Source organism: Acinetobacter sp. YH16044 (assembly GCF_013417145.1).
In the GTDB taxonomy this organism is placed as follows: domain Bacteria; phylum Pseudomonadota; class Gammaproteobacteria; order Pseudomonadales; family Moraxellaceae; genus Acinetobacter; species Acinetobacter amyesii.
On record NZ_VPEK01000007.1, the window covers coordinates 1 to 57671 of the forward strand.

Consider the following 57671-nt stretch of genomic DNA (forward strand, 5'->3'; position numbering starts at 1 on the left):
ACTGTTACCAGAATGCATTAGCAGAGCGGATTAATGGAATATTAAAGCAGGAGTTTTTAATTACACGATGTCAAACCATGAAGGAGTTAGATCACTTAATTGCGGAATCTATTATGATTTATAATTGTTATAGACCACATTTAAGTTTAAATATGAACACCCCGAATCAGACGTATGAGCAAACTAAAACCGAGCTAATTGCTTAACTCGGTTTGAAGTGGAATACTGTCAATCTATTTCAGGACAAGACACTGTTAAATAGCCTAAGCAAATTTATGATTTAAGGCGAGGATATTTGAAATAAGTGGGTATATGCGTTCTAGACTTAAATTGAACTTTGTATGTTAAATCCCTATAGTATTCAAACATAATGATAGATTTAGGAAACTCGATTATGCGCATGCTGCATACCATGTTACGTGTAGGCAATTTAGAGCGTTCATTGGCGTTCTATACTGAAGTACTCGGTATGACTTTGCTTCGTAAGCGTGATTATGAAGAAGGTCGTTTTACTTTGGCATTTGTGGGCTATGGTGATGAAGAAAATCATACTGTACTCGAGTTAACGCATAACTGGGATACAGATAGTTATGAGTTGGGAAATGCGTATGGCCATATTGCTATTGCAGTAGATGATGCCTACAAGGCTTGTGAAGAAATTAAAGCACGTGGCGGAAACGTGGTACGTGAAGCAGGACCAATGAAAGGTGGTGTGACCGTCATTGCCTTTGTTGAAGATCCAGATGGCTATAAAATTGAGTTGATCCAACAAGACTCAAATGCACGAAATAATTAATCTGCAATTATTCATTTAAAGTCATATGTAATGCTGAATATTCTTATTTATAATTTTTTTTGCGTTGAGCTCACTATCAACGTTTAAAATAATGAATATATCGGAGAAAAGCTGGCTTTATTTACATGGCCCAGTAAGATGAAATTTACTCAATGGTAAATTTAGCTTATTGGGCATTTTTTTGTCGATGCGTTTAAAGGGAAATTTGTACAGGATGTTGTTATGCTGAAAATGTTGGCTTTGGATCGTTTTACCATTCTACTTTTTGTAATGGTCATACTTGCGACTTTTTTGCCTGTTAGTGGTCAAGCTGCAGAAATCTTTGGCTATATTACCACGGCTGCAATTGCCATTTTATTTTTCCTTCATGGTGCAAAGTTATCTCGTGAGGCTGTGGTTGAAGGCATAATGCACTGGAAGTTACATGCTTTAGTTTTTGCTTTTACCTTTGCATTATTTCCATTATTGGGTTTAATGGCGAAACCAATTCTCGTGCCGATGTTAGGGCAAGAGTTGTATTGGGGCTTTTTGTTTATGTGCTTTTTACCCTCGACAGTACAGTCTTCTATTGCATTTACTTCGGTAGCACAGGGTAATGTTGCTGGCGCAGTCTGTAGTGCATCATTTTCAAATATTATTGGGATGTTTATTACCCCAGTGATGGTGGCCTATTTTATTCTTGGTCAGTCACAACATAACTACGATCCGACGGCATCTATTATCCAAATTACCCTGTTATTACTGATTCCCTTCATTTTAGGGCAGCTCCTCCGTCCTTGGGTGTTTCCTTATATGAAGAAAATGCCAAAAATTGTGAAGGTATTTGATCAGGGCTCAATTTTGATGGTGGTCTATGGCGCATTCAGCAGTGCGGTGGTGGCAGGGCTATGGCATCATGTGAGTGGTATGACTTTATTCCTGTTGATTGTGGCGTGCTCTGTCTTGTTAACAATCATTATGTTATTGGCGTTATATGTACCACGTTGGTTGGGGTTTAGCCGAGCTGATCAAAAGACGATTTTCTTTTGTGGTTCTAAAAAAACCTTGGCAAGTGGCGTGCCCATGGCACAAATTCTATTTATTGGTCAGCCGATGGGGATGATAGTTTTACCAATTATGATCTTTCACCAAATTCAGCTGATGGTGTGTGGTGTGATTGCCAACCTTTGGGCAAAACAAAGCCGTGGGCAAGAATAAGGGCGAGATGAATAGGTCCTTTTAAAATACCTTATATAGATGAAAAGAAAAAATCATGAAAATTAAAACAAGCTTCTTCATTTTATTCTTGGGTCTGAACACAGTCGTTCATGCTCAAGAGGATTTATCTTTAAATAGTAACCGTGATGTCATTGAAAAAATGCCGCTCATTAGCCTGCAGCCTATGCTGGATTTTTGTCGTGATCGACAACCACAGATGAATACGGAATTAGATCAGGCTTATCAAACTGCAAAGCTTAAATTAATTGCTGCGGTTCAGGCTGTCCGTTTTAAGGGTGTAGAGCCATTAAAGGCAAAAGATGTTGATCTGTCAGTCGATGCACAATTTAAACAGCAGCTTCAAAGTATTTTAGAGGGTATGAGCAGATCATTACAGTCAGTAAATGCTACGACGTTTTGTCCTGCATTTATTGAAAGATTAAACCATTTTGATCAAGCCCAATTTCAGCGTACAGTCGAATTACAATATCAGAAATATTTAGAGCAAGCTCAACCTAAAGAGTAGAGCGATTCAGCCTTGAATATCTATTTATTAACATTAAAAAATCAGCTATAATTTGCCCCAACTTGTTGTGCTTAGCTCTGACGGTATCCGTCTCGGTGGGCCAAAAGAATGGTCTGTTATGGTGTTGGTCTGCTTTTTTAAGCCTTCCTTGTAGCGATACAAGAGTGATCAATTGCGATGACAGCTAAACCTTCTTAAATCTTAGGAGTAATCGACGATGCGCGCCGATATTCACCCAAAATATGAAACTTTAGTTGCTACATGTTCATGCGGTAACGTAATTGAAACTCGTTCAGCTCTTGGTAAAGAAACTATTTACCTAGACGTATGTTCTGCTTGCCACCCATTCTACACTGGTAAACAGAAAAGCGTTGACACTGGCGGTCGTATCGACAAATTCAAGCAACGTTTTGCTGGTATGTCACGTTCTATCAAACGTTAATATCCAAAACGAAAAACGGGCTTTATGCCCGTTTTTTTGTGCCGATAAAAAAGATAAACCTTAAATCGGCAATGTTCAGAACCTTATTGGTCCTGAACATCGATGAGATGGTCGAGTTTCTTCTGGAAATAATCGCCTTGAATAAAGCGAGCTTCGACATTCCAAGCATTGGCAAACAGTGTCATGTCATTTAATTCACGTAACATGATTTCAACAGTTTTGATTTCATGATAAGTGGTAATTTTTTCTTGGAGCTCTTGGCACGACTTATCGTTTGCAAGCATTTTGGTCAAACTTGAATCTAATGTTAAGCAGTGAACATCCATTTGGCGTAATAATGATTCACTAAACATCGAATGACCAAAATTGCGTAAAGCCAGTTCGGCACCATTTTTACGAAGTTCTACAAATGCTTTTTGAGCGGCATCGATATTGAGCTGAATGTCTTCTTCGGCAAATTGTAAAATCAGTGGATTTTTCAATTTACTACGAATAATCGTAATTAGTTTCGAAATAAACTCAGGGAAGGTGCGGTCGTTATATAGCACTTCTTTGTTCAGGTTAACGATTAATTTAGCTTCAGGGAACTGAGTGATGAAGTTGTGTAGCTGTTTACACGATTCAACCAAGATCCAACGATCCAATTTAATGGAAAGCTCCGAGTCTTCAGCTAACTCACGCAGTTGGGCGATATCTTTCCATTTATTTTCAAAAATAAAGCCGCTGGTTACTTCATAAGTATAAAGATGAGAATCTTCTTTATCATACAGTTGTTGATATTTAAGATGAATTTCACCGCGTTCTAAGCAGTTACGAAGGGCCTTAATAACAGGAGCTTCATCACTAACGACAATCGGTGCAATTTGCGCTTCTGGTGTACCAAAATCCAAACTTGGAATATCAATTTCTAATGGAATCGTTAAATCGATTTCAGGCGCTTGTTGGTTGGTAGGTAGCGCAGTATTAAAGGCTTTTGCAACAAAGGTTTCAAAATGTGCTTCATCACGAATATCGCTGTCTAAAACACTGTATCCCATGCGTAAATTTAATGGATAAGTTTCATTATTTACACTGAGTAATTGAGGTTTGCTCAGGGTGTTAAGACCAATTAATTTAGACTCAAGTTTGAGCTGATTATCCGCTTGGAATAAGGCAACGATTGCACCATTGTCTAAACTAAATAATGGAGCATGTGTTTGATCTTTCAAGAAGTCTTTAATATTGGTGAAATAGCTTTTATAAGTATTCCAATCTTTTTGAAAAATCGCATCTGAGCAAGAAGCCAAAGTAAATAGCACTAATGCATTTACATTGGCAGGTTGTTGACCGATGGTACGGTTGAGTTGTTGAAAAGCTTTTGGTTTTTGTGGGCTGGCTTCAACTGGCGCGGTGCTTACAGCATTGCTGCTTTGACTGCCAATTTCAATTGCGAGCTGTAAAGCATCTTCTTCAGCTGCGGCAATAAATTCGAGTTTTAGTGGGTTTTGCCCAGCCACTGCGATATTTTGCGAAACAAGATCAAAACGTCCTAAATCGAGCTGCCCTTGGCTAATTTTTTTAAAGCGTTGTTTAAAGTCGTTGAGGTCAGTAGGTTGTAATAGATCAAGTAAAGGCAGACCAATTACATCATCTTCATTTTTTAGACCAAACAAAGTGAGATATTCAGCATTGGCTTGAATATGAATGCCTTCTTGAATCACGGCAACCGCTTTACGACTATCTTCAACTAAAGACTGGGTTTGGATTTGAGCTGTTTCGAGCTCTTCCATTAAATGTTGCTGCGATTGTTGTAGGCGACTAAAGGATAAAGCACGGATTAAACCAAAATAGAAACTCTCAGGTTCAGCAATATCGACAATGTCATAAATCCCTTTTTTGACTAAACTTGCATATTGTTCTGCTTGATAGTCTTCGGGTTTAAGTAAAATAATCGGTAAATTCGGTTGGCTCGATAGTTGAACTAAACTTAAAGCTTGTTCATATTTTAAATCATAAGCACGTCCAAAAATGATCAAGTCCCAATTGAGATTCAGCTGTTTTTCGAAATTTTGTAAATCATCAAGTAATATGGCATGAACTTGATGTTCGCTGTCTGTCAATAAATCACGTATCTGGTTAAAACGTATTTGATTATCATCAATAATGAGTAATCGAGTTTCCGTACGTTTTAGTTTTTTGGATAGTAATGGATTTCTCACTTTAATGCTTCCCATAAGTCGTTATTTTTGATCTCATTGCTCTGTTTCGCAATATAGTCTTTAACGACATTTTCTTGCTCTTCATTCAATAATTCATATTCAAAGCGAATAAAGCTTTGTGTCACCAACTGCGCTTTGGTGAGATAGACTTTGATGTCTTCTTTGCCTAAGCGAAGGTGGATCGTTTGTTTCTCTCGGAAGAGATTTGCCCCAGGTAAAATTAAGGTCGTAGACACTTGATCAAGTTGTGTGGTCTGTACCAATAAAGCAGGTTGATGATTTGTTGTATTGCGGTCGGTACGAATATGGGCTGAACATGGATACAAATCTTGAGCCAGTACTTCGAGACCCAATTCCAAACTTTTTTCAGTCGATTGTTTGATCCAACGAACAACACCGCCACGCCATTGGCTTTGAGCATTTTCTTGGATCAAAATAAATTCGCCGGTTTTTAAATTAGCAGGGGTAGGGCCAGTCCATTTAATGCGATAACCATTCACACTAATATCTAATACGTCAGCGGTATGAATCTGTTTTGCTTCACGATCTAGCGCTTTCGCATTAGTCATGCCTGTTGGCATATTTGAATCATGCGAATTGACAAAAGAGGCTTCATTGTGGAATTGATAATTGCCTTCCAAATCTAAAGTTTCGTGGAAGTTTTTACCTTTAGAGAGATAGAAATGCGCCACCATTAAGCTAAAGCAAATATTAATTTGCGCAGAATATTCATAACGTTCATGACGGCGTTCAGTGTTGTTGGTCAAAATATTATGAATATGGAAATATAGCGCTGGAGTTAAAAATAACTTTTCATTTTTAGATAAATAATTGGCATTTCTAGTTTGCGTTTCGGTCAAATGATCGAGCAAGTTTTGCGTTGAAATGTATACATTGGCTTGATAAGACCGATCTTGTTTTGAGTTATAAATCGGTGGGTGATCTTTTTTCGTGTCTACAACATAGCGTGAAAGCGTGGTTTCTTTCGGTAGGATTTGAACCAATTTTGCCCAGTCAAAGCTACATAAATACAAACCTTGGATTTCAGCAGGGCGAATCTGATGATTATTGAAAATATCTAATAAGATTAATTGTGCATAAGCTTGAGCAATATTTGCAATTTGATGTTGAGTACCCAGTAACTGATTGACATTACTTTGATAGAAATTGTGTTCAATGGCACATTCAATCAGTTGATGTGCCGCAATCCATTGACCTGCAGTCGGTGTGGCATACAACATATGTTGTTGATACAACAACAGTGTCAGTTGTTGCAACGCATAGTAGATTGATGCAATTCGAGCGGTTTGTAAGCTTTTTTTATGGCCGAATGAAAAAATCGAAAACTTTTGTTGATTAAGCTGCTGATTACATCGTTTGGCAATATCAATATAGATTTTGGCAAAGTGACTGCGTAAAAGCATCGCCAATTCAATGATTTGGTCATTACGATCCGTGGTAATGAGGCTTTGATTGGTAAAGTGTTTTTCTAAGCTTGTGAGCACACTTTCCATAGTCGGATGTAAAATTTGAACCAAATCAAAACGTAACATCTCTTGGCATTTCAGCTCGGAGATTTCAAGTAAGGCATTGAATAAAGCTTTAGATGAGGTACCCAATTGTAAAATTGAAATACCGTTTAACCACTCTTGCAGACCTTTAGCATTGGTCGGACAAAAGCTTAATTTATCCAGCTTTAATTCAGTCGGATTGTAAAACGTATCTGAAGTATGCGTGGTCATCTTTATTATTTAACTCAAAAAGTTGAAGCCCCAAAAAGCGGTGTCTTGTTTTTTTCGCCCGCTATTTCCCGTACAAGTTTAGGAACCAAATAACCAGGTAGGTTCTCTAAAACTTTTTTATAAATTAAATCAATATCCTGAGCTGGTGTATCAAAATGATGAGCACCTTTTACTTTATCCAGAACATGTAAATAATATGGCATTACACCTGCGTCGAATAAGCGGTAACTTAAATCGACCAATACATCTGCAGAATCATTAACCCCTTTTAATAAGACTGCTTGGTTCAGCACGGTGATTTCTTGTTTGACAAGCTGTTGAAGCTGGCTACAGGTGAAGTCATCTAGCTCTGATGCATGATTTGAGTGTACCACTAGAATAATGCGTAGCCTACTGTTTTTTAAAATAGAAACCAGCTCTTCATCGACACGGTTGGGGATTACGATAGGAACTCGTGAATGAATTCTCAAAAATTTAATTTGTGGTAAAGTCGATAAACGTTCAATCCACACTTGAACTTTACGATTTGATAGTGTGAGCGGGTCTCCACCACTTAAAATCACTTCATTAATATCGGGTTGTTGTTCGATATATTGCTTAATGTTTACCCAATCGTCATTTTTAGGCAGGTTTTCTTGGTAGGGAAAATGCCGGCGGAAACAATAACGGCAATGGACCGCGCAGGCACCGGTTAAGGTCAGTAAAAAACGAGACTTGTACTTATGTAATACACCAGGCTGTTGGTTGGCTTGTTCTTCACCTAATGGGTCGGTAACAAAACCGGCGTGTTCTTCGAGTTCTAAATGATGCGGTAGGACTTGGAGTAAAAGCGGATCGAGCGGATTACCTTTTTGCATTTTTTCAACAAAAGCTCGCGGCACGCGTAGGCGAAACTCATCTGCTGCGAACTGAGCACCCGATAATAACTGATCATGCGAAAGTTCTAATACATCGAGTAATTCTTGAGGATTTGTTATCAAATCACTCAATTGGGTTTGCCAGTTTTGCTCTTGAAATAAATAGTTTATCATGCTGAATGTTTAAAAAATGCAGAAAGGTGTGTGGGGAATATTGCTGAAATTAATGCGTCGAACTTTGAAGTGTAAGCTGAAATAATTCCGATAAAGCTCACAACGGATGAAGCCTACGAAACATTTATTAAGTTTCAGTCAACAGCAATTTTACCTGTTTGTGGGCATTGTATAAACAAAGTTCTTTAATGTCTGAGTGTAAGTTAAGCAGCTTGACCCCTTTAATGGGGATTTTTTCGTTGCGACATGGTGCATTGGTCATTTAGAATACGCAATATCACATTAATGTGCATGTGGCAGCCAATGTTACAGTCAGTACTTGCTAAATGACATGTTACAGCCCATAGCATCTATAGATTAAAGTTAGTAAGTTTGGAGTGAGCCAGTCATGGCCTATTATTCTACGAATGATTTCAAGTCAGGCCTTAAGGTCATGCTTGACGGTAACCCATGTTCAATCATGGAAAACGAATACGTAAAACCAGGTAAAGGCCAAGCTTTTAACCGCGTAAAATTACGTAACCTTAAAACTGGTAAAGTTTTAGAAAAAACTTTCAAATCTGGTGATTCACTAGAAGCTGCTGACATCCAAGAAGTTGAAATGAACTACTTGTATAACGACGGTGAAATGTGGAACTTCATGGATCCAGAATCTTTCGAACAAATCGCTGCTGATAAAGTTGCTATGGGCGACGCGGCTAAATGGTTGAAAGATGACTCTAACGAACTTTGCACAATCATGTTATGGAATGGTGTTCCTTTAACTGTGAGCGCGCCCAACTTCGTTGTATTAAAAATCGTTGAAACTGATCCAGGTGTACGTGGTGATACTTCAGGCGGTGGCGGTAAACCTGCTAAGCTTGAAACTGGTGCAGTTGTACGTGTTCCATTATTCGTACAGCAAGAAGAAAGCGTTCGTGTAGACACCCGTACTGGTGACTATTTAGAACGTGCATAATGGTTTAAAAATAGACTATTATCGAAAGGGATGAAGTGATTCATCCCTTTTTTTATACCTATTGGTTTAAATTTTTATGCCAAAGTATTAGATGAAAAAGCCCATAACAGGAGTAGAGTTTCAAGGGAAGAAACAGCAGTACCTCGAACAAGAAAAATCAAGCTGATTTATTTCAACATTTATGAGGGATTGAGATGGAAACCATTCAACCGAAGTCAGGAATGGCTTCAAAGATTATCTGGCTGTTTGTAGCCATTCTAGGTGCCGTTTCATTCGGCATACTAGCACTCAGTCGAGGCGAGCATGTCAATGCAGTTTGGCTGATCCTTGCAGCAATCTGTGTGTATAGCATTGCATATCGTTTTTATAGTTTATTTATTGCCAATAAAGTCTTTGAACTGAATGAGCGACGTTTAACGCCTGCCCATCGCTTAGCTGACGGCTTGGATTATGTACCGACCAATAAAAGCGTTCTATTTGGTCACCACTTTGCTGCGATTGCAGGTGCAGGCCCATTAGTCGGACCGATCCTTGCTGCGCAAATGGGTTATTTGCCGGGAACTATTTGGCTCTTGGTGGGTGTTGTTCTTGCCGGTGCGGTTCAAGACTTTTTAGTCTTGTTCATCTCAACGCGTCGTGATGGTCGTTCACTCGGTGAAATGGCAAAACAAGAACTAGGTTCTTTTGCCGGAATCATCGTGATGCTTGGTGCACTTGGCGTGATGATCATCATTCTTGCGGTACTTGCTTTGGTTGTTGTAAAAGCGTTGACCAACAGTCCGTGGGGTGTTTTCAGTATCGCGGCCACTGTACCGATTGCGATTTTCATGGGTATCTACATGCGATTTATCCGTCCGGGTAAAATTGCAGAAGTGTCGATCATTGGTTTTGTACTGATGATGGCAGGGATTATCTATGGTGGTGACATTGCACAGCACCCATACTGGGGTCCATTCTTTACACTTTCAGGTACTGAACTAACTTGGTGGTTGATTGGTTATGGTTTCGTGGCATCAGTATTACCCGTTTGGTTACTGCTTGCACCACGTGATTACCTATCTACTTTCTTGAAAATTGGTGTTATTGCAGGTTTGGCAATCGGGATCATGTTTGCTTTACCTGAAATGAAAATGCCAGCGGTAACGCATTTTATTGATGGTACGGGTCCTGTATTTGCAGGCTCAATGTTCCCATTCTTGTTTATTACCATTGCCTGTGGTGCAATTTCAGGTTTCCATGCGCTCGTTTCTTCAGGAACGACACCGAAGCTTGTGAATAATGAAAAAGATATTCGCATGATCGGTTATGGCGGCATGTTGATGGAGTCTTTTGTTGCGATTATGGCTTTGGTCTGTGCAACGATTCTTGAGCCTGGTGTGTATTTTGCGATTAATGCGCCAGCAGCTGTGATTGGTACAACGGTTGAGTCCGCTGCAGAAGCAGTTCGTACATTAGGCTTCGTGGTAACACCTGAAGCATTGACCTTACTTGCACAAGAAGTGGGTGAAAATTCGATTCTGTCTCGTACAGGTGGTGCGCCAACATTTGCGATTGGTATGGCTCACATTATTACGGAAATTTTCAATAACCGTTCAATGATGGCATTCTGGTATCACTTTGCGATTCTATTCGAAGCACTCTTCATTTTAACTGCTGTGGATGCAGGTACGCGTGCATGTCGTTTCATGGTGCAAGATACAGTGGGTATCGTAGTTCCTGCGGTTAAAAACTCACATAATTTCTTCGGAAATCTGTTGGGTACCGCTGTGGCTGTCGCAGGTTGGGGCTTCTTCGTTTACCAAGGTGTGGTTGATCCACTTGGCGGTATTAATAGCTTATGGCCGCTATTTGGTATTGGTAACCAAATTCTTGCTGCGATGGCATTGATTTTGGGTACAGTGATTTTATTTAAGATGAAAAAACAAAAGTATGTTTGGGTAACGATTATCCCAACAGTATTCTTGTTTATTACTTCAATGACCGCTGGTTGGCAGAAGATTTTCCACGAAAATCCAAAGATTGGTTTCTTGGCTCAGGCAGATCGTTTTAACGCAGCAATTGCGAAAAATGAATTGTTGGCACCTGCAAAAACCATGGCTGAAATGCATACGGTTGCATTGTCGAATCAAATCAATGCTGGTCTTTGTGCATTCTTTATGATCGTGGCATTTGTGATGTTATTTGCAGCGATTGGTGTGGTGCGTCGTGCCTTGGCAAATCCAAATCCATCGGTGAATGAAGCAGAAGCGATTTACCGTGACCCAGCTGAAATTAATCCGTCAAATTCAGCACATTAATAGGGGAATATGAATGAACCTGAAGTTTGCAAAAAGTGGAAAAACGGTGATTTATAAAATCATTAAAATGACCATTATGTCGCAGAAGGATTTAATTCTGAACCCGAAAAATTGGTCACGTATAGCGACGTTGTGGCAACGTTTACAGCAAAGTTTCCGCTTGATGGTGGGGGTGCCAGATTACCAAAACTATTTGGAACATATGGCAAAACATCATCCTGATTTGGAAGCGATGGATGCAAAAACATTTTATCGTCACTGTGTAGATGCACGTTATCCATCAGCTGGTGGTGACATGAAGAAGTGTCCTTGCTAATGCTTTGACTTGTGCTAAAAATCCAATAAAAAAAAGCGTTCTTCGGGACGCTTTTTTATTGCTGAATTGTGATCAGTCGAAGCGATGACAACGCTTTTGTATACCCAATAAATATCAAGCGTATGTATTTAAAGTATTGAACTGGGTATGGCTTGGAGATAAACACTGTATTTTTAAATAAAACCCTGTATGTTAGTCATTCATTTAACTTTTTTATTGGGGAATAAAAGGTGTTTTGGGGATCAGAGAAAAGCCAACAAAATAATACATCAACGCTTTTAAGTGAGCAGAGCCTTGCGCCTTTTTACCCGAAAATAAATACATTCCTCGAACAAATTAACCAAATTATTTTGGATAAAAATCAGCAAACCAAATTGGCTTTAGCTTGTCTATTGGCAGGCGGGCATGTGCTATTTGAAGACTTACCTGGTTTAGGAAAAACGACATTATCTAGCGCCTTGTCACATTTGGCGGGATTAAAGTTTCAACGGATTCAATTTACCAATGACATGCTGGCCAGCGATGTGATTGGGGTAAATATGTTTAATCAAAAAGAACATCATTTTGAGTTTAAATCTGGGCCGATTTTTACCCAAATTTTATTGGCAGATGAAATCAACCGTTGTAGTCCAAAGACCCAAAGTGCTTTATTGGAAGCGATGGAAGAGGGGTATGTGACGGTTGATGGTGTGCGCTATGCTTTGCCTCAACCATTTTGGGTGATTGCGACACAAAACCCTTTATTTCAAAGTGGTACTTATGCCTTACCTGAGTCCCAGTTGGACCGGTTTTTAATGCGTTTGTCTTTAGGTTATCCATCGCGTCAGGCAGAGAAATTATTGCTCCAACAAACTTCACGCCATGATCTGATTGCGGCATTAGCACATATCTTTAATGAAGCAGAAATTTTACAACTACAAGGGTTTGTCGAGCAGATACATCTGAGTGATCGTTTAATGGATTACATTTTGGATCTTGCTGCTGAGACACGTAAGGGGAGACATGGTCTTTCTACTCGTGGTGTTTTAGCCTTAAAGAAAGCTGCGCAAGCCTATGCGCTGATTGAGCAGCGAAATTATGTGAATCCTGACGATGTACAAGCCGTTTTTACAGCTGTGGTATCTCATCGAATTGGGTTGTCAGATCTTGAAGCCTTTAAGCTTTTAGAACAAGTTTCGATCCAATAAAGGAGTTGAACCTTGGCTTCAATGTGGCAGCAATGGATTGAACGTCGATTTAAAATCGATCAGCACAAGCAGCTGACTCAAAAAGATGTATTGATCTTTATCTATCAGCAAGGCTACTTGTATTTGGTGTTAATTTTCATCACCTTTATTGCAGGTGTGAATTATGCCAATAACTTGATTTTAGGATTTTGCTTTTTAATTAGCGCCGTATTGTGTATTAGTTTCTATATTACTTTTAAACAGCTTCATGCGTTGCAGATTCAAATAAATGTTGTTGATATCCCGCAAGCTGGGGAATTACTTTTGGTCGATATTTACTTTAAACAAGAGGTTGAACAGGCGCGATATTTGTGGATTAAAACTGAAAATCAGCTACATAAATTATTGTTCAATACGCAACAGCACGGCTTTCAATTAAATTTTACAACCAGTCAACGCGGTGTTTTTCAGATTCCACCTATACAAATTTATAGTGTTTATCCCTTTGGTTTGGTTCGGGCCTGGACGTATTTGTATGCACAACACCCCGCGTGGGTTGCGCCACAAGCCAGTTTGCATTCCGTGGAAAATAAGCAACAACAGCAAAATTTTGAACCTGATCTTGATGAATTTCGCGAATTACGGAGTTTTCAGACGGGGGATTCACTTCATGCGGTGTCATGGAAACAAGCAGCACGAGGACAAGGCTTGTATGTCAAAGTTTTTGAGCAATATGAAGATCTAAAGAAATTGGAGATTCATTATCACCATATGCCAGCTCAAAGTCATGAAGAAAAACTTAGCCTCATGATGGGTTTGGTCGAGCAGGCTGAAAAAAATCACGATCAATATGCACTGTATTTACCTAATGCTGAGTTAGCATCAGGTACTGGAAAACTGCATTATTCCGAAGCAAAACGGTTATTGGCGCAGGCTTAAGAGATGATTGAAAATACCATACGCCGCTCAATATTACTCACTTTAGCATTGGTGCTCATTGCACAAATGCTTTATATCCCTGTGGCGACATCATTAGTATTTTTAGTTATTTGGCTTATTTTATTACTCAATACCCGCGCCAGTAAAAAACCATTTTCTAAAATTTTAACCTATGTGCTGACATTGACAGCATTATTTAGCATTTATATAAGCCATAAAACCTTTATTGGTGTTGATGCAGGGGTTGCAGTACTCAGTACATTTTTATTTGCTAAATCTTTAGAAACAAAAACACGTCGTGATGTAATTATTTTATTTAACTTTGCGATGTTTGTGATTGCCAGTAGCTTTTTGTTTAGCCAGTCTTTTGCCATGGCATTGGTTATTTTATTGGCGTTGTTGAGCTGCTTTATTGGATTATATCGTTTACAGACCGTTGGTTTTAGCCAAAACTCAGGCGGTGAAATACAGGCGATTAAACAAGATATTGGGCATGTGGGAAAATTTATTGGCTTAGCTGTTCCATTTTTTATTTTACTGTTTCTCTTTTTTCCACGCCTGCCGCCGCTATGGCATATTCCTATTCCTGAAAATAAAGCCACAACGGGAATCAGTGACAGCATGTCTCCGGGCGATATTGCTGAGTTATCACAGTCGAGTAGTTTGGCTTTTCGTATAATTGGTGATATTCAAGCCTTGCCAACACGTACAGAGCTGTATTGGCGGGCGATGGCATTAGATGAATATGATGGTTCTAAATGGACTAGTCATTTTTTTAACCAGAACGTTATACAGCTGAATCCAGCTGATTTAAAACCCAAGCGGACATTGAATTATCAATATTTGGCTGCCGACCCAAGTGTGATGTGGATTATGTCGTTGGAGCAATCCGTTCCCAATGAAGCACGTTTTGCATTAGGTCAAGATGGTCGAATTACACCCTACCGATTAACAGCACGTACAGAGCCGATTCAACTGAAATGGTTAGGAAGTGCAGAGCCGCCACAAATAAAAAATGTGGCTTTACTTGAAAAATTAAACACGCGCTATGTTGAAAACTTGGATGTTCAATCACAACAATTGGCCCAAACTTTATGGCAGCGAAGTCATCAAAATCCCGAGCGTTATATTGCCGAAGTTTTGCAATGGTATAAACAAAATCGCTTTGCATATACCTTAAGCCCAGGTGTATTGGGGCAAAATCGGATAGATGATTTTTTATTCGGATCAAGACAGGGCTTTTGCGAACATTTTGCTTCGAGCTTTGCAATGTTGATGCGCTATGTTGGTGTTCCATCGCGTATTGTCGTGGGATATCAAGGTGGTCAATTAGCACCAGATGGAAAAAGTTGGGAAGTTCGTCAACTTGATGCACATGCGTGGACAGAGGTTTATATCAATCAACATTGGCGTCGTATTGATCCGACGGCCATGATCGCACCGCAGCGTATCGATGGGGGGATGCAGGATTATATGGAACAAGATCGGACAATTTTGGGGAGCCAGCAGTCGACTTGGGCCTATCAACAATTTTCGATGTTGAAAAAAGTCCGTGTATGGAGTGATTATGCGAGTTACCAATGGCAAAGCAAAGTGGTGGGTTATAATGCTGAATCACAGCAACAATGGTTTAAAAAGCTCGGGGTAAATTCTGCTTATGCAGGTGGGTTACTTCTTATTTTGAGTATTGGTGGCATTGTAGCATTATATTTTATATGGATTTTGTGGAAAAAAAGAAAAAGCCTAAGCCCTCTTGAAAGAGAAATTGCCAAGTTTGCTAAGAATTTACCCTTGAGCCAGCAAAAAGTGGCTTCAGAAAGTTTTAGGCATTGGTTACAACGTTTGGCTGAAAATATACCTGAACAGGAAAGGGCGGCATTTGAACAAGTTATTACGTTATTTGAGCAGGAAATTTATGTAGGTACCGCGCTAAGTTCTCATGATATTCAATATTTTAAGGCTTTGCTTAAAACTTGTACGCAAAGTTTAAAAAACTCAGAAAAGGGCTTGTCATAAAAAATAAAAATGAATATGATTCTACGCATTCTAGGTTTATAGCTCAGTTGGTTAGAGCGCTACGTTGACATCGTAGAGGTCACCAGTTCGAATCTGGTTAAACCTACCAAATTCAAAAAGCAGAATCAAAATTATTCTGCTTTTTTTTATCTGAAATTATTAGGGTCTGTTGACATTTACTGTTCATAATTAACCCTATAAAGGTAGCCATAAAAATATACAGGCTAAAGCAACAGAACTTTGATAATTCCTTTTGAGCTTGTCATATCGAGTAGCTATTCCTCTAAATTCCTTTAATCTGCAAAACATATTTTCAACTAAATGCCTGATTTTATATAAATACCAGTCCATATGGTCATTGTTCGATTGGCTATTCGTTTTCCTTGGTATATTCGCTTTAGTCCTTGTTTTCCTGATCTGTTCACGCAGTGATTCTGAATCATAGCCTTTATCTGCGCATACCACTTTTGTCTCTTTTAAATCTAATGTTGATATTAAATCATGTGCAACTTTAACATCATGTGTGGTTCCATCGGTAATCATGAAATCAATAGGATTGCCATGTGCATCAACAATCAAATGTATTTTTGAGGAGTTTCCTCCTACACTTTTAGAAATAGATTGATTCGCTATGCCGGCAGAATGTTGATGAGCACGTACATGAGAGCCATCAATAAAAATCCACTCCATATCGGGGCATGAGGCTAGTAATTTGAATAATCTAAGTAACTTACCGCTGCTTGACCAACGATTAAAACGTTTGAAAATAGAGTTTGAATGACCAAAACAAGAAGGAATATCTCGCCACGGACAGCCTGTTCTAATTCTATAGAGAATAGCTTCAATAAAATTGCGTAAATTTGAGTTGTGGTGAATGGATAAATTACGCAGAATAACTTTCAACTTTTGCCAGTGTTGATCTGTCAGCATGGTACGAGGCATAGCGAATAGTAAAATTGGGTTTGGTGATTTGATTTTACTACTTCGCTATTTTTTTAAGCTAAAAGTGTCAACACACCCTAATTAAAGTGTTATTAAGACTATAGTTAAATCAAATCTACTTATATGTAAGGTGTTCTTCGCAATCGTTTTCAATCGTATTTGGCTTGAATAGATTCATATGGATTGAGTCGTAAAATCATCATGAGATGGAATTGGGTGTAAATGCATCTATGTGCAAATACATCAATTTGGATATTGATTGTTTAAGTGATTAAGCCAAACTTCTTTGGCTCATATTTCTGCGTTTATGACTATATAGCAGTGCTTTATACAATGTGTGCTTTAGCGGATTGTTTGAAACAAAAGAGCCGCATTCTATGCGGCTTTTAATTGAGCAAATATATTATGCCGCTTCAGCTTCTAAAATTTCAAAGTCATGGGTAATTTCTACACCACCATCCATCAGCATTTTACTAGCAGAACAGTATTTTTCAGCAGAAAGTTCAACCGCTTTTGCAACTTGCTTTTCCTTCACGCCATGACCAGTGACTACAAAGTGCAAATGAATTTTAGTGAATACAGCAGGAATAGTGTCGGCACGTTCTGCATTTAATTCACAACGAACATCAGTAATGTCTTGGCGTGCTTTCTTTAAAATCGTCACAATATCGAAAGATGCACAACCACCAAGTCCTGTTAAAATCAGTTCCATTGGGCGCGGACCACGGTTTTCACCGCCATATTCTTGTGATCCATCCATCATAACAGTGTGACCACTTTGAGTTTTTGCTTCAAAAGCAACATTCTCTAGCCAATGAACACTAGTTTGCATTGCAAGTCCCTAAAAAAAGCTATAAATTTACGCAGTACCTGTACACTAACATAAATTGAGTTGATAAGGAATTTCAACTCTTACGTGTGACAAGTTCACTTTAGGTCTTGTGCGATCTATAAATTATCCATATTCGGAAACTGTTAGCATGACTTCAAACTTTTCACAACTTAGCACAGATGCGCTATCTCCGGGGCAGTTACCTGAGTCGGTGAAGGCATTATTAAAACGTGCATATATCAATCGTTACCCAAAACGTACAACAATCGTTGATGCGGGCTCAGAATCTAAATCTTTGTATTTAATTCTTAAGGGTTCAGTATCTATCATTTTACGCGAAGATGATGAGCGTGAAATTGTGGTTGCGTACTTAAATGCGGGTGACTTTTTTGGGGAAATGGGTCTATTCGAAGCAAATGCACAGCGTACTGCAGAAGTGCGTACGCGTGATGTATGTGAAATTGCTGAGATTACCTATGAAAACTTTCATGAATTAAGCAAACAATACCCAGACTTAAGTTATGCGGTATTTGCACAGCTTGTACGTCGTCTTAAAAATACGACACGGAAAGTCACTGACCTTGCGTTTATTGACGTGTCAGGTCGAATTGCACGTTGCTTAATTGATTTATCTTCACAACCTGAAGCAATGATTTTGCCGAATGGTCGTCAGATTCGTATTACTCGTCAAGAGATTGGTCGTATCGTGGGTTGTTCCCGTGAAATGGTTGGTCGTGTTCTAAAAACACTTGAAGAGCAAGGCATGATTGAAACTGATGGTAAAGCGATTCTAATTTTTGATGCATCGCTTGAAGATAAAAGTCAATTGGCTTCTGACGAATTTGACGACGAAGAATAATCATTCTTCTAAATAAAAAAAAGCAAACTCAGGGGTTTGCTTTTTTTATGTCTATTCATTTCTCACTATTATATCTGAACAAGCTTTTCTCACATTTTTTGACAAATAAACAGAAAATTATGATTTAAACAAAGCCGATATCTTAGGTAAGCTACTTCGTGACTTATATATTGATATTTAAAATAAAGAGGGAATTTGTGGCATGCAATTTAAACCATTGGCACATAGCGGAATTTTAGTTCCAGAAATTTGTTTAGGCACTATGACGTTTGGTGAACAAAACACCCAAGCAGAAGCTTTCGAGCAACTGGATTATGCTTTAGAGCGTGGTCTTAACTTTTGGGATACTGCAGAAATGTATCCTGTCCCACCGAAACCTGAAACCCAAGGTTCAACTGAAACTATTATTGGTAACTGGATTGCAGCTCGCGGTGGACGTGATAAATTAATCTTAGCTTCAAAAATTGCAGGGCCGTCACAAGGCGGTAGTCATATTCGTGACGGGCAAACTAAATTTATTGCTTCGGAAATTGAGTCTGCACTGGATCATTCTCTTCAGCGCTTACAAACAGATTATCTTGACTTATACCAGTTGCATTGGCCGCAACGTCCAACCAACTTTTTCGGTAAATTGGGTTATGGCAATGCCGAAGCAAACAGTACGCAAACTATTACCAATTTAGAAGAAACATTGGTTGCTTTAAGTCACGAAGTGAAAAAAGGCCGAATTCGTACTATTGGACTCTCCAATGAAACACCATGGGGAACTTTAAAATTCCTACAACTTGCAGAAAAGCATGGTTTAGAAAAAATTGTCAGTGTGCAAAATCCGTATAGTTTGTTGAATCGTACTTATGAAATCGGTTTATCTGAAATTGCACACTACGAAGGCGTGGGCTTATTGGCATATTCACCTTTAGCATTTGGTTATCTAACAGGTAAATTCCGTCATGGTGCACGTCCTGCCAATGCTCGAGTGACACTATTTTCACGCTTCAGCCGCTATTCAAATGCGGAGAGTGAATGGGCAACAGAACAATATGCACAATTGGCTGAACAGCATGGTTTAACGTTGACACAGTTAGCACTAGCATTTATTAAGCAGCAATTTTTTGTCACCAGTACAATTATTGGTGCGACAAATCTAGATCAGTTGAAAGAAAATATTGATGCTTTTGAGGTGAATTTATCAGAAGACATTTTAAAAGGGATTGAAGCTATTCATCGCCAACAGCCAAATCCTGCACCTTAAGCTGAACTTTTTAGTGGATTAAGCAAAAGCCTGCATGTAAATGTGGGCTTTTTTGACATTTGTATTATTTAAGCAAATGGAAAATCATTGAATTTTATTGTCAGAAAGTCAGTTGAGTTGACAAGAAAATTGCCTAAAAATACATATGTATTTAAACAATATAATAAAGTACTAAATTCTTCAATAAATGACTTGAAAAGTATTCTATTTATACCAATATTATAATTGAGATTTATCTTTATCTTAAAATTAACTCATTGAAAAATATTTAAAAATGTATTTGAAATTTTAAATATGACTCCCATATATGCTTCAAGTACAGAATTTGTTGTGAGGAATAACAAGAATGCGATTCGAAAAATTCACAAACCGTTTGCAGCAAGCATTATCCGATGCCCAATCTTTAGCAATGGGGAAAGACCATACAGCCATTGAAGGAATCCATATTCTTTCGACATTGCTTGAAGAGCCTTCGAACCAAAGCTTGTTACAACAGGCAGGTGCTAATCTTCCTGAGTTAAAAACCAAGCTTCAGCAAGCCCTACAGGATACTGCCACCATTGCTACGCCTACAGGGGACATCAACCTAAATCCTGAAGCAGTCAAAGCGCTGAATTTAGCCGATAGTTTCGCTCAAAAAGCGGGTGATGAGTTTCTATCTACAGATTGGGTGATTCTTGGCTTAGCTGAAACGGGTAAAACCAAAACCTTATTAAATAGTGTAGGCGTAACGACAGATAAATTACGTAGTGCAATTGAACAAATACGAGGCGGTGAACAAGTCATGAGTAATAACCACGAAGATCAACGTGATTCACTCAACAAATATACCTTAGACCTCAATGCACGTGCATTAGAAGGTAAGTTAGATCCAGTTATTGGTCGTGACGAAGAGATTCGTCGTACCATTCAAGTTTTATCGCGTCGTAGTAAAAACAACCCGGTATTGATTGGTGAGCCGGGTGTGGGTAAAACTGCAATCGTTGAGGGCTTAGCACAGCGTATCGTCAATGGCGAAGTTCCTGAAAGTCTGAAAGGTAAACGTGTACTTTCACTTGACTTAGGTTCATTGCTTGCAGGTGCAAAATACCGCGGTGAATTTGAAGAACGTCTTAAAGCAGTTCTAAAAGATTTAGCCAAATATGATGGCGAAATTATTCTTTTCATTGACGAATTACATACGCTTGTTGGCGCAGGTAAAGGCGATGGTGCAATGGATGCTGGTAACATGCTTAAACCTGCATTAGCGCGTGGTGAGCTACGCTGTGTAGGTGCGACGACACTTGATGAATATCGTCAATATATCGAAAAAGATGCGGCTCTAGAACGTCGTTTCCAAAAAGTGATCGTTGATGAACCGAGTGTGGAAGATACCATTGCGATTTTACGTGGTCTAAAAGACAAATATGCAACCCATCATGGTGTGCAAATTTTAGACTCAGCGATTATTGCTGCGGCAAAAATGTCGCACCGTTACATCACAGATCGTCAGTTACCAGACAAAGCCATTGATTTGATTGATGAAGCAGCATCACGAATTAAAATGGAAATTGACTCAAAACCTGAGCCATTAGACCGTTTAGATCGTCGCCTAATTCAATTGAAAATGCAACTTGAAGCCGTGAAAAAAGATGCAGATTCAGTCTCAAAAGCTGAAGTTGAGCACCTAGAGAAACAAATTGCTGAAGTTCAAAAAGAATATAGTGATTTGGAAGAAGTGTGGATTGCGGAAAAACGTTTGGTTGACGGCACGAATCAGGCTCAAATTGAGCTAGATAAAGCACGTACTGCCTTTGAAAAAGCACAACGTGAAGGTGATTTAGCAGAAGCGAGCCGTTTGCAATATGGTGTTATTCCTGAGTTGCAAAAACGCTTGAATGAAGAAGAAGTTGCCGAGGTGAATGAAGAACCGAAACTGATTCGTACCAAAGTCACTGAAAATGAAATCGCTGAAGTGGTAAGTGCGGCTACAGGTATTCCTGTTGCAAAAATGCTACAAGGTGAACGTGAAAAACTCTTACACATGGAAGAGTTCTTACATAACCGTGTAGTCGGTCAAGATGAAGCGGTCGTAGCAGTATCAAATGCGGTGCGTCGTTCTCGTGCAGGATTATCCGATCCAAACCGCCCAAGTGGTTCATTCTTATTCCTTGGGCCAACAGGTGTAGGTAAAACTGAGTTAACCAAAGCTCTAGGTAACTTCTTATTTGACAGTGATGATGCGATTATTCGTATCGACATGTCAGAGTTTATGGAAAAGCATTCGGTGAGCCGTTTAGTGGGTGCTCCTCCGGGCTATGTGGGCTATGAAGAAGGCGGTGTATTAACTGAGGCTGTACGTCGTAAACCTTATAGTGTGGTGTTGTTTGATGAGGTTGAAAAAGCCCATCCAGACGTCTTTAACATCTTGCTTCAAGTGTTAGATGATGGTCGATTAACTGACTCACAAGGTCGTGTGATTGATTTCAAAAACACCGTAATCGTGATGACCTCGAACTTAGGTTCAACCGATGTTCGTGAATTAGGTGAAAACCCGTCGAAAGACGAAGTTCGTGCTGTGGTCATGGCTGCTGTATCTGAACATTTCCGTCCTGAATTTGTGAACCGTATTGATGAGCTGGTGGTTTTCCATTCTTTACAAAAAGCGCAAATTCGTGGCATTGCAGATATTCAGTTGGATCGTTTACGTTCACGTTTGGCTGACAAAGACATGAGTTTGGCAGTTGAAGATAGTGCCTTTGAGTTACTTATCGATGCTGGTTTTGACCCTGTATATGGTGCACGTCCTCTAAAACGTGCCATCCAACAACAAGTTGAAAATACACTGGCACAGAAAATCTTGTCAGGCGCGTTCCAACCGGGCGATACGATTGTTGTTCAAGCGGAAGGAGATCACCTAAGTTTTGACAAGATGAAACTCAATTAAAAGGTACAAATTAGCCACGTTCAGTTGTAAAAACAGAAACCCGGTTTAGGCCGGGTTTTTTTATTTTACGCTTTTCGTGATTTTCGTTTAAATACGTAAAGTTGATTGCATTTCATCATTTTCACCCACTAATATGACGCCCGCACGCATCCAACGAGATGGCTGTGTTCTGTAAAACAAAAACAATATCGCGCGTTCATCAAGAATGAATGGCAACAGGAAATTATGATTATGATGGAATTTAAACTGCTTAGGCAGATCAAAAAAGAACCTTATAGTTTATATAAACATACTGGTGACATCACTGTTCAAGAACTCAAACGCATGTATGGTATTTATCAAAAGTATTATGCCAATACCCGTTATGAAATTTTTGAACGCGACTTCTTAGAAAAAACCGGTGTTTTTTTTATTATTGAACCGAAAAATAATCAAATTGTCGGATTTTCGACGGTTATGGAACGTGACTTTGTTGTTGATGGTAAAGCCCGACATGCTTTTTTCAGTGGAGATACCATTATTGAGAAAGAGTATTGGGGAAATCGTGCATTAACTAGAGCAATGTTCCGTTATATTATTAGTTTTAAATTTCGTCATCCAAGAACACCTATATATTGGATTTTAATCTCTAAAGGCTTTAAAACTTATCTGCTCTTAGCCAATAACTACTACAGCTACTATCCACACTATGGTGAGAAAAATGCTCATCTCAAAGACTTTGTTGAATCGTACTGTAAAGAATACTTCTCAGAATATTATAACCACGAAACGGGTCTGCTGAATTTTGGCGAAGACTATCAACCACTCAAAGCAGATGTTGCGCCCATCACCCATGAAATGCGCGAAAATAATACCAAGATAGCTTTCTTTGAAGATAAGAACCCAACTTGGGTCGATGGAACAGAACTTCCGTGCATTGGTGAATTACGCTGGAGCGATTTATACCGTTATGTAAATCGATTCTTAACCAAGACCACCAGTGTGAGTAAACATGACAGCAAGTTACGTTATAAGTCACGTACATTGCATATTGCGACAGGTTCAGACTCGAAGGTGGCCTAATGGGATTGCTTCTCACTACAGCACATCAAGTTTTGAATATTGCCTGCCGTAAAGCATTTCAGCGCTATACACAGCAGGCAAATCAGCTGGAAAATGTGCAACGTAAAAAATTAAGTCATTTTTTAAAGCAGCACATTTCGCAAAATTTAAGCTATGAGCAATTTGCCAAAAAATATCCGCTTTCTCGTTATAGCAATTGGAAAAGCCAAATTGAACAATCCAGACAAAGTGGCAAAAATAGTTTGGGGCCTGAAAAAATTGTACGGTTTCAACCGACCAGTGGGTCGAGTGAAGCAATTAAATTCATTCCCTATACTCAGGCTTTTTTAGATGAACTGGATGAGGCTATTGGTTTATGGCTGACTAATTTATATCGGACACACCCACAACTTAAAAATTCAACGCATTATTGGTCGGTTTCATGGTTGCCTGAAAGCCAGCGAAAGCTTTTAGAAAATAGTAATTTAAATGATGACAGTGCGCTGCTTAATCTGTCGAAGCGAGTGTTGAGTAAAATTACTCAATCGGTACCGACTGAAATTGCGATGGCAAATTCAGCCGAAGATGCCATGTTTGCAACCGCGGTGTATCTCGTTGCAGATAAGCATTTAGGCATGATTTCGGTATGGAGTCCTACATTTGCATTGCAATTGCTGGATATTATTCAAGAACATCAAGCTGAAATTGTACAGGTCTTAAAAACTGGACAATGGCAACGTGATGGTTTGAGTTTTCTACAAGTTCCGAAATCTTGTCAACAATGCTATCGCTTACAAGACTTGGATTTAACCCAAGCAACGGCGTGGAAAAAACTGTGGCCTAAACTCAGTCTGGTTTCGAGTTGGGATACAGCGAGCGCAGAGCAATGGGCAGTACAGCTACAGCAACGAATTGCAGGGGTGGCATTTGAGGGTAAAGGTTTATGGGCAACTGAAGGCGTAGTGACGATTCCATTTGCAAACCGTTTTACCTTAAGTTATCAGTCACATTTTTATGAATTTATTTTGCAAGACAGCCAAAAAGTGGTGCCATCTTGGCAACTGAAAATAGGCGATATCGTTAGTCCTGTGATTACTACAGGTTCAGGATTAATTCGTTATGTGATTGATGATGAATTAGAAGTCACCGACTTTTATCAGCAAGTGCCATGTTTTAAATTTTTAGGTCGAAAAATGACGGTTGATTTGGTCGGAGAAAAGCTCGACCACAATGCAGCAGTTAAAGTCCTTGCAGAGTTTAAACAAGTGGATTATTTACCGATTAGTATCTTGGGTATCGAACAATGTTCTGTTAAAAAACCGCACTATATTTTACTCAGTGAAGGCAATGTAGATAAACAACCATCCGCTCAAGCACTAGACTGTTTGCTTAAACATAATTTTCATTATGAATTGGCACGCGATCTAGGGCAGTTGGATGAACCTGAAGTGGTACATGTACAAGATGCTTGGGACTACTACAAAACATTAGCCATGAACAATGGCATGATTGAAGGGAATATTAAGCCTGAGCCGCTTAAGAAAATGAAAACAAAAATAATTGAGTATTGAGATGGATATCGATGTGTTAGATGCACCGTTCGATGAAACGGCGCTATATCATTCAAAGAATGAGACTAAGTTTGCGGTTCGAAATGCGACTGTCGAAGATGATGAGCAACTAATGAAAATTAGTGCTGAGACTGTGCCAAGTAATGGTATTACATTATCTTATGAGCGTCACCCGAGTTATTTAGCTGCTAGCCACGCGCAGTATAATCGACCAGATTTAAAAGTGGTTGTCCCTGTGGAAGATCCATCTATCGTGATTGCGATGATGAATTTGGGATGGCGTTATTGTTATATCAATGGTCAGCCTGACCTGATGCGTTATGTCGCCGATTTAAGAATGAATCCAGCGTATCGTGGTGCTAAAGTCATGCGCTTATTGATGGACTATCTCCATGATGAAATACCACAAGACACGATTTTTGAAAGTGTGGTTTTAAACGACAATATTGTCGCTGCCAGTATTTTACATCATGAAAGATCTGGATTTCCGCTGCCATATTTTTATGATGAAATTCGAACCTTTACCGTTTCACAGGCAGTGAAACCAAAAACTTTCAATCAATATCAATTTAAAACGCTGACTGCTGAACGTGTAGATGAAGCAAATGATTTCATTTTAAAAATGAAAGACCATTATAATTTTTTACCTAGCTATGATTTTAATGCGTTGGTTGATGGTCAAAATCCATTTTGGGCAGGCTTAAATCTGGACGATTTTTATTTGATTTATGATCAGCACAATCAGTTGGTTGGACTCTATGGATTATGGAATCAAAAGAGTTTTAAACAAACCCGCGTAATCGACTATTCGCGTTCATTAAAGTTGATGAAGCCTTTTTATAATGCCTACGCGAGTGTGCGTGGTGTGTTATCACTGCCAAAAATTCAGGGAACTTTCGATTATTTAATGCTGCATAGTCCACTATGTCATCCTGAACATCTAGATGTATTTACAAGTTTGATTTTTCATGCCAAGCAACAGACCAAGCGACGTGGCAAAGAAACCTATTGTATTACTTTGGCAGAGAAGGACCCGCGTATAGGATGGATGAAAAATACCACCTCTCACGTGTTAAAAGCCAAGCACTATTTTCATAGTTTTAAAGGCAATCCATACGCTGCTTTTGATCGTAAACGTATTAGTTATTTTGAAGTTGGGCGTATATAGAGGAAGTGATAACGATCAAAAAATCAATTAAAACTGCCAAATCAATCATTTAAAATCATTCTAATTGTGTACTTATGTAACTGAGTTCTTCAGTATACTGCGCAAAGAATAATCAGAATGAGAAAGACATGTCGAAGTTGATGTGGGGAATTGGCAGTTTAGCGGTGCTTTCAGCAGCAGTGGTGGGAGGGAATTTATATGCAGATAAATCTCTTGCCCAATTTTATACACAGAATAATTGGTCCGCAGCTGTACAAGATGTTGATGTAAAGTACAGCAATTATCAAATGGGCTTGATGGGCGGAACGGTCGATTGGGTATTAACCCTGAAAACAGACCCGTGTAAACCCAAAGAAGTGATTGTCTTGAAAGGTACCGATCAGATTCAACGTGGGTTGAAAGGCTATAACATCAACTCGAATTTTAAGATTGTTCAACAACAAAGTACGTCCGAATATGCCAAGCTTTTTGGCACGGACTTAACGGCAAAAACGTTAGTCAATTGGATTGGTCAAAGTAAAACAGATCTACAGATTCCTGCATTTAAAACGACTGCACAGGGTGCAACGGTACAAGCTGATGCCAGCCAATTGCAAATTCGGATCAGTAGTTTACCGGGGCAAGTCACTAAGGTATCTGAGCTTTCAATCCATTTACCTGTGGTTCGGTTGAGTGAAGGTCCAATGCAAACCATGGTGCAAAATTTTTCGATGAAGACCAATCAAGGTCTAAATCAGAAAAATCTTGAAAATGGCTTTGTTGAAATCCAAGCGGGTTCTATCAAACGTTTAGATCAAAAGTTCTCAGGCGGCATGCGTGGTATGCAACTGCGTTGGGAGACCGAACTAAATAAACATGATGTGGACTTTGAAGGCTACTTAAAAGCTGATGAGATGGATTTCCCAGGTTCACCAGTCACCAAAGATTTCGCACTAAATTTGGCATTGCATAAAGTCAATCTAGATAAAGTTCGTGCATTTAGTGAACTTTTGCATCAGGTGGAAAATTCATGCGATGCAGTGGGTGAATCAAGTGAAGAAATGACTCAAGCTTTCTTAGCTATCGCAAGCCAAGGTTTTGATTTTGAGTCTAAAGATAACTCGATCAGTATTGGTGGAGGTAAAGCCTCTGCAAATGTCGTGGGGAAAGTCATGCCGGGTCACCATGCCTCAATGGAGTCTTTTATTAAAATGGTGCCGAGCTTACTGGATTTTCAAGCAGACTTAAGTTTTGATAAAAATATGATGACTGCAATCATGAATAACTTTTTACAATTACAGGGCAAAAGTTTGTCAGGACAGGAAGCTGAAGCCATGTTTGCAGGTTTTGAAACATCAGGGCAAGGCAAGCGCGATGGCAATAACATGGTCATGAGTATGCAATATAAGTTCGGTCAAAAGCTTTTTGGTCAAGCCATACAAAAGAAATAAGCAACCAGTAGTGAGTAGTTAAGTTTAAAAAATATAAAACCGTCATTGATTGACGGTTTTATATTTTTAGCTGCGGAATCATGATGTTCACTTTATCGGAACACAGCGGCCTAGCCATTGTTGAACAGTTGAAAAGTTGCTAGCGTCAATGGGCAACTAGCCAATGAAAACAACAATAGGAAAGACACGATGTCACACGATTATTTTTTTAGACGGAAACTTGTTCAATCATCCATGCCTAAATGTTCTTGGGTAAAACACAGTCTTATTAGTAGCATTTTTCTGATCGCTGTTCAGTCTACAGTTTTTGCGAGTACTTCAATTTCAGATCAACGTTTGTCGAATGAAACGCAAGGTAAAAAACAATTTAGTGAAGAAACCTTAGATATTATTGAGAGTGAAGCAGCTAAACCCAAAGAAGAGCAGCAGAACAATTCAAATCATAAATCTAATCGTAATAATAAGATCATTCAGGAGATCCAGCTTGAAGGCTCAACCATGAGTGATTATTTGCTTCAAAAGAAAAGGGCAGCGGATCAGGTCGGGTTAATACAATCTCCAGAAGTTGCACCGATTAACCGTATTGTGCTGCAAGAGCGACATGAAAATATTCGAGTAACGTATCCAGATGGCGTCGTGGTTGAAATGAAGCACTGACGTGCTTCATTTCATAGATCAGGAATTTCTAAAGTCAAACCTTAGATTTGTGGATGAGTGATTTTCCATGCACGGTGAATTTTGGTATTACGTTTAAAGTCTAGGCCAATGGTTTCATTGCTGATTTCTTCAACGTCAAACATTGCCATGATCACATCGTCCATCTCAAAACCACGGTAGTTGTTTGAGAAGTAAAGCGTTCCGTCAGTGGTTAAACGGTTCATGGCACGTTTAAGCAAAGACATATGGTCGCGTTGGACATCAAACGTACCATAGAACTTTTTAGAGTTAGAGAATGTTGGTGGGTCAATAAAGATCAGGTCATATTGCTCGTGACCTTCTTTCAACCATTCAAAACAGTCGCTAGAGAAGAACTGATGTTGTTCATCTGCATGATCTACTGTCAAACCATTCAGTACAAAGTTCTCTTTAGACCAGTTTAGGTAGGTATTTGACAAATCGACACTGGTCGTACTTGCTGCACCGCCAAGCGCTGCATGTAAGCTCGCTGTAGAGGTATAGCTGTATAAGTTCAGGAAGTGTTTACCTTTGGCTTCTTTGGCAATCCGTAGACGCATTTGACGATGGTCAAGGAACAGACCTGTATCGAGGTAGTCTGTTAAGTTCACCAAAATCTTTGCTTTGCCTTCTTGAACGATAAAACGTTTAGACGCAGTACTTTGTTTGGTGTACTGATTTTTACCTTCTTGGCGGGCACGTGTTTTAATGAAAATCGCATCACGACCTAAGCCTGTCACTGCACGAATCGCTTGCAGTGCTAAGTTAAAGCGTTTTTTGGCTTTTTCAGGGTCAATTTTTTTCGGTGGTGCGTATTCTTGTACGTGTAAACGATCACCATATAAATCTACCGCGACATTAAAGTCTGGCAAATCGGCATCATATAAACGTAGGCAGAAAATATTTTCTTTAACTGCCCATTTTTTAAGATTCTGCATGTTTTTTTGCAGACGGTTAGTAAAGTCTTCTGCACCTTCAATTTTTTCAAATTGTTGAGGTTCCCAATGCTCGAGGAAAGGCTTTTGAACTGCCGCAGGTTTGACTGTACCAAAACGGACGTAAATTGGCAGCTTACCATTCATCAAACGCAAAATTTGCGGATCATTAAAGGCAAGGACATCGGCCTGTTCAACTTGTGCTGCAATAATCGCAGCAGGCTGGTTCGGGAAGTTCTTTTGTAATAGTGCCGATAAACCTAAATACAGAGCACGGTTAGAGGCTTTATCACCTAAACGCTCACCGTATGGCGGGTTGGTGACAACAAAGCTTTTCTTACCTGTTGCTTGGAAATCTGGCCAGTCTGCAAGTGTACGTTCTTCAATCTTAATTTGATCAAGTACAGATTCGAAACCTGCCGCGATAATATTTTGTTTGGTTGCTTTTACCGCTTCCCAGTCTGCATCAAATGCATAGAATTGTGGCAGAGGGTTTTCAAGTGCGGCTTTATGACGTTCAGCAGCTTCGCCTTTGATCGACATCCAAAGTTCATGGTCATGACCATTCCAACCATTAAAACCAAAACGACGAACAAGGCCTGGCGCGCGGTCAGTCAAAATCATTAAAGATTCAATGATAAATGTCCCTGAACCACACATTGGGTCCAAGATAATATCGGGTTGATGCTGTTTAAGTTTTGCTTTCTGTAAGATGGCAGCCGCTAAGTTTTCTTTAATCGGTGCATCTGTCATGTAGCGACGGTAGCCGCGTTTATGCAGAGAATCACCTGATAAATCTAAGCAATAAGTATGTTCAGTTTTGCCAGCTAATACATACAACGTAATTTCAGGTTGCTTAATGTCAATGCTAGGACGTTTGCCCACAGCTTCCATAAAGGAATCGACCACACCATCTTTGACACGTAAAGTTGCGAACTGAGAATTGACTTTAATGTCACGTTCGATGTGTAAACGAACAGCAAATGTACTTTGTGGTGCAAAAATAAGTGACCAGTCAAAGTTTATTGCACCTTCATAGAGCTCTTCCGCTACATCACGTGCATCATGCGTGAACTCTAATTCATGTGTATGAATCGGGGTGAGTACACGAGAAGCCAAACGTGACCACATGCAAATACGGTATGCATCTTCAAGTGTGCCTTTGAATACAAGACGACCCGGGAATTGTTCAATATTTTGAACACCTAAACCTTCAATTTCCTCGCGGAGTAAGGTTTCCAGTCCATCTGCACAGGTAACCCAATATGTAGAAAGACGCGGTTTCGAATTCATGTAAATTTCCAAAGGCAAAAAAGCAATCGCATATTTTAACGTATTTTCGTGGATTTGGGCGGACGATATTGCGCTGAAACGGGAGAAATATCGGTAGATTTGAATGACTTTATCAAATTTATTCTGTGTACATTGTGAGAAATATCACTTAATGGTACAAAAATTGCTATAACCCTGATCAAATTTCGATCTTTATAATATTGATATCATTAGGGGTATTTATGACAGGGCTGGCAATCAATAGTCAATCAAACGCATTTTCAATCGCCACTTTAATTTACGCGCGTTTACGTCGTGTGTCAGGTCGGGTTATTGACGCATTATATGTGGTTGAGAATGTCGAATACGCACGCTTTGTTTCTAACTTGGCTTTGGAAACGGCTGATCCTGAATTATCTCGTTTAGTTGCACGTTTATATAGTGAGTTGAATTTGCATGAAGTTGCAGTTTCAGCACCAGAAGAACCAATAGTTAGCTCAGTTCAATCTGAAACAGCAGAAATTTTAATGAGCGAACCGACTGCGGAAGACATCTGTAAAGCACAGGTTGCACATCGTTATATTGGCGCGTTGCGTTAATTCAATCCCGCTGTGAGCAGCAGCATAAATTTCCTGCTGCACGCAGCCTGACGTATCAACTCTCTTTCTTTATTTCACAAGTTATTTAACTGCGCAGAAGGCGGCTGTTTATAGCTGAACTTTATCGGTTTGAACGTATTCAATTCAATCAAAAATAAGGACAGATAGAAGTCCTGTTTGAAGGCTTTTTGAAAGGGGAAAGGTGAAGTTTAAATTAAAACGTTTAATTTATCTAATTGAAATGATAGATAGGAATTTGAAAATTCATTTTGAATAACATCATGCGTTTGCATTGAACGTTGAAAACTTCAACTGCCATTTGCCAAGATTCTCTGTATAATGCGTTAACTTAACGATAAGGAATCTCTCATGCACTTGGCGGCATTGCATACACCGAGCCAGATTCAACTCAACCAAGATGGTAACTTAAAACATTTCCTCACCATCGAAGGCCTTTCTAAAGAAACTCTCACAAAAATATTGGACACTGCACAGTCCTTTTTTAATGACCAAAATCAGCTGATTACCAACAACCTTTTAGAAGGCCGTACGGTAATGAACCTGTTTTTTGAAAATTCAACACGTACCCGTACCACTTTTGAAGCGGCAGCAAAACGTCTGTCTGCAAACGTATTGAACATTGATATTGCGCGTTCAAGTACATCAAAAGGCGAGACACTGCGTGATACCTTGTGGAATTTAGAAGCGATGGCGACCGACATTTTTGTGGTTCGTCATTCATCGTCAGGCGCGCCGCACTTTATTGCCAAAGATGTTTGTCCGCATGTGGCAATCATCAATGCAGGCGATGGCCGTCATGCGCATCCTACGCAAGCCATGTTGGATATGTTGACGATTCGCCGTGAAACCAAAAAGAATTTTGAAGACATTTCCATTGCCATTATTGGCGATATTAAGCATTCGCGTGTTGCCCGTTCAGATGTCGCTGCATTGCAAACATTGGGCTGTAAAGATATTCGTGTCATTGCGCCAAATACTTTGCTGCCTTACGGTTTTGATGATTATGGCGAAGGCATTCGTCTGTTCAACAATATGGAAGACGGCATTCAAGACTGCGACGTGATTATTACTTTACGTATTCAAAACGAACGTATTGATTCTCCTGCGCTGTCATCTCAAGCCGAATTCTACAAAATGTACGGTTTGAATAAAGAGCGCTTGGCTTTGGCAAAACCTGACTGCATCGTGATGCATCCGGGACCAATGAACCGCGGTGTTGAAATTGACTCGAGTATTGCCGATGGTGCTCAGTCGGTGATTTTACATCAGGTGACCAACGGTATTGCGGTGCGTATGGCGGTACTGGCTTTGGCAATGCAAGGTCAGTTGCAAGAAAAAGGTTTAATTGAAGCGATTGCGGTTTAAAGGATAGTCATGAGTATTGTTAAAGTTGAAAATGTACGTGTCTTAGATCCAATCAATCAAACTGACAGCGTACAGACAGTTTATATTGAAAATGGCCGATTGGTTGCCGAAAGCAATGCCGCTGAAACCATTGATGGTCAAGGCAAATGGCTGATGCCAAGTATGGTTGACCTTTGCGCGCGTTTACGAGAGCCGGGTCAGCAGCAGCACGGCACTTTAAAGTCAGAAGGTAAGGCTGCGCGTGCGAATGGTATTTTGCATGTGTTTACCCCGCCTGACTCTAAACCGATTGTGCAAGACAATGGTGCATTGATTCATGGCCTGGTGGAAAAAGCCATGCTAGACGGCGGCATTTATCTGCAGGTGATTGGCGCGCAAACTCAAGGCTTGTTAGGCAAGCAGCCTGCGAATATGGCGGGTTTGAAAAAAGGTGGCTGTACTGCGGTATCGAATGCTAATGCGCCATTTATGGACGATGATGTGGTGATTCGTACCTTAGAATATGCTGCGGGTCTGAACATGACCGTTGTGTTCTATGCCGAAGAGCCGCAGATTGCCAAAGATGGCTGTGTGCATGAAGGTTTTGTCGCATCTCGTCAAGGTTTGCCGATGATTCCTGCATTGGCGGAAACCGTAGCCATTGCAAAATACTTATTGATGATTGAAGCTACTAAAGTGCGTGCGCACTTTGGTCTGTTGTCATCAGGTGCATCCGTTGAATTGATTAAACAGGGCAAAGCGAAAGGTTTGCCGGTCACTTGCGATGTAGCCATGCACCAATTGCATTTAACGGATCAGTTGATTGACGGCTTTAATTCACTTGCGCATGTTCGTCCGCCGCTGCGTTCTGAGCAAGATAAAGACTTGCTCCGCCAAGCAGTGAAAGACGGTGTGATTGATGCGATCTGTACGCATCATGAGCCGCTGAGCAGCTCTGCGAAAATGGCGCCTTTTGCTGAAACACAACCTGGTTTTACCGCATTTGATACCTATGTACCTTTTGGTATTCAACTGATTCAAGAAGGCCTATTAAGCCCACTGGAATGGGTTGAGAAAGTTACACTCGCACCGGCAAAAGTGGCCAATATGCAACAGCGTTGGGCAGATGAAGCGGGTTGGGTACTGGTCGATCCAGAGCTTGAGTGGACTATTAATAAAGACACGATTGTATCAAATGGTAAGAACACACCATTAATTCAGCAAACGGTAAAAGGTAAAGTAGTTCACGCTTTTTATGCCGTTTAAGCGCACGCTCAACATGGAAATTTGTTGATTCTCAGAATTTTGATTAGACATTAAAAAGTCAGCTTCGGCTGGCTTTTTTAGTGAAGATTGAAATTAATAGATTGAAAATAAAAGAAGAAATTAAAGCGTTGACAAGTCCGAACAAATTATTACATTTGATCAAAAAATAAGCATATAAACTGAAGTACACATGAAAATAATGACAACTGCATGGAGTACAAATATGAGTATAGATTTATTAGCGCTGATTAAGCAGCACGTCTCCTCGATTGTGCTGGACGGTGATACACAACACTTAACTGAAAAAAATTCAGCCATTAGCCAGTTTATTCCATTCCTGTTAAATATTTTTCGATCCAAACCTGAATTTATTGATGCCTTTCAAAAACAGTTAAACCCTCGTATTAGTGATATATTTTCAGCAAATCCCACATTAAAAGAACAATTTTTGCAACATCTCGGTGGCGGTACGGCCCCAACGTCAGAAATAGAGCAAACCTTAAACCACTCTATAGCTCCAACTTTAGGGGCACTTGAAAATGAAGCGGGTTCATCTGATCCCGTCGCAATCACGCATTTACTTGATAATCATGCAGATAGCATTTTGGCGGCACTACCACAATGGGCAGTACCTTTACTCGCAGGTTTAGGGGTCAACACTGCAGCTGGCCGTACATTACACCAAGCACCTGTTGTTGAACCAACACCTGTTATCGTTGAGGAAAAACGCTCGAATTGGTTATTGCCAATTATTGCGCTGCTTATATTATTGGGTCTGATCGCATTTTGGTTTAAGTCTTGTACTAATAAAGAAGAACCAACCACCTCTGCAACAACGGTTGCACAGCCTGCGGCATCTCAGCCAGCGCATATGCAATTTAGCACCGGTACAGATGGGCAGTTAACCAACTGTCAAATTCAAACTGGTGATTCAAATTATCTTGAAATTTTGCAGCAACAAGTCAAACAGATCTTTAACTTTAATACGGGTTGTGGTGCTTCATCTGATGCCAGTTACCATACTCAATTTATTGATCAAGATACCATTCCAACGGTTCTGCAAAAACTTAAAGGTGTGCCAAATACCACTTTAACCTGGACAGAAAATCAGTTATCGATTTTGTCGCAAAATCCTGCGGATGCTCAAAGCCTTGCCAATCAAATTAAGCCTTTAGCAAAAAATATGACGGTATTGGTTCAAGAAGGTGTGAGTGAACAAACTGCAGTAGATAACAGTATTACTGATGCACAAAAAGCATTAGCGAGTATTAACCCTGAACAAGTTCGTGCTCTAGATGTTGCGACTGCGCTGAACTTACAAATTATTAATTTTGCGACAGGTTCATCTGATATTCCTGACGTGAATAAATCAATTTTGGATCAAGCGGCAGCGTTAATGCAGCGCGCTACAGAAGTACATCTGACTGTACAAGGTCATACCGATGCTGTGGGTAATGCGGAAGCGAATAAAGCTTTATCGCAAGAGCGTGCACAAGCTGTGGTGGATTACTTGGTGTCGAAAGGCGTTGATCCTGCACAGCTTCAAGCGGTGGGTTATGGTCAAGAAAAACCGGTAGCAGAAAACAGCACCAAAGAAGGTCAATTCAAAAACCGTCGTATTGAGTTTGAAGTTTTAAATACCGAGAATGGCAAAGTACGAGATGTTACCAATGAAGGCGTGACTGAAAAGGCCAATTAAAACCGTACTAAATGAGATGATATATAAAAAATCCCTGCACATGCGGGGATTTTTCTCGTCAAAGCGCTGTAATTTTGAGTAAAATACGCCCGAAGAATAAAATCATAATGGTACTTATACAATGAAAAAAATAGTCATCACGAGCCTCATGTTGTCTGCGGCATTAATATCCGGCTGTGATAATTTTAAAAATAAAAAAGATACAGAAGCCAAAACGGAAGCGCCTGCTTTGGAAGATTGGAGTTGTACTGCACAAGCCAATATTGACCAATTGCAAGATCATTTAAAAAAAGAATATCTCAAAGAATTAAACAAAGAAATACGTCAGTCAGATTATGAAGCCGATCAGCAACTCATGGATCTGATTGTAAAAAATCTAAAATTTAACATTCAAAATGTCACGACTTTAACTGAAGACCCTAATAAAGCCAAAACATTGGAATGTAGCAGTCAATTGTTGGTGGTTTTCCCGAAAGGATTACAAAAGCGTGCTGAAAACGCCTTTGCTGAACGACCATGTGATGAAGGCTGTGAAGAACGTGGTAATTATACTTTGAATGATTCACTCGAAGATGGTGAGTCAGGCTTAAGCATGGACAATGATCAGCTTAAAGGGAACTTTAGCTATAGCATCACTAAAACGGACAAAGATGGTTTAAGTTTAAGTGTCCCAAGTCAAAATGACGTAATTGATAGCGTTGTCACAGTGACACGTCATGCGGTGTTATATGCGGCATATAGTGCTCAAAATAAGCGAGATGAAGAATCCTATCAGCAAGGGATGGAGAGCCAATCTCAACAAATGAGCCTTGCACAAAAGGCGATGGATATTCGTAAGAAAGAGCTAGATCAGGATAATGCCAAAGTGGTGGATCGTCTCAATCAGACTTGGGATCGTTTTAGTGATGAACAAAAGGCGCAGTTACAGCAAGATCAAGCAGACTGGTTTGAAAAGCGTGATATCGATTGTAAAGTGCTTGCGCAAAAAAGTGTTTATTCATTAAATGAAAGTGAAAAAGAGACTTATCAAAAGCATTCGCAATACTGGGATGAGGCGATGAATACGCAAAATCAAGAGTTGCAATATACCAAATGCTTTAATCAGAAAACTACAGAACGAATTGTATATTTAAACAACGTTTTTAATTGATCTAAAAGAAGAAAAGCCCTCAATTGAGGGCTTTTTTATGAATCTTAGTTTATTGCTTGATGATCAAAACAGGAATTGGGCACTGCGTTAAAATATTTTGTGCTACGCTGCCCAGCATGGCTTTTTTCAAACCTGTACGTCCATGCGAACCCATGATGATTAAGTCAGCAGAGATTTCATCAGCCACTTGTAAAATCCCTTCTGTTGGCGATACACCATGAATCAAACGGGTTTTAACTTCGATACCATCACGTACAAAGGTTTGTTTGATATCTTCTAAACGCAGCTGAGCACTTTTTTCAGCTTGCATAAAATATTCAGTGATTGCAGGTGCAACAGCATAGAAATCGACACCAACGAATGGATCAACAGCAACAACGCTGACAATGGTCACTTGTGCATTTTGACTTTTAGCCAAGCTGAGGGCATGTTCAACAGCAGAATATGAAATTGGAGATTCATCCACAGGGACTAAAATTTGTTGATATTGACTCATATCCGCTTCCTTAATATTTTAAATGTTATCAATCTAATCTTGCGCTATTCACGATATTGTATGAATTAGACAAAAGGGTAAGCTTATTAGTGAAGGGTGTGCTGAATACAAAAAAGCCCACATGATGTGGGCTTAGTCATCTTAAGCTTTTACAACCAACACGGGTAATTCAGTATTGCTGAGTACATCTTGTGCGAAACTACCGAGTAGCATTTTCTTAAATCCTTTGCGACCATGTGAACCCATCACGATCAAATCGGCTTTCACTTCATTGGCTGCTTCTACTACACCTTCAGCAGAAACTTGACCTTTAATAATCTTACTTTGTGCATCTATACCAACTTCAGTCGTGATTTGCACAGCTTCTTTTAATGCAGATTCTGCATTTGCGTAAGCTTGTACGAAATATTCTTTCATGATTGATGAAGAATAATAGAAGTCTGCATCGGTAAATGGGTCTTCAGCAACAAGGCTGATTAAAGTGAGTTGGCTGTTAAACGCCTTGGCAATAATTGCAGCTTTTTTAACTGCAGAAAACGAGATTTCTGAACCATCGACAGGTACTAAAATGTTTTGATATGACATGGAACAATCTCCTGTAATTTTGCTTTTAAACCCTTTAGATTATTGATAACACATTGTCGTGCATGGTTCAATTTATTAATCTAAAAAATATTGTAAATTCATAAAATTACATAAAATAATGTCGATAAGTCGTCAAATAAATCTGAGTGGAAAACTCGGACTTTGCTCAAAAAATATTAAAATAAAATCGACTAATTTTCTCGGATTTTGAGCTTAAAAGATCAATTTGAACTTTATAAAAATAAGCCTAAACTATATACAGTTTTAAATCTAAGATTTATAACAGAATTGATGCGATTGGATAGTTAGATATGTCATATAAAGTAGGGTTGGTTGCACTCAGTATTTGTGCAGTGTTGCATTTGTCTGGTTGTCAAAACACGCAAAGCAGTACCAAAGTGATTGCAGGCGCATTTAACTTATCGACACAAGTCCAAAAGACCTTTATCAACCTACATGCACCTGACAATGTTATTGTGCAGTCAAATATTCAATATCTACAAAATCCAAATTTAAGCTTGGATATCTATCAACCTGAAACAAGTACGGTTATTGCACCAAGACCAACGATTGTTTGGATCCACGGGGGCGGTTGGGTCTCAGGTTCAAAAGAGCATGCAGGTGGATATTTTAAACGGCTCGCAGCCCAAGGCTATAATGTGGTTTCGGTTCAATATCAGTTTGCACCTGAAGCCATTTATCCTGCACAGCTCAACCAAATAGATGCAGCACTGATGTTTTTAAATCTACATGCTGCACAATATGGCATTGATTCGCAAAATATGTATTTGGCAGGGGATTCTGCAGGTGCAAATATGGCCAGTCATTATGCCGCCTTGGTTACGAATCCAGATTTTGCGCAAGCGTCAAAGATTCAACCTGTATTAAAGCCTTCACAGCTTAAAGGGCTGATTTTGCATTGTGGTATTTATGATTTAAACAGCTTTGTAAATACTGCACCCGCAGAGATTGGACTGATCGAGTGGGGCGTCTATAACTTAGTTCAGGCGTATACCGGAGACAATAAAGATGATGCCGAGTTTTTAACGCGTATTTCAACGGCCTCAAATATTAATTCAAATTATCCGCCTGTATTTATCAGCGGTGGCAATAAAGATTTTTTAACCAAAACGCAATCTGAGCCTTTTGTAGAAAAATTGCAGGCAAATAATGTACCTGTGACAGCGGTTTTTTATCCAGATTCGAAAGAATTTTTGGTACATGAATATCAATTTATGATGAGTAAAAAGGCCAGTCAGCAGACCTTCGATCGCACTTTAGAATTTTTGCAACAACACACACAGACCGTCAAAAATTAAAAACAGACTTAAAAGGCTTGCAGAATAATCTTTAACTTAATAACATACCTACCAGTCGGTATGTTTATTTTGGAATGATTAATGAATTCGGTAACATTGGCCTATGGCTTACTGTCATTGGCGATTATCTCAGAAGTAATTGGTTCGACATTTTTGGTGAAGTCAGAAGGGTTTACCAAACTTACGCCTTCATTGGCTGTCGCAGTTTTATTCTGTTTGGCATTTTATTTATTGTCTCAGGTGATTAAAGTCATACCACTTGGTATTGCTTATGCCATTTGGGCGGGTGTCGGTATTGTTTTAACTGCACTAATTGGCTACTTTATCTTTCGTCAAAGTTTAGACCTCCCAGCCATGTTAGGGATAGGCCTGATTGTTTCAGGTGTGGTCGTAATTAACCTGTTTTCAACTTCTGCTGGACATTAATATGGATAATCCACATCAGCGCAAGAAAGAACCTCAACTGATACGCCAAAGTATTTTGCAGCATGCAATCCGTCTTGCTGCAGATAAAGGTGTCAACGGGGTGTCGATTCAAGCCGTTGCGGATTTAGTTGGGGTCACAAAAGGCGGTGTATTTCATCATTTTTCAAACAAACAAAAGCTCTTAGAGTCCATGATCGTCATGCTTTTGGCTCAATTAGACGAGGTCGTTGACCGATTAATTGACGAAGACCCTGAGCCATACGGTCGTTTTACCCGAGCCTATATTGAAATTACCTTAGAAAAACAAATCATGGGTTTGCAACAGTCATGGTCCGCGATTTCGATGACCATGCTGACCGATAAAACTTTTAATGAATATTGGATCGAATGGATGAACTCACGTTTAGAGCGACATCATCAGACCGATTCGGATATAAAACTCAAAATTGTTCGTTATGCAGCTGATGGTATTTGGCTCACCGCTTTTACAGAAGTGGAAGACGAAAGCGAAACCGAATTATTAAAACAAGAACTGATCGCCCGAACGTATCGAGCGAAATAGATTAAATAACTGATGTTATAAACGTAAAAGTAATTACGCATTTTTAAAATGATTTTTAAGTCTATTCGACGGAGTCTTACATCTAGGGATTGAATAGATGGATTAGCCTTCGGCTGGAGGTGCTTTTGTTTAGGTAAAATGAGAAGCGTGCTTCGTAAGGAAGCCATCTTGCGGAGCATTGCTCCCCACCGCAAAACTCGTTCACTAGTGTCTAATTATTCAAAATATCGCAAAAATATTCTTGATTAGAAGTAGTCCTATCTCAAACACTTGCGGATGACGTTACCGCGTATCATTCTTTTATTTGAAGCAAATTATTTAACTGAGGGCTTAATTTCTTTTATATTTGAAAATAGCATGTACGACTAAACCAAAGACCAACCCCCAAAACGCGGAACCAATACCAAAAAACTGTACGCCCGATGCACTAAACAAGAAGGTGAGTAGAGCAGCGTCACGTTCACTCGCTTCTTGGAAAGCAATGACGATGTTGTGTCCAATGGTGCCGAGTAGGGCAATGCCTGCTAAAGCGGTAATAAACACCAATGGGAAAGCGGTTAAGAAACTCACCAAAGTGGCTGCAAACAGGCCCATCAAAATATAAAAGACGCCACAGGTCATACCTGCGATATAGCGCTTTTTCTCATCGGGGTGGGCTTGGTCATCTAGACTGATTGCCGCACTAATCGCAGCAATATTGACACTAAAACATCCAAATGGCGCGAGTAGCGTTTGGGCTGTCCCAGTCCAACCGATCAGTTGATTGACGTGGGGTTGATAGCCATAACTTTTAATCATGGCTAAACCCGGTAAATACTGAGAGGCCATATTGATTACAAAGAGTGGTAGTGCTAAACCCAGTATTGCTGAGATCGAAAATTCAGGTGTAACCCAAACAGGCTGTGCGAGTTCTAAATTAAGCGCCGGTAATTGAAAGCCAAGTAACAATGGACAAAGCATAATGCCAATGATCACCGTAATGACAATGCTATAACGTGGTAACAGTCGTTTACTGATGACATAGGCAGCCAGTAAACCCAGAACGAATGCCCATTCATTTTGTAAACTGACAAATAACTCAATGCCAAATTTTAGGAGTACGCCTGCTAACATTGCACTGGTTAGACTTTGCGGGATATAACGCAGTATTTTTTCAAAAATGCCTAAAAATCCGAGTACTGCTGTCAATAAGCCACAGACCAAGAATGCGCCTAGAGCGGCATTCATGCTGTAACCATTTGCAGTCGCTAAAATCAGTGCCAGTCCTGCAGTGGACCATGAAGTCGCAACGGGATATTTAAATTTCCAAGACAGAATCAGCCCGCTTAAGCCGATACCCAAACCTAGAGCCCAAAACCAAGAGGTTATTTCTGCTGTGTTGGCACCGAGCATTTGTACAGATTGGATCACCAAAACAGCCGAGACACTGATCCCGACTAAGAACGTAATAAAACCTGCAAAAGCAGCTGGAATGGAGAAGTCTTGGAGTAGTTTTTGCATAATGATCGAGCTATGACTATTGTTGGCGCAGATTTAGGATGACATTTTTCAGGATGATACGCTCAAGTCATGTACAGTAAAAGTGCTCATCGAGATATTATGGAAATACTTTATTTATTCACAAATGGCACTTTAACAAATGGCACTTTAATAGTACGAACCGACAACCACACATTGTGGATGTTTCATCCATTTAAAATTTAAAGGGATATGGATTTTCCTAAAAAAACAGTACTACTTTGCCTATGTCGGTTACATGGTAGATGTCGCAAGCTTTAGACCAAATCCACAAAATAGAAGACCAACTGCTGCGACACAGCATGCCGTAAATTTATAACGATGGCTAAAATAGGTGGCCAGTTTTGCACCCGAAAAGATCAAAATCGTTAAATAGCTCATACTGATAATTTGCAATACGATCGCGAGTACGGTAAATGTAATCGCAGGATATGGATATGCAGGATCAACGAATTGCACAAAGAACGATAAGTAAAAAAGAATGGCTTTAGGGTTTAAAATACTGATGGTTAATGCAGTCTTAAACGGTTTCAATTCATTCAAACTCAGTTGCTTGGTGTCGAGTTGTTCTGGCATCTGAACGGCATTCCATGTTTGGTAGGCAGCCTTGAAAAGTTTGATACCTAGATAACTTAAATACAGCGCACCGACAATTTTTAATAATAAGAATAACCAAGGGAAGGCGTGAAGTAAGGATGCAGCCCCTAGAGCGGTGAGTAAGATTAAGATCAAATCGCCAGTATAAACGCCAAAAGCACCTAAATAGCCGACCTTAATGCCATAGCGAGAAGCAACAGACATGACATAAAGTGAATTTGGCCCGGGTAAAATCACAATTAATATCGTACCAATAATAAAGGTCGTTAAGTCTGTGATTCCAAACACTGAAGACACTCAAATAAAAAACCGAAGCTGTAGTATACAACTTCGGTTCTAGATGAAACTGAAAATTTCTAATTTATGCTTTTATTTCAGCATCTAAGCCAAAAGTTTGACGCAGTAAGCTACTTAATTGCTCACGGGCTTTAATAAAGCCATCAATACCGCCTTGTAATAGTTGGAAAGACATTAAGTCTTTTTCAACTTCAGCTTTGAAAGTTTGCTTGTCGAGCACTTGTACATCGTGTTGACAGTGTGCATGCGCATGATGATTAGACAATTGCACTTCCACGGTACGCTGATCTTTTTCCAGTTCTGCCAATAAATTCGGTGAAACCGTCAATAAATCACAACCTGCTAAGCCGAGCACTTGATCAATACTACGGAAGCTAGCACCCATAATTTCAGTTTTGATGTCATGTTGTTTATAGTAGTGGTAAATCTGCTTAACTGATAACACGCCTGGATCTTTCTCAATCGGGTAGCTATCCACATTTTCAGCTTTTTTGTACCAATCTAAAATACGGCCGACAAATGGCGAAATCAGCGTGACTTGAGCATCTGCACAGGCTTGAGCTTGATGTAAGCCAAACAATAAAGTCAGATTACAGTGAATGCCTTCAGCTTCAAGGGCTTTAGCGGCTTGAATGCCTTCCCACGTTGAGGCAATTTTAATTAAGATACGATTTTGATCGATACCATACTGTGCATATAAAGCCAATAACTCTTTAGCTTTTGCAATGGTGGCATCAGTATCATAGGACAAGGCTGCATCGACTTCAGTAGAGACACGTCCTTCGATCAATTTTAAAATTTCTACACCAAATTTGACCGTAAGAATATCGATGGTGCGCTCAACCAGCTCATCATTTTGATAACCTTCTTTACACGCTTGTTCAAAAGCACTTTCAATCAGTTCTTTATTTTCAGGTTGATTTGCCGCTGCTGTAATTAAAGATGGATTTGTGGTCGCATCCAATGGACGGAATGTATTAATCGCAGCTAAATCACTGCTGTCAGCAACAATCGTTGTTAGGCTTTTTAATTGGTTTAACGCATTTTGAGTCATTTGAAATCTAGTTCTTAATGTTCTTGGTGTACATACTTTTATAACACAATCTGTTTAGAACCCAACCAAAAAACGCCCAATTAGGCAGTCTAAATCGTAGTTTTTCGTGAATTTCGGATGTGATTAATCAAAAAATGAGCAGCCGAGCCCAGTGGTTTTTCACGGTTCCAGACCAAGTCGACGAAATATTCAAATTTGGGTGTGAAATCTTGAAAGCTTAAGATTTTGAGTTGATCTTTGAGCGTCGGATTTTCATTAAACATCTCTAATGGAAGCACACCCCAACCCAGACCTTGAATAATCATCGAACAAGCAGAGTGGTGGTTATCTGTACGCCAACTGTGTTTGGAAAATAACAATTCTGGTTTAATGCTTTTATCACGACTTGCAACCACGATTTGCCGACTTTGCAAAATTTGCTCAAAACTGACTTGCTTAAATTTCGACAGGGCATGTTTTGTCGCAGCAACAGGAACCAATGCTTCACGCTTCAATTCGACAAATTGTTCATAACTCTCAAGCTGTTCACGTTCAAACATAAGAGCAAGCTGCGCTTGACCCTGTAATAACATCTTTTGAGCATCTTCTTGAGGCGCAGAAAAAATATTGATTTGCAAAGATGGAAAATGAGTTTCTAGCAAAGAGATATAGTCGGTCCACTGCGTATGAAGCAGTTCTGATACCACCACGATATTCAGTGATGACTCTAAACCATGACTCAGCGCAATTGCATGCTGTTTCCACTGATTGATTTCTATCAATAATTGTTCAGTTTTTTCATACAGGTTAAGCGCTTGAGCTGTGGGCACAGGTTCACGACCAACGCGCTCAAACAGTTTAAGGTTGAGATCAATTTCGAAATTGGCAATGGACATGCTGACCGCTGAAGGCACTTTGCCGAGTTGTCTGGCAGCTGCGGAAAATGATCCTGTTTCCATGACTGTTTTAAAAATCATCAGTTGTTCTTGATTAATATTCATGAGCATACAGAAAAATAAAGGAATACAACCTTTCAATAATATTGAAAGAAACTAACTCGATTAATCAATAATATAAAAATAAAATAAGTTTTTTACAAATGATAGAGTGTTTCAAAATGACGATTTCCAAGAGAAGGATTATTCATGCGCTAAGCTATGAGATCATCCTATTGGTGATCATTGCTATTGCGTTAAGTTTTATTTTTAAAGTTCCGATGGAGGTGACAGGTACGCTAGGTATTGCGATGGCGGTGACTTCTGTGATTTGGAACATGATTTTTAATCATTATTTTGAAAAATTTGAAGCAAAAAGAAAGTTAAAAAGAACCTTTGGTGTACGTGTTTTACATGCGATTGGATTTGAAGGCGGCTTAATGCTTGCAACCATCCCAATGGTGGCTTATGCCATGCATATGACCTTATGGCAGGCGATTTTGCTCGATTTTAGTATGACCATGTGCATTTTAGTCTACACATTTATTTTCCAATGGTGCTATGACCAGATCGAGGCGCACTTGGGCTACCAACCACAATATCGTTAAATTTCAATAAGAAAATCACATTGGCCTGTACTGATAAATACAGGCCTTTTTTGCATCAAAATAGTGCAATATTTAACAAATAATAATATATAAAAACATAAACTAACTATAAAAAGTTAGAATAATTACATAACTTTTAAATATAAGAACAAAGAATGTTTTTATAAATTAATTAAAAAAATATGCAAAACAAGGAGTTAGCATATGAAATTGATAAAAATTGTCACACCTGTTGTTTTACTTGGGCTTACACAATTTACATTTGCAGATGGTAACTTTAAGCGCTTTTCTGTATCTGCAGGTTGGTTACACGTGATGCCGCAAGGAAAGGCGAATCCTTTTAACATTAATACTTCTGTGGCAAATGGGACACAGGCCAAAGTTGGAAGCATTAGTGAAGAGGGTTTTTTACAAGCAATTGACCCAAATGCAACGATTCAAGACGGTGATAACACAGTAAATTTAAAGGAGACTTTAGGAACATTATTAGAAGATAGTTTTATTAATGGACTCATGACAGATGGCAAAGGCAATATCAAACCAGATATTGCAGGGACATCGACATTATATGGATTGGAAAATTGGTCAGCAGGAGGCACTGGTCTAGAAGCAGAGGATGTTGATACTTTAGGTTTGATGGTCAATTATTATATCAATGACAACGTATCCTTACAGATGATTGGCGGTATTCCTCCCAAAGTGGATATTCAAGGGAAAGGGATGATTACGGCACCTTTATCTGGCAATGCAATGCCGGGAGGTCTTGCTGGTTTGCTGTTTCCGGACGGTTTACCTTTGGATTATGATGTACCAATTACCAATCTGGATGCTTATGGTAAAGCAGCAACAGCGCGTGCTTGGACGCCAGCATTTCAAGCTCAGTATCAATTTGGAAAATCGGGCGTGAATAAATTCAGACCTTATGTAGGTGCAGGGATTATGTATGCGTATTTTAATGATATTGAACTCAATAAAGGTATTGAATCTGACTTAATTGCTGCAGGGCATATGATTCAAAATATTAAGGATAATCTTGCAGGTGCTGCATTAGACGGTAAAGAATCATCAGGTAAAATGGTGGTCGATGTCGATGCGGATGATGCGATTGCTCCAATTGTCACACTCGGTTTTACCTATGACTTCACCCCAAATTGGTTTACAGCAGCTTCAGTGTCTTATGCAAAGTTAAATAATAAGACCAAGATCGATGTGATTAACCAAACGACCGGTGAACAGTTAATTCATGCAACGACAAAGATCGATATTGATCCCATCATTACTTATTTAGGTGTCGGTTATCGTTTCTAAAAATTATGAAATCTCTGAAATAAAAAACCGCTCATAAGAGCGGTTTTTTGCTTTAAAGCATAAAGGATTATTTTTCAATAATCGCTGTTACGCCTTGACCACCCGCAGCACAAATTGATACGAGTACACGGCCTGAACCTTTTTGGTTCAATAGTTTTGCAGCAGTTGCAATAATACGACCACCAGTTGCAGCAAATGGGTGGCCTGCAGCAAGAGATGAACCTTTCACGTTCAATTTAGAACGATCAATTGAACCCAATGGTGCATCTAAGCCTAAACGTTCTTTACAGAATTTAGGATCTTCCCAAGCTTTCAGTGTAGACAATACTTGAGATGCAAACGCTTCATGAATTTCATAGTAATCGAAATCTTGTAGCGTAATACCTGCACGTTCTAGCATACGAGGTACTGCATACGCTGGCGCCATCAATAAGCCTTCTTTTTTCTCTACAAAGTCAACCGCCGCTGTTTCTTGGAAAGTTAAATAAGCAAGAACTTCGTGACCGTTTGCTTTTGCCCATTCTTCTGATGCAAGAAGGACACATGACGCACCATCAGTCAGTGGAGTCGAGTTACCCGCAGTCATCGTACGTGCATCGCCTTTTCCAAACGCTGGTTTTAACTTCGCAAGTTTTTCTACTGATGAGTCTGCACGTAAGTTGTTGTCACGCTCTAAACCAAGGAATGGCGTAATAAGGTCATCGAAGAAACCTTCTTCATAAGCAGCTGCCATTTTTTGATGCGAAGATGCAGCAAGTTCATCTTGCGCTTCACGAGAGATACCCCATTCAAGCGTTGTAATTGCTTGATGGTCACCCATAGAAAGACCTGTACGTGGTTCACCGTTCTTCGGTGCATCCATCAAATCTTTAACATTAATTTTAGTTAATGCTTTTAGGCGGTCTTTACCTGTTTTAGCAATATTCAATTCAAGTAAAGCTTTACGTAAGCCATCACCAAAAGCGATCGGTGCATCAGAGGTTGTATCTACACCACCAGCAACACCCACTTCGATTTGACCCAATGCGATTTTGTTAGCAACCAAGAAAGCTGCTTGTAAACCAGTACCACATGCTTGTTGAATATCGTAAGCAGGTGTTTCAGGAGCAAGTTCGGTATTGAGTACACACTCACGGGTCATGTTAAAGTCACGACTATGTTTTAACACGGCACCAGCAACAACTTCACCAAGGCGTTGACCTTGAAGGTTGAAACGTTCAACAAGACCATTTAATGCAGCTGTGAACATATCGCTGTTTGATGCAGTGAAGTAAGCGCCGTTAGAACGAGCGAAAGGAATACGATTACCACCGATAATAGCAACGCGGCGAACTGTGTTTTGACTCATGGTATTATCCTGTTGAACAGACGTTTGAGTTGTTGATTTTAAAGCTGTTTTAGGGTTTGAAGCGGGTGTCTTAGTGCGCGTAGATGCACGACGAGGACGGCTCGTTTTAGCGGCATCACTTGTAGACTTGGTTGCTGTGCCCGTACTTTTAGCGCTACGTGGCGTACTCTTTGATGTATTTGACACAGTTTCCGTAGTCGGACTTTCGACTGCTGGATTTTCTTGAGTTGTTTTGCTCATAAGGCTTTTCCAAGCATGTTGATGATCTTCTTGACGGCTACATTAGCATATTCACCAAAGGGGTAAATTGACTAAAATGACATTCGCTAAAGCATTCAGGTCAAGCCATCTGCGGTTTAACTCAAGTATGATTCCATGGAAACTGATGGAACTATTGAAATATAAGTATCTGACATCATCTTGAAGTTAAAGGGATATCTTCAGATCCATCAAAAATTAATCTGTATGAGAGATAATAAACATGACTGATCAATACCAAACATTTGCAAAATCTCCTATTGGTAAATTTGTCATCAAAAATTTAGGTTTACCATCACCGACTTTTTTAGAGCGTTTTGAGTCTGCAACACCTGTAGTTAAAGGTGCGGTTTTATTCGGTGCAGCGCCTGCTTCAACATTATCTGGTGCTATTGCACAAGTCTTGGCAAATATTCATGCCAATAGCTATGCAGGTAATAATGCTGAATTACAACAAGCTGCGGCAAAATCAGGTCTAAACTTAAGCGCATTTAACGAAGGCGATAAAGAGTCTAAGTTTAAAGTTGTGGTATTTGATGCTTCAGGTATTCAAAACTCAGAACAACTGCATGTCTTATATGCATTTTTTAACCCAATCGCGCGTCAAATTCAGGCGTCTGGTCGCGTTGTCGTTGTTGGTACAACACCAGAAACTGCGAAAACTGTGAAACAAGCCATTGCACAACGTGCATTAGAAGGTTTTGTAAAATCAGTCGGTAAAGAGTTTAAGAAAGGGATTGCTGCACAGTTAGTCTATGTGGACGAAGGTGCTGAAGCAAACTTAGAATCTGCATTACGTTTTGTAATTTCACCACGTTCAGCTTATGTATCGGGTCAGGTGATTCGTGTATCTAAAGCAGATGTTGTGGATGTTGATTGGAATAAGCCGCTTGCAGGCAAAACAGCTGTTGTAACAGGTGCAAGCCGTGGTATTGGTGAAGCAATCGCACATGTATTGTCACGTGATGGCGCGCATGTGATTTGTTTAGACGTTCCACAGCAGCAAGCAGATCTTGACCGTGTTGCAGGTGAAATTGGCGGTTCTACGCTCGCGATTGATATTACTGCAAACGATGCCGGTGAAAAAATCAAAGCGGCTGCAGCTGCTCAAGGTGGTTTGGATATCATCGTGCACAATGCAGGGATTACCCGTGACAAAACTTTGGCCAATATGAAACCTGAGCTTTGGGACTTGGTGATTAACATTAACTTGTCTGCGATTGAGCGTGTAAATGATTACCTTCTTGAAAATGATGGCTTCAATGCAAATGGTCGTATTGTGTGCGTATCTTCTATTTCAGGTATCGCAGGTAACTTAGGTCAAACCAATTATGCTGCTTCTAAAGCAGGTGTTGTTGGTGTGGTTAAATTTACTGCTCCATTATTGAAAAATGGCGTAACCATTAATGCTGTTGCTCCAGGCTTCATTGAAACGCAAATGACTGCTGCGATTCCATTTGCAATCCGTGAAGCAGGTCGTCGTATGAACTCGATGAGTCAAGGTGGTTTACCTGTAGACGTTGCTGAAACGATTGCGATGTTTGCTTCAACGGCATCGACAGGCTTGAACGGTAATGTGGTACGTGTGTGTGGTCAAAGCTTGTTAGGGGCTTAATTAATCCCTCCCGACCTCCCTTTGAAAAAGAGAGGAGAAGTCCCCCTTTATCAAAGGGGGATGAGGGGGATTTAAAATATCCTTCTTTAAAAGGAAGGGAACTTTATAAAGATAAAACTTCCAAAGGTTTAGTATGAATACTCGCCATTTTAGTCAACTTCCAAAACCTTATTTAGCCTATCCAAAAGTGATTCAAGGCTTGATTTTTAAAAAGCCTAAAGCTGAAAAAGTGCTGCCGCAAGTTGAATATGTGGTGGATTCATTTAAGGTCGATCAAAAGCATTTAAAAGCCTATAACGAAGTGTGTGGCTTTAAAAACAATGGTTATATCCCAGCGATTTATTTGGCTGTGCTTTCTCAAAGTTTGCAAATGCATATGATGACCACGGAAGCTTTTCCTTTTGCGATCTTAGGTTTGGTACATATTCGTAACCAAGTGAAGCAATATCGCAAAGTCGGTGTGAATGAAACACTGTCATTGTCATGCAAATTTGGTGAATTACAGCCACATGATAAAGGCGTGCAATTTGACTTTATTACCACTGCAAAAGTGGGCGATGAAGTGGTTGTAGAATCATTAACCACGTATTTAGCACGTCAAAAAACAGAGAACAAAGCTGCGGCAAAATCTACCGAAACAAAGCCAGCAGAGTTGCAAGTTCAAGCTGAATGGAATGTTTCTGAAAATACCGGTCGCCGTTATGCGTTGACTTCTGGTGACTTTAACTTAATTCATATTCATGCTGTAACAGCAAAAGCGTTTGGTTTTAAACAAGCCATTGCACATGGTATGTGGAGTAAAGCCAAAGCTTTGTCGAGCTTAACTTTGCCAGATGCCTATGAAGCAGATGTATGGTTTAAATTACCAATGTACTTACCTTCTCAAGTTGAGTTCCTTACTGCACAAACGGGTAAAGATACAGAGTTTGCCATTCGAAATAGTAAGAACAAAAAACCGCATGTCGCGGGAAATGTGAAGGCACTTTAAGACTTAAGCCTAAATCGATATCGGTTTAGGCTTTTTTGTTTTAATCTCAAGCGATTCATATTCAAAGGAATGATGATGCAGGCGCTCAAAGAATATCTATTTGCACAGAAGAATAATTATCAAGGTACAGTCGACGAGGCGTTTCAAGATTTGGCGGCGCAATTTAGCCGGATGCAGGATGCTCGAAGCCACTTAGGCGGAGCAGCCTTAGTGGTATATTTTAAAGGTCAAAAAGTCGTAGATATTTGGACTGGTAAAAAGTCAGCCGAAGAAGCTTGGCAGGCCAATACACCCTCGGTCTGTTATTCCTCGGGTAAAGGTGTACTTGCAACGCTTGCACATATTTTAGTGAGCGAAGGCTTTCTTGATTACGATACTCCCGTTGCAGCATATTGGCCGGAGTTTGCTCAAAATGGCAAGTCGGATATCACATTAAGGCACATGCTGAGTCACCAAAGTGGTTTATACGATATCCGTAATATCATTGAAACGGCATCTGAAATGGCAGATTGGCCACATATGCTTAATGTCATCGAACAAGCTAAGCCACGTTTTGAGCCGACGACTGATGCGGCATATCAACCTTTAACCTTCGGTTGGCAAGTGGGTGGTATACTTGAAAAGGCCACAGGTCGACCGCTTGCTGAATTGATGCAACACTATTTGGTTGAGCCTTTGGCATTGGATCATGCATTTTTTGGCGTACCAGAGCATCAACTTAGTGAGGTTGCTCGCTTGATTCCGAAAAAGAAACAAGTAGAACGTGCTGTAGATACATCTGCACAAGAAAATACCCAAGCGCAGACAACGAAAAAAAAGACAGAGACACGAAAACCGTCAATCTTTGATCAGCTTCTGCAACTTTCTGGACAAAATTTGCAAGACTTTCAAGATGGTATGATTCCTAAAGGAATGCGCAAGTTCTCATTTTTTAGTGATGAGGGTTTACAAGCCATTATACCTGCGGCTACTGGTGTATTTAGTGCCAATAGTTTAGCGAAAATCTATGCAATGCTGGCTAACCAAGGGCAGTGGCAGGGACAGACCTTAATCACGCCACAAGTTTTTGAATCTTTAAGTAAAATTCAATATAAAAAACGTGATCGTATTATGCCTTTACCGATGAATTGGCGTTTGGGATATCATCGAATTTTAACTTTAGGCAAATCTAGTCAAGGTTTTGGACATATTGGTTTTAATGGTTCTGGGGCCTGGTGCGATCCGCAGCGTTATTTAAGTTTTGCATATACACATAACTTTGCGACGGGTTCAATCACCGGCGATTATCGCTTATGGGGCTTAACTCAAGAAACGCTTCGCTGTGCAGACAAAGCACTTAAAGGACGTAAGGGCTGGCTTTAAGATACTTCGGGATAGAACAGAAATTGGGGAAATGTGAAAAATATGCTATTTTCCCACGCAGTTTTAGATTGCTGTGATATCCCTATGAAAAAAGTTGTTTTGATTCCCTTAGTAGCAACGTCGGCAATGTTGGGTTGTCAGGATTCAACTCAAACGAAAGCAAAAGAGATAGAAGCGATTACTGCCGAAAAACAGCAAGCTGCATGGGTCGGTGATTTTAAAGGTACCACGCCGTGTATGGGCTGTATTTCTCGTTGTGAAGATTGTCCTGGCATGGCTGTGGCTCTAGAGCTACATGAAGACCAAACCTATACGCTCACTCGTGAAAGTCTAAGTGGTCATAACGAAGTAGAAGTGCTAAAAGGTGTAATTCGTTTTAAAGATGAATCAAAGCAGCAGCTTGAACTTATGAATGTGCAAACGCGCAATCTATTGTATGTAGATTTGGAGCAGCAATTGCTAGAAATTCGTGAAGACCAGACGGCGAAACGCTATCAAATGCAGAGTGATTTCCTTTTAAATAAATCAGTTTAAGCATTCGTAATTTATATTAAATTTACCTGATCATTGTGATAGCTCAAGATCGGACTTTTATTGTCCAAACTCTGCCATTTATTTCACTATTAGACAAAAAAACAGTATGCTTACACCTGTAAAAAGGAGCATACATGTATCAAGTACTTGCACGAAAATACCGTCCACGAAATTTCATTGAACTCGTGGGGCAAAACCATGTGTCACGCGCACTTACCAGTGCCTTAGAACGTGGTCGGTTACATCATGCGTATTTATTTACAGGTACTCGAGGCGTGGGTAAAACTACCATTGCCCGTATTTTGGCAAAATGTCTGAACTGTGAAACGGGTGTAACATCAACCCCGTGTGAAGTCTGCCCAACGTGTAAAGCAGTAAATGAAGGCCGTTTTATTGATTTAATTGAAATCGATGCGGCATCACGGACCAAGGTTGAAGATACCCGAGAACTTCTCGACAATGTTCCTTATGCACCAACCCAAGGTCGCTTCAAAGTTTATCTGATCGATGAAGTGCATATGCTCTCTACGCATTCATTTAATGCGTTATTAAAGACTCTAGAAGAACCGCCAGAGCATGTGAAGTTCTTATTTGCTACTACAGATCCTCAAAAATTACCGATTACTGTCATTTCACGTTGCTTGCAATTTACTTTGCGTCCTTTAGCCGTGGATGAAATCACCACGCATCTGACCGATATTTTACAAAAAGAACAAATTCAAGCGGAGCAAGATGCGATTTGGCAAATTGCTGAATCGGCTCAAGGTTCACTGCGTGATGCATTGTCACTAACTGATCAAGCGATTGCCTATGGTCAGGGTTCAATTCAGCACCAAGATGTTAAAGACATGTTGGGCCTAATTGACCGTACGATCATTTATGATTTGATTTTAGCCATTCATCAAAATCAGCGTGAACGCGTGAGTGCTTTACTCATGCAATTCCGCCAACAAGCACTGGATGTTTCACTGGTATTAGATCAGTTGATTTCGACTTTGCATGAACTGGCATTATTACAATACTTGCCAGACTTAGCGTTGAAATATAGCGCTGAGATCAATCAAAAAATTATGCAATTGTCGCAGTTGATTTCAGCTCAAGATTTGCAGTTGTATTATCAAGTCGCATGCAAAGGTCGGGCAGACTTGCAGTTGGCAGTCACGCAAGAGCAAGGTTTTGAGATGTGTGTGCTGCGTCTATTAGCATTCCGACCATTACAGCCAAACGAAATGTTGGCCTCTGCCGTACAGCAAGAGTCAGCCGCACAGCCACAGCTTGCTCAAAATCAGGCCGAAACAGTTCAGCCGACTCAAACACAGTCTTTGCAGCAACCCAATACCGTTGTTGAGTCTGCTGCACAGGTTGCCACTGTTGAGCAGCCTGAAGCTGTACCCGCTGTAGACACATCGCCAGCTTTCGATGATTTTGATGATTCACATTATGATGACGATGATGGCTATGTTTCTGCACCTGCAGTCGATGAACCTTCATCTGATGATTTTTTAGATGATCCTGAAGAGGATGTGATTAGCCAAACTTCTACAGCATCTACATCAAATGGCACTCTAGATACGCAAGAGGTTGCATCTGTTGAATCTGTAGCGACACAGCAAAATGACACGCTTGTTATGGATGCCGTGGCAGAAGATACATTATTTGATTTAGATCCGACGCCGAGTACTGAAACTGAAGAAGTTGATGTAAGCGCTATAAATTTTGAAGATATTGCACCTTTAGAATCAACAGCTTTAGAGTCAACAAGTACACAGACTGAAACGACTCAGCCACATTTGACAGATGTAGTTGAGCCACAGCATGAGGTGAATGAATCCGTTTCGGGTGCTCAAGGCGACAATGGTTTTGATCTAGCATCACCACAAGTTACGCAAAGTTCAGTTTCTTCGGATGCTGTTCAAACGGGTTCATCCTCTACCTTGATGCCACAAGATATTTTGACTTTACAGCCTCAAACCCTTGAAGGTGAGTGGACGGTCGAAAAGTGGGAGTATTGGTTCCGAAATAGTCAACTTTCACCTGCGGTACAAGAGTTGGCTCAGCATGGCATCATGCGCGGTACGATTGACGGTGAATCGACTTTCCATATTCCAAAGCGATACGAAGCTTTAGTGACTCAATTGCAGCATGTATTGGAACAAGCCATTCATGCACAATGGTCAAAATGTCGTTTCCATATCAGCTTTGAAGATGTCGAAGAAACCACACCGTTTGCTTTACAACATGTCCGCAAGGAAAAAGCCTTTGCACGTGCAAATGAGTTATTACATGCTGAGCCTGTTGTGAAAGACTTACTCAAAAGCTTTGATGGTGAGTTGCAAAATATCCAGCTCAAATAAGTTTCAAGCTGGATATAAAAATTAAAGTAAAAATTGAGTTAAAGCATCTCGCATATCTTCGGGTATCGAGGTGCTTTTTCGTGTTTGGCGGTCAACAAATACATGCACGAAATGTCCTTGAGCTGCAGCCTCATTTTGTCCTTGTTTAAAAATGGCTAAGTCATAGCGCAGTGAAGAATTACCAATTTTTTCAATCGCAACTCCAACTTCAATGATTTCTGGATAGGACAGTTCTTGTAAAAAGCTGCAGGCTGAATCGACCACTAAACCAATGATCGGGGTATTTCGCAAATCAAAACCGGCATGTTGAATCAATAGCGCATTTGCAGCGGTATCAAAATAGCTGTAATAAGTGACATTATTGACATGGCCATACATATCGTTGTCTGCCCAACGCGTTTGGATTGGAAATAAAAAACGATAGTTTTGGCGGTGTTTAGTTTCAGGTTTCATCGTTGGTATTTTCTTTATTTCAAAAATGAGTGAACTTTAGGCATAAATTGATTGGTAAATCTGGCGAGCGTCTTCAAACTGCAGTTCTCGCGGATTATTTTGTAATAGTCGTGTTTGTAATAGCGCATCTTCTGCTAAACGATCGAGCATATTTTCAGGCACATTGAGTTGACTGAGTTTAAGCACCAAACCGCTCTGATCTAAATGATTTTGCATATGATCAATAAATAAATCACATAAACCATCGGTACAGCCCGTACTGTATGGGTCTAGCCAACTCATAAGTTCTGCATAATGCTGCTTGGCCTGAGGTGCATTAAACTTTAACACTTCAGCGAGAACCAGTGCATTGGTATGACCATGCGAGAGATGAAAGTGTCCACCGAGTGGATAGGCGAGTGCATGCACCGCTGCAACTGGTGCATTAGCAAAGGCCTGACCTGCAAGCATTGAACCGACTAGCATGTGCTGACGCGCTTCGAGGTTATGTCCATCTTGTAAAACCAGTGCTAAGTTTTTATTTAATAAACGCAAAGCTTGTTTGGCGAGCATATCCGCATACGGATTTTTTTTAATTTTTGACGTATAGGCTTCAATGGCATGCACCATGGCATCGATACCTGTCGCTGCGGTAATATGTGCGGGAAGATTTAATGTAAAGTTCGCATCGAGGATACAGACATCGGCATACAGTACAGGGGAGACGATACCTGTTTTGGTGGTTTCACCTGTAGTGACGATAGAGATTGGTGTGACTTCAGAGCCGGTCCCTGCCGTTGTCGGAATCAAAATGAGCGGTAAGCGTGGTCGTTTTGCATTAGCTACACCATATAAATCACTGATCTGCTGTGTTTGCTTAGGATGAGCCAAGATCGCAATAATTTTAGCTACATCCATTGAACTGCCACCGCCAAAACCAATAATCAAATCCACTTTTTCATTCTTGGCAAATTGAACTGCATCTAAAACTATATGTTCTGCAGGGTCAGCTTGAATACTGGAATAAATCACATAATCTTGATGGATACTTTCTAAAATATCCAAAATGGGTAAATGTAATTGTTGTTGCAACATACCGGGGTCGGTCACAAGCATAACACGCTTGGCTTGAAAGTCGCCTAGGACCTCTCTCAGTTGGGAAATAGAGCCTAAGCCTGAAATAATATTGCTGACGGTTTGAAACTGAAATTGACTCATTGGCTTATCCCTAATTTTTTATATCCAAATAAACATTATTCTTGAGTGTTGATATAGGATTCATCCTGTAAATAACTTAACATAAGACGCTTGAAATAAAAGTAGTCTTGAGGTTGTTATGTCATCCAGCACGCCATATAAGGTGTTGTGTGTTTGTTTAGGAAATATTTGCCGTTCACCTACGGCTGAAGTGGTTCTCAGACATTTTTGTGATGAAGCGCAACTCAATATTCACGTCGACTCTGCGGGTACGAGCAATTATCATCCGGGCAAAGCGCCTGATCTTCGTAGCCAACAGCATGCAAAATTACGAGGCTATAACTTATCTGCATTACGCGCACGTCAGTTAACGGTTCATGATTTTATTGAATTTGATTTGATTTTGGCCATGGACTACGAAAATTTAGACAATATTCAAAACCTCATGCAAAAGGCGCAGCAACAATTCGGTCAACTACGTGCCCAAGTGTCTTTGATGAGTCAACATGATCACCAATATCCGCAACAAGAAGTACCAGATCCGTACTATGGTGGTGATGCAGGGTTTGAACATGTATTAGATCAATGCGAATCTAGCAGTCAGGCTTGGGTCAATTATTTAAAAACTCAGTTACAAGCACAGCAAAAAAATTAAGGTTTAAGAATGCAAATTCAAACACAGGTTCAGCTTAAGCCATTTAATACATTAAGCCTCGATGCTGTTGCATCTCATTATGTACGTGTTCAATCTGTCGAAGATATCCAAGCAGCGCTCGACTTTGCCAAAGCTGAGCAATTAAATGTATTGGTGCTTTCAGGGGGCAGTAATATGCTGTTGCCTGAGCAAATACATGCTTTAGTGATGCACATGGATATTCAAGGTATTGAATATGTACAAGACGATGCCGCAACCCAAACTTTAAAAGTGGGTGCAGGGCAAGTGTGGCATGACTTTGTACTTTGGACGACGACACACCAGTTTTATGGCTTACAAAATTTAGCATTGATACCCGGTTTAGTCGGTGCTTCACCTGTGCAAAATATTGGAGCTTATGGTGTTGAGGCGGGTGAATTTATTGAATCTGTGCAGGTCTATGACCGAGTAACAGAACAGCAAAGTAGTATTAGCGCTGCCGATTGTCATTTTTCATATCGCCATAGTATTTTTAAAGATGAGCCAGAGCGTTTTATTATTACGCATGTGACTTTTAAACTTTTAAAACATGCCGATTTAAAATTAAATTATGGTGATTTAAAGCAGGCGGTAGGCGAAGACTTAAGTGCAGAAAACCT

General features: G+C 39.9%; 51 protein-coding genes and 1 tRNA gene (1 of these 52 running past the window's edge). 37 read left to right on the forward strand and 15 right to left on the reverse strand.

The window, feature by feature from the left end:
- From FTV38_RS06400 to rpmE, 5 genes are all read left to right on the forward strand, one after another.
- Nucleotides 1-206 (forward strand): integrase core domain-containing protein (locus FTV38_RS06400; protein ID WP_180005052.1); only part of this gene is annotated, 206 nt, incomplete at its 5' end.
- Nucleotides 207-394: 188 nt separating this feature from the next.
- Entirely contained in the window at nt 395-796 is a 402-nt protein-coding gene (gene gloA, locus FTV38_RS06405; protein ID WP_078190168.1) for a lactoylglutathione lyase, read from the forward strand.
- Between the two features lie 222 nt (nt 797-1018).
- Nucleotides 1019-1993 carry a bile acid:sodium symporter family protein gene (locus FTV38_RS06410; RefSeq protein WP_180004882.1) on the forward strand — a complete coding sequence of 325 codons (975 nt, stop codon included), beginning with the start codon at nt 1019-1021 and terminating at the stop codon, nt 1991-1993.
- 55 nt (nt 1994-2048) lie between these two features.
- On the forward strand, nt 2049-2519 hold the full coding sequence (locus tag FTV38_RS06415) for a hypothetical protein (RefSeq protein WP_180021982.1): 471 nt from the start codon (nt 2049-2051) through the stop codon (nt 2517-2519).
- A gap of 217 nt (nt 2520-2736) precedes the next feature.
- The gene (gene rpmE / locus FTV38_RS06420) at nt 2737-2961 is read left to right on the forward strand and encodes a 50S ribosomal protein L31 (protein WP_078190165.1); all 225 of its coding nucleotides are present in this window, start codon (nt 2737-2739) and stop codon (nt 2959-2961) included.
- A gap of 83 nt (nt 2962-3044) precedes the next feature.
- Here rpmE and FTV38_RS06425 read toward each other — a convergent pair whose 3' ends face one another.
- Genes FTV38_RS06425 through epmB form a run of 3 tightly spaced genes read right to left on the reverse strand, consistent with a single transcriptional unit; the run spans nt 3045 to nt 7932 of the window.
- Nucleotides 3045-5174: an EAL domain-containing protein gene (locus FTV38_RS06425; RefSeq protein ID WP_180021983.1), complete on the reverse strand. Its 2130-nt coding sequence runs from the start codon at nt 5172-5174 to the stop codon at nt 3045-3047.
- On the reverse strand, nt 5156-6901 hold the full coding sequence (locus FTV38_RS06430) for a GTPase (RefSeq protein ID WP_180021984.1): 1746 nt from the start codon (nt 6899-6901) through the stop codon (nt 5156-5158). Before FTV38_RS06430 ends, FTV38_RS06425 begins: the two co-directional genes overlap by 19 nt.
- 14 nt (nt 6902-6915) lie before the next feature.
- On the reverse strand, nt 6916-7932 hold the full coding sequence (gene epmB, locus FTV38_RS06435; protein ID WP_180009345.1) for an EF-P beta-lysylation protein EpmB: 1017 nt from the start codon (nt 7930-7932) through the stop codon (nt 6916-6918).
- A gap of 388 nt (nt 7933-8320) precedes the next feature.
- Here epmB and efp point away from each other — a divergent pair, with 388 nt between their 5' ends.
- The 7 genes from efp to FTV38_RS06470 all read left to right on the forward strand — a co-directional run bounded on the left by efp (nt 8321) and on the right by FTV38_RS06470 (nt 15733).
- Nucleotides 8321-8890, forward strand: coding sequence for an elongation factor P (efp, locus tag FTV38_RS06440; protein ID WP_067762759.1), 570 nt, complete (start codon nt 8321-8323; stop codon nt 8888-8890).
- A gap of 194 nt (nt 8891-9084) precedes the next feature.
- Complete coding sequence (locus tag FTV38_RS06445; RefSeq protein WP_078190161.1) at nt 9085-11187, forward strand: carbon starvation CstA family protein; 2103 nt, start codon at nt 9085-9087, stop codon at nt 11185-11187.
- A gap of 13 nt (nt 11188-11200) precedes the next feature.
- Nucleotides 11201-11503, forward strand: coding sequence for a YbdD/YjiX family protein (locus FTV38_RS06450; protein WP_078190160.1), 303 nt, complete (start codon nt 11201-11203; stop codon nt 11501-11503).
- Nucleotides 11504-11733: 230 nt separating this feature from the next.
- Entirely contained in the window at nt 11734-12690 is a 957-nt protein-coding gene (locus FTV38_RS06455; RefSeq protein WP_180004888.1) for a MoxR family ATPase, read from the forward strand.
- Nucleotides 12691-12702: 12 nt separating this feature from the next.
- A complete protein-coding gene (locus FTV38_RS06460; protein WP_180021985.1) occupies nt 12703-13608 on the forward strand; it encodes a DUF58 domain-containing protein in 906 nt (301 codons plus the stop codon).
- A gap of 3 nt (nt 13609-13611) precedes the next feature.
- Nucleotides 13612-15624: a DUF3488 and transglutaminase-like domain-containing protein gene (locus FTV38_RS06465; protein WP_180021986.1), complete on the forward strand. Its 2013-nt coding sequence runs from the start codon at nt 13612-13614 to the stop codon at nt 15622-15624.
- A 32-nt stretch (nt 15625-15656) separates the two neighbouring features.
- Nucleotides 15657-15733, forward strand: a tRNA-Val gene (locus FTV38_RS06470).
- Between the two features lie 86 nt (nt 15734-15819).
- On the opposite strand, the gene FTV38_RS06475 is transcribed toward FTV38_RS06470, so the two are convergent.
- Nucleotides 15820-16566: an IS5 family transposase gene (locus FTV38_RS06475; RefSeq protein WP_168377779.1), complete on the reverse strand. Its 747-nt coding sequence runs from the start codon at nt 16564-16566 to the stop codon at nt 15820-15822.
- A 403-nt stretch (nt 16567-16969) separates the two neighbouring features.
- The gene (locus FTV38_RS06480; RefSeq protein WP_078188630.1) at nt 16970-17398 is read right to left on the reverse strand and encodes an OsmC family protein; all 429 of its coding nucleotides are present in this window, start codon (nt 17396-17398) and stop codon (nt 16970-16972) included.
- Between the two features lie 148 nt (nt 17399-17546).
- Here FTV38_RS06480 and crp point away from each other — a divergent pair, with 148 nt between their 5' ends.
- The 8 genes from crp to FTV38_RS06520 all read left to right on the forward strand — a co-directional run bounded on the left by crp (nt 17547) and on the right by FTV38_RS06520 (nt 28302).
- Entirely contained in the window at nt 17547-18257 is a 711-nt protein-coding gene (crp, locus tag FTV38_RS06485; RefSeq protein ID WP_168377778.1) for a cAMP-activated global transcriptional regulator CRP, read from the forward strand.
- Nucleotides 18258-18459: 202 nt separating this feature from the next.
- Nucleotides 18460-19509, forward strand: coding sequence for an NADP(H)-dependent aldo-keto reductase (locus tag FTV38_RS06490; protein WP_180021987.1), 1050 nt, complete (start codon nt 18460-18462; stop codon nt 19507-19509).
- Nucleotides 19510-19855: 346 nt separating this feature from the next.
- On the forward strand, nt 19856-22435 hold the full coding sequence (gene clpB / locus FTV38_RS06495; RefSeq protein ID WP_180021988.1) for an ATP-dependent chaperone ClpB: 2580 nt from the start codon (nt 19856-19858) through the stop codon (nt 22433-22435).
- A gap of 225 nt (nt 22436-22660) precedes the next feature.
- On the forward strand, nt 22661-23497 hold the full coding sequence (locus FTV38_RS06500; RefSeq protein ID WP_306669391.1) for a hypothetical protein: 837 nt from the start codon (nt 22661-22663) through the stop codon (nt 23495-23497).
- Nucleotides 23497-25047, forward strand: a complete 1551-nt coding sequence (locus FTV38_RS06505; protein WP_180021989.1) for a GH3 auxin-responsive promoter family protein — start codon at nt 23497-23499, stop codon at nt 25045-25047. Before FTV38_RS06500 ends, FTV38_RS06505 begins: the two co-directional genes overlap by 1 nt.
- Nucleotide 25048: 1 nt before the next feature.
- Entirely contained in the window at nt 25049-26215 is a 1167-nt protein-coding gene (locus tag FTV38_RS06510) for a GNAT family N-acetyltransferase (RefSeq protein WP_180021990.1), read from the forward strand.
- A gap of 128 nt (nt 26216-26343) precedes the next feature.
- Complete coding sequence (locus FTV38_RS06515; RefSeq protein ID WP_180010391.1) at nt 26344-27645, forward strand: DUF945 family protein; 1302 nt, start codon at nt 26344-26346, stop codon at nt 27643-27645.
- 189 nt (nt 27646-27834) lie between these two features.
- Nucleotides 27835-28302 (forward strand): hypothetical protein, encoded by a 468-nt coding sequence (locus FTV38_RS06520; protein ID WP_180021991.1) that lies wholly within the window; start codon nt 27835-27837, stop codon nt 28300-28302.
- 41 nt (nt 28303-28343) lie between these two features.
- On the opposite strand, the gene rlmKL is transcribed toward FTV38_RS06520, so the two are convergent.
- The gene (gene rlmKL / locus FTV38_RS06525) at nt 28344-30548 is read right to left on the reverse strand and encodes a bifunctional 23S rRNA (guanine(2069)-N(7))-methyltransferase RlmK/23S rRNA (guanine(2445)-N(2))-methyltransferase RlmL (RefSeq protein WP_078188622.1); all 2205 of its coding nucleotides are present in this window, start codon (nt 30546-30548) and stop codon (nt 28344-28346) included.
- 221 nt (nt 30549-30769) lie between these two features.
- On the opposite strand from rlmKL, the gene FTV38_RS06530 reads away from it, so the two are divergent.
- The 5 genes from FTV38_RS06530 to FTV38_RS06550 all read left to right on the forward strand — a co-directional run bounded on the left by FTV38_RS06530 (nt 30770) and on the right by FTV38_RS06550 (nt 36606).
- Entirely contained in the window at nt 30770-31126 is a 357-nt protein-coding gene (locus FTV38_RS06530; protein WP_180021992.1) for a hypothetical protein, read from the forward strand.
- Nucleotides 31127-31495: 369 nt separating this feature from the next.
- Nucleotides 31496-32512 (forward strand): aspartate carbamoyltransferase catalytic subunit, encoded by a 1017-nt coding sequence (locus FTV38_RS06535; RefSeq protein WP_180010388.1) that lies wholly within the window; start codon nt 31496-31498, stop codon nt 32510-32512.
- 9 nt (nt 32513-32521) lie between these two features.
- A complete protein-coding gene (locus FTV38_RS06540) occupies nt 32522-33757 on the forward strand; it encodes a dihydroorotase (RefSeq protein ID WP_180021993.1) in 1236 nt (411 codons plus the stop codon).
- 223 nt (nt 33758-33980) lie between these two features.
- Nucleotides 33981-35456: an OmpA family protein gene (locus tag FTV38_RS06545; protein ID WP_180021994.1), complete on the forward strand. Its 1476-nt coding sequence runs from the start codon at nt 33981-33983 to the stop codon at nt 35454-35456.
- Between the two features lie 121 nt (nt 35457-35577).
- Nucleotides 35578-36606 (forward strand): DUF1311 domain-containing protein, encoded by a 1029-nt coding sequence (locus FTV38_RS06550; protein WP_180021995.1) that lies wholly within the window; start codon nt 35578-35580, stop codon nt 36604-36606.
- A gap of 49 nt (nt 36607-36655) precedes the next feature.
- On the opposite strand, the gene FTV38_RS06555 is transcribed toward FTV38_RS06550, so the two are convergent.
- Both FTV38_RS06555 and FTV38_RS06560 read right to left on the reverse strand, forming a co-directional pair.
- Nucleotides 36656-37102 (reverse strand): universal stress protein, encoded by a 447-nt coding sequence (locus FTV38_RS06555; RefSeq protein ID WP_078188616.1) that lies wholly within the window; start codon nt 37100-37102, stop codon nt 36656-36658.
- Nucleotides 37103-37243: 141 nt separating this feature from the next.
- Nucleotides 37244-37687, reverse strand: a complete 444-nt coding sequence (locus FTV38_RS06560; protein ID WP_078188615.1) for a universal stress protein — start codon at nt 37685-37687, stop codon at nt 37244-37246.
- Nucleotides 37688-37998: 311 nt separating this feature from the next.
- Between FTV38_RS06560 and FTV38_RS06565 the strand changes: the two genes are divergently transcribed.
- The 3 genes from FTV38_RS06565 to FTV38_RS06575 all read left to right on the forward strand — a co-directional run bounded on the left by FTV38_RS06565 (nt 37999) and on the right by FTV38_RS06575 (nt 39994).
- A complete protein-coding gene (locus FTV38_RS06565) occupies nt 37999-39006 on the forward strand; it encodes an alpha/beta hydrolase (RefSeq protein WP_180021996.1) in 1008 nt (335 codons plus the stop codon).
- Between the two features lie 81 nt (nt 39007-39087).
- A complete protein-coding gene (locus FTV38_RS06570; protein WP_180021997.1) occupies nt 39088-39432 on the forward strand; it encodes an SMR family transporter in 345 nt (114 codons plus the stop codon).
- 1 nt (nt 39433) lies between these two features.
- Nucleotides 39434-39994, forward strand: a complete 561-nt coding sequence (locus FTV38_RS06575; protein WP_180021998.1) for a TetR/AcrR family transcriptional regulator — start codon at nt 39434-39436, stop codon at nt 39992-39994.
- A 330-nt stretch (nt 39995-40324) separates the two neighbouring features.
- On the opposite strand, the gene FTV38_RS06580 is transcribed toward FTV38_RS06575, so the two are convergent.
- The 4 genes from FTV38_RS06580 to FTV38_RS06595 form a co-directional block, all read right to left on the reverse strand.
- Nucleotides 40325-41494, reverse strand: coding sequence for a benzoate/H(+) symporter BenE family transporter (locus tag FTV38_RS06580; protein ID WP_180021999.1), 1170 nt, complete (start codon nt 41492-41494; stop codon nt 40325-40327).
- A gap of 252 nt (nt 41495-41746) precedes the next feature.
- Nucleotides 41747-42397 carry a leucine efflux protein LeuE gene (leuE, locus tag FTV38_RS06585; RefSeq protein ID WP_180022039.1) on the reverse strand — a complete coding sequence of 217 codons (651 nt, stop codon included), beginning with the start codon at nt 42395-42397 and terminating at the stop codon, nt 41747-41749.
- 73 nt (nt 42398-42470) lie between these two features.
- Nucleotides 42471-43460, reverse strand: coding sequence for a transaldolase (gene tal, locus FTV38_RS06590; protein ID WP_180022000.1), 990 nt, complete (start codon nt 43458-43460; stop codon nt 42471-42473).
- An 89-nt stretch (nt 43461-43549) separates the two neighbouring features.
- Nucleotides 43550-44440 carry a LysR family transcriptional regulator gene (locus FTV38_RS06595; RefSeq protein ID WP_111884264.1) on the reverse strand — a complete coding sequence of 297 codons (891 nt, stop codon included), beginning with the start codon at nt 44438-44440 and terminating at the stop codon, nt 43550-43552.
- Nucleotides 44441-44556: 116 nt separating this feature from the next.
- Here FTV38_RS06595 and aceI point away from each other — a divergent pair, with 116 nt between their 5' ends.
- Both aceI and FTV38_RS06605 read left to right on the forward strand, forming a co-directional pair.
- Nucleotides 44557-44982 (forward strand): chlorhexidine efflux PACE transporter AceI, encoded by a 426-nt coding sequence (gene aceI, locus FTV38_RS06600; protein ID WP_168377760.1) that lies wholly within the window; start codon nt 44557-44559, stop codon nt 44980-44982.
- A gap of 204 nt (nt 44983-45186) precedes the next feature.
- Nucleotides 45187-46290, forward strand: coding sequence for an OmpW family protein (locus tag FTV38_RS06605; protein ID WP_180007892.1), 1104 nt, complete (start codon nt 45187-45189; stop codon nt 46288-46290).
- A 67-nt stretch (nt 46291-46357) separates the two neighbouring features.
- Here FTV38_RS06605 and FTV38_RS06610 read toward each other — a convergent pair whose 3' ends face one another.
- Nucleotides 46358-47878, reverse strand: coding sequence for an acetyl-CoA C-acetyltransferase (locus tag FTV38_RS06610; RefSeq protein WP_180022001.1), 1521 nt, complete (start codon nt 47876-47878; stop codon nt 46358-46360).
- Between the two features lie 241 nt (nt 47879-48119).
- On the opposite strand from FTV38_RS06610, the gene FTV38_RS06615 reads away from it, so the two are divergent.
- The 5 genes from FTV38_RS06615 (at nt 48120) to dnaX (ending at nt 54749) form a co-directional block, all read left to right on the forward strand.
- Nucleotides 48120-49511, forward strand: coding sequence for a 3-oxoacyl-ACP reductase (locus FTV38_RS06615; RefSeq protein WP_180022002.1), 1392 nt, complete (start codon nt 48120-48122; stop codon nt 49509-49511).
- A gap of 133 nt (nt 49512-49644) precedes the next feature.
- Nucleotides 49645-50499: a MaoC/PaaZ C-terminal domain-containing protein gene (locus tag FTV38_RS06620; protein ID WP_180010377.1), complete on the forward strand. Its 855-nt coding sequence runs from the start codon at nt 49645-49647 to the stop codon at nt 50497-50499.
- Between the two features lie 75 nt (nt 50500-50574).
- Complete coding sequence (locus FTV38_RS06625; RefSeq protein ID WP_180022003.1) at nt 50575-51861, forward strand: serine hydrolase; 1287 nt, start codon at nt 50575-50577, stop codon at nt 51859-51861.
- Between the two features lie 84 nt (nt 51862-51945).
- A complete protein-coding gene (locus tag FTV38_RS06630; protein WP_180022004.1) occupies nt 51946-52395 on the forward strand; it encodes a copper resistance protein NlpE N-terminal domain-containing protein in 450 nt (149 codons plus the stop codon).
- 134 nt (nt 52396-52529) lie between these two features.
- Entirely contained in the window at nt 52530-54749 is a 2220-nt protein-coding gene (gene dnaX, locus FTV38_RS06635) for a DNA polymerase III subunit gamma/tau (protein WP_180022005.1), read from the forward strand.
- Nucleotides 54750-54770: 21 nt separating this feature from the next.
- Here dnaX and FTV38_RS06640 read toward each other — a convergent pair whose 3' ends face one another.
- Together FTV38_RS06640 and FTV38_RS06645 are read right to left on the reverse strand one after the other, a co-directional pair.
- The gene (locus FTV38_RS06640; RefSeq protein WP_180022006.1) at nt 54771-55202 is read right to left on the reverse strand and encodes a thioesterase family protein; all 432 of its coding nucleotides are present in this window, start codon (nt 55200-55202) and stop codon (nt 54771-54773) included.
- A 36-nt stretch (nt 55203-55238) separates the two neighbouring features.
- Nucleotides 55239-56399, reverse strand: coding sequence for an iron-containing alcohol dehydrogenase (locus tag FTV38_RS06645; RefSeq protein ID WP_180022007.1), 1161 nt, complete (start codon nt 56397-56399; stop codon nt 55239-55241).
- Nucleotides 56400-56517: 118 nt separating this feature from the next.
- Here FTV38_RS06645 and FTV38_RS06650 point away from each other — a divergent pair, with 118 nt between their 5' ends.
- On the forward strand, nt 56518-57033 hold the full coding sequence (locus tag FTV38_RS06650) for a low molecular weight protein-tyrosine-phosphatase (protein ID WP_111884272.1): 516 nt from the start codon (nt 56518-56520) through the stop codon (nt 57031-57033).
- A 9-nt stretch (nt 57034-57042) separates the two neighbouring features.
- Nucleotides 57043-57671, forward strand: partial view of a UDP-N-acetylmuramate dehydrogenase gene (gene murB / locus FTV38_RS06655; protein ID WP_180022008.1) — the 5' portion only. It continues 406 nt past the right edge of the window; the window shows 629 of its 1035 coding nt (coding positions 1-629); its start codon is at nt 57043-57045; the stop codon falls past the right edge of the window.

Coding starts and splice junctions, on each gene's coding strand:
- gloA (WP_078190168.1), top strand. CDS start 395: ATGCGCATGCTGCATACCATGTTACGTGTAGGCAATTTAGAGCGTTCA.
- FTV38_RS06410 (WP_180004882.1), top strand. CDS start 1,019: ATGCTGAAAATGTTGGCTTTGGATCGTTTTACCATTCTACTTTTTGTA.
- FTV38_RS06415 (WP_180021982.1), top strand. CDS start 2,049: ATGAAAATTAAAACAAGCTTCTTCATTTTATTCTTGGGTCTGAACACA.
- rpmE (WP_078190165.1), top strand. CDS start 2,737: ATGCGCGCCGATATTCACCCAAAATATGAAACTTTAGTTGCTACATGT.
- FTV38_RS06425 (WP_180021983.1), bottom strand. CDS start 5,174: ATGGGAAGCATTAAAGTGAGAAATCCATTACTATCCAAAAAACTAAAA.
- FTV38_RS06430 (WP_180021984.1), bottom strand. CDS start 6,901: ATGACCACGCATACTTCAGATACGTTTTACAATCCGACTGAATTAAAG.
- epmB (WP_180009345.1), bottom strand. CDS start 7,932: ATGATAAACTATTTATTTCAAGAGCAAAACTGGCAAACCCAATTGAGT.
- efp (WP_067762759.1), top strand. CDS start 8,321: ATGGCCTATTATTCTACGAATGATTTCAAGTCAGGCCTTAAGGTCATG.
- FTV38_RS06445 (WP_078190161.1), top strand. CDS start 9,085: ATGGAAACCATTCAACCGAAGTCAGGAATGGCTTCAAAGATTATCTGG.
- FTV38_RS06450 (WP_078190160.1), top strand. CDS start 11,201: ATGAACCTGAAGTTTGCAAAAAGTGGAAAAACGGTGATTTATAAAATC.
- FTV38_RS06465 (WP_180021986.1), top strand. CDS start 13,612: ATGATTGAAAATACCATACGCCGCTCAATATTACTCACTTTAGCATTG.
- FTV38_RS06475 (WP_168377779.1), bottom strand. CDS start 16,566: ATGCCTCGTACCATGCTGACAGATCAACACTGGCAAAAGTTGAAAGTT.
- FTV38_RS06480 (WP_078188630.1), bottom strand. CDS start 17,398: ATGCAAACTAGTGTTCATTGGCTAGAGAATGTTGCTTTTGAAGCAAAA.
- crp (WP_168377778.1), top strand. CDS start 17,547: ATGACTTCAAACTTTTCACAACTTAGCACAGATGCGCTATCTCCGGGG.
- FTV38_RS06490 (WP_180021987.1), top strand. CDS start 18,460: ATGCAATTTAAACCATTGGCACATAGCGGAATTTTAGTTCCAGAAATT.
- clpB (WP_180021988.1), top strand. CDS start 19,856: ATGCGATTCGAAAAATTCACAAACCGTTTGCAGCAAGCATTATCCGAT.
- FTV38_RS06500 (WP_306669391.1), top strand. CDS start 22,661: ATGATTATGATGGAATTTAAACTGCTTAGGCAGATCAAAAAAGAACCT.
- FTV38_RS06505 (WP_180021989.1), top strand. CDS start 23,497: ATGGGATTGCTTCTCACTACAGCACATCAAGTTTTGAATATTGCCTGC.
- FTV38_RS06510 (WP_180021990.1), top strand. CDS start 25,049: ATGGATATCGATGTGTTAGATGCACCGTTCGATGAAACGGCGCTATAT.
- FTV38_RS06515 (WP_180010391.1), top strand. CDS start 26,344: ATGTCGAAGTTGATGTGGGGAATTGGCAGTTTAGCGGTGCTTTCAGCA.
- FTV38_RS06520 (WP_180021991.1), top strand. CDS start 27,835: ATGTCACACGATTATTTTTTTAGACGGAAACTTGTTCAATCATCCATG.
- rlmKL (WP_078188622.1), bottom strand. CDS start 30,548: ATGAATTCGAAACCGCGTCTTTCTACATATTGGGTTACCTGTGCAGAT.
- FTV38_RS06530 (WP_180021992.1), top strand. CDS start 30,770: ATGACAGGGCTGGCAATCAATAGTCAATCAAACGCATTTTCAATCGCC.
- FTV38_RS06535 (WP_180010388.1), top strand. CDS start 31,496: ATGCACTTGGCGGCATTGCATACACCGAGCCAGATTCAACTCAACCAA.
- FTV38_RS06540 (WP_180021993.1), top strand. CDS start 32,522: ATGAGTATTGTTAAAGTTGAAAATGTACGTGTCTTAGATCCAATCAAT.
- FTV38_RS06545 (WP_180021994.1), top strand. CDS start 33,981: ATGAGTATAGATTTATTAGCGCTGATTAAGCAGCACGTCTCCTCGATT.
- FTV38_RS06550 (WP_180021995.1), top strand. CDS start 35,578: ATGAAAAAAATAGTCATCACGAGCCTCATGTTGTCTGCGGCATTAATA.
- FTV38_RS06555 (WP_078188616.1), bottom strand. CDS start 37,102: ATGAGTCAATATCAACAAATTTTAGTCCCTGTGGATGAATCTCCAATT.
- FTV38_RS06560 (WP_078188615.1), bottom strand. CDS start 37,687: ATGTCATATCAAAACATTTTAGTACCTGTCGATGGTTCAGAAATCTCG.
- FTV38_RS06565 (WP_180021996.1), top strand. CDS start 37,999: ATGTCATATAAAGTAGGGTTGGTTGCACTCAGTATTTGTGCAGTGTTG.
- FTV38_RS06570 (WP_180021997.1), top strand. CDS start 39,088: ATGAATTCGGTAACATTGGCCTATGGCTTACTGTCATTGGCGATTATC.
- FTV38_RS06575 (WP_180021998.1), top strand. CDS start 39,434: ATGGATAATCCACATCAGCGCAAGAAAGAACCTCAACTGATACGCCAA.
- FTV38_RS06580 (WP_180021999.1), bottom strand. CDS start 41,494: ATGCAAAAACTACTCCAAGACTTCTCCATTCCAGCTGCTTTTGCAGGT.
- tal (WP_180022000.1), bottom strand. CDS start 43,460: ATGACTCAAAATGCGTTAAACCAATTAAAAAGCCTAACAACGATTGTT.
- FTV38_RS06595 (WP_111884264.1), bottom strand. CDS start 44,440: ATGAATATTAATCAAGAACAACTGATGATTTTTAAAACAGTCATGGAA.
- aceI (WP_168377760.1), top strand. CDS start 44,557: ATGACGATTTCCAAGAGAAGGATTATTCATGCGCTAAGCTATGAGATC.
- FTV38_RS06605 (WP_180007892.1), top strand. CDS start 45,187: ATGAAATTGATAAAAATTGTCACACCTGTTGTTTTACTTGGGCTTACA.
- FTV38_RS06610 (WP_180022001.1), bottom strand. CDS start 47,878: ATGAGCAAAACAACTCAAGAAAATCCAGCAGTCGAAAGTCCGACTACG.
- FTV38_RS06615 (WP_180022002.1), top strand. CDS start 48,120: ATGACTGATCAATACCAAACATTTGCAAAATCTCCTATTGGTAAATTT.
- FTV38_RS06620 (WP_180010377.1), top strand. CDS start 49,645: ATGAATACTCGCCATTTTAGTCAACTTCCAAAACCTTATTTAGCCTAT.
- FTV38_RS06625 (WP_180022003.1), top strand. CDS start 50,575: ATGCAGGCGCTCAAAGAATATCTATTTGCACAGAAGAATAATTATCAA.
- FTV38_RS06630 (WP_180022004.1), top strand. CDS start 51,946: ATGAAAAAAGTTGTTTTGATTCCCTTAGTAGCAACGTCGGCAATGTTG.
- dnaX (WP_180022005.1), top strand. CDS start 52,530: ATGTATCAAGTACTTGCACGAAAATACCGTCCACGAAATTTCATTGAA.
- FTV38_RS06640 (WP_180022006.1), bottom strand. CDS start 55,202: ATGAAACCTGAAACTAAACACCGCCAAAACTATCGTTTTTTATTTCCA.
- FTV38_RS06645 (WP_180022007.1), bottom strand. CDS start 56,399: ATGAGTCAATTTCAGTTTCAAACCGTCAGCAATATTATTTCAGGCTTA.
- FTV38_RS06650 (WP_111884272.1), top strand. CDS start 56,518: ATGTCATCCAGCACGCCATATAAGGTGTTGTGTGTTTGTTTAGGAAAT.